The 56,344-nt window shown below is 71.1% G+C and carries 52 protein-coding genes and 1 pseudogene (2 of these 53 cut by a window edge); 23 read left to right on the top strand and 30 right to left on the bottom strand.

Annotated elements, in window-relative coordinates; all coding sequences use genetic code 11:
- From DSC45_RS11230 to DSC45_RS11210, 5 genes are all read right to left on the bottom strand, one after another.
- A protein-coding gene (locus tag DSC45_RS11230) for a TerC/Alx family metal homeostasis membrane protein (RefSeq protein WP_119289661.1) crosses the window boundary here: on the bottom strand, positions 1-205 show its 5' end (the start). 806 nt of this gene lie to the left of the window's left edge; only the first 205 of its 1,011 coding nucleotides appear in the window; the start codon lies at positions 203-205; its stop codon lies off the left edge, out of view.
- Positions 206-549: 344 nt separating this feature from the next.
- Positions 550-2,580 carry a TerD family protein gene (locus DSC45_RS11225; protein ID WP_119289659.1) on the bottom strand — a complete coding sequence of 677 codons (2,031 nt, stop codon included), beginning with the start codon at positions 2,578-2,580 and terminating at the stop codon, positions 550-552.
- A gap of 131 nt (positions 2,581-2,711) precedes the next feature.
- Complete coding sequence (locus DSC45_RS11220; protein WP_119289959.1) at positions 2,712-3,290, bottom strand: TerD family protein; 579 nt, start codon at positions 3,288-3,290, stop codon at positions 2,712-2,714.
- Between the two features lie 233 nt (positions 3,291-3,523).
- A complete protein-coding gene (gene uvrB / locus DSC45_RS11215) occupies positions 3,524-5,671 on the bottom strand; it encodes an excinuclease ABC subunit UvrB (protein WP_119289657.1) in 2,148 nt (715 codons plus the stop codon).
- Between the two features lie 39 nt (positions 5,672-5,710).
- Positions 5,711-6,547 carry an MHYT domain-containing protein gene (locus tag DSC45_RS11210; protein ID WP_119289656.1) on the bottom strand — a complete coding sequence of 279 codons (837 nt, stop codon included), beginning with the start codon at positions 6,545-6,547 and terminating at the stop codon, positions 5,711-5,713.
- 257 nt (positions 6,548-6,804) lie between these two features.
- Here DSC45_RS11210 and DSC45_RS11205 point away from each other — a divergent pair, with 257 nt between their 5' ends.
- The 5 genes from DSC45_RS11205 to DSC45_RS11185 all read left to right on the top strand — a co-directional run bounded on the left by DSC45_RS11205 (position 6,805) and on the right by DSC45_RS11185 (position 11,715).
- Positions 6,805-7,680: a glycerophosphodiester phosphodiesterase gene (locus DSC45_RS11205; protein ID WP_119289654.1), complete on the top strand. Its 876-nt coding sequence runs from the start codon at positions 6,805-6,807 to the stop codon at positions 7,678-7,680.
- A gap of 60 nt (positions 7,681-7,740) precedes the next feature.
- Positions 7,741-8,322, top strand: a complete 582-nt coding sequence (locus DSC45_RS11200; RefSeq protein WP_240434590.1) for a methylated-DNA--[protein]-cysteine S-methyltransferase — start codon at positions 7,741-7,743, stop codon at positions 8,320-8,322.
- A gap of 51 nt (positions 8,323-8,373) precedes the next feature.
- Positions 8,374-9,690, top strand: coding sequence for an MFS transporter (locus DSC45_RS11195; RefSeq protein WP_119289957.1), 1,317 nt, complete (start codon positions 8,374-8,376; stop codon positions 9,688-9,690).
- Between the two features lie 217 nt (positions 9,691-9,907).
- Positions 9,908-10,810 carry a pseudouridine-5'-phosphate glycosidase gene (locus DSC45_RS11190; protein WP_119289649.1) on the top strand — a complete coding sequence of 301 codons (903 nt, stop codon included), beginning with the start codon at positions 9,908-9,910 and terminating at the stop codon, positions 10,808-10,810.
- Complete coding sequence (locus DSC45_RS11185) at positions 10,807-11,715, top strand: carbohydrate kinase family protein (RefSeq protein WP_119289647.1); 909 nt, start codon at positions 10,807-10,809, stop codon at positions 11,713-11,715. The genes DSC45_RS11190 and DSC45_RS11185 overlap by 4 nt, the downstream gene beginning before the upstream one ends.
- A gap of 62 nt (positions 11,716-11,777) precedes the next feature.
- Here the strand turns inward: DSC45_RS11185 and DSC45_RS11180 are convergent, their stop codons facing one another.
- The 3 genes from DSC45_RS11180 to DSC45_RS11170 all read right to left on the bottom strand — a co-directional run bounded on the left by DSC45_RS11180 (position 11,778) and on the right by DSC45_RS11170 (position 14,266).
- Positions 11,778-12,677: a methyltransferase domain-containing protein gene (locus DSC45_RS11180; RefSeq protein ID WP_119289645.1), complete on the bottom strand. Its 900-nt coding sequence runs from the start codon at positions 12,675-12,677 to the stop codon at positions 11,778-11,780.
- Positions 12,678-13,047: 370 nt separating this feature from the next.
- A complete protein-coding gene (locus tag DSC45_RS11175) occupies positions 13,048-13,467 on the bottom strand; it encodes a CBS domain-containing protein (RefSeq protein ID WP_119289644.1) in 420 nt (139 codons plus the stop codon).
- Positions 13,468-13,588: 121 nt separating this feature from the next.
- On the bottom strand, positions 13,589-14,266 hold the full coding sequence (locus tag DSC45_RS11170) for a nucleoside/nucleotide kinase family protein (protein WP_119289642.1): 678 nt from the start codon (positions 14,264-14,266) through the stop codon (positions 13,589-13,591).
- 233 nt (positions 14,267-14,499) lie between these two features.
- Here DSC45_RS11170 and DSC45_RS11165 point away from each other — a divergent pair, with 233 nt between their 5' ends.
- Positions 14,500-14,982, top strand: a complete 483-nt coding sequence (locus DSC45_RS11165; protein ID WP_119289640.1) for an anthrone oxygenase family protein — start codon at positions 14,500-14,502, stop codon at positions 14,980-14,982.
- Between the two features lie 288 nt (positions 14,983-15,270).
- On the opposite strand, the gene DSC45_RS11160 is transcribed toward DSC45_RS11165, so the two are convergent.
- The gene (locus DSC45_RS11160) at positions 15,271-15,519 is read right to left on the bottom strand and encodes a DUF397 domain-containing protein (RefSeq protein ID WP_119289638.1); all 249 of its coding nucleotides are present in this window, start codon (positions 15,517-15,519) and stop codon (positions 15,271-15,273) included.
- Positions 15,519-16,379, bottom strand: a complete 861-nt coding sequence (locus tag DSC45_RS11155) for a helix-turn-helix domain-containing protein (protein WP_119289636.1) — start codon at positions 16,377-16,379, stop codon at positions 15,519-15,521. The genes DSC45_RS11160 and DSC45_RS11155 overlap by 1 nt, the downstream gene beginning before the upstream one ends.
- A 172-nt stretch (positions 16,380-16,551) precedes the next feature.
- Here DSC45_RS11155 and DSC45_RS11150 point away from each other — a divergent pair, with 172 nt between their 5' ends.
- Positions 16,552-17,022: an ATP-binding protein gene (locus DSC45_RS11150; RefSeq protein WP_346426653.1), complete on the top strand. Its 471-nt coding sequence runs from the start codon at positions 16,552-16,554 to the stop codon at positions 17,020-17,022.
- A complete protein-coding gene (locus DSC45_RS11145) occupies positions 17,022-17,438 on the top strand; it encodes a hypothetical protein (RefSeq protein ID WP_240434589.1) in 417 nt (138 codons plus the stop codon). Before DSC45_RS11150 ends, DSC45_RS11145 begins: the two co-directional genes overlap by 1 nt.
- Positions 17,439-17,680: 242 nt before the next feature.
- Here DSC45_RS11145 and DSC45_RS11140 read toward each other — a convergent pair whose 3' ends face one another.
- A complete protein-coding gene (locus DSC45_RS11140; protein ID WP_119289631.1) occupies positions 17,681-19,042 on the bottom strand; it encodes an amidohydrolase in 1,362 nt (453 codons plus the stop codon).
- 91 nt (positions 19,043-19,133) lie between these two features.
- On the opposite strand from DSC45_RS11140, the gene DSC45_RS11135 reads away from it, so the two are divergent.
- From DSC45_RS11135 to DSC45_RS11125, 3 genes are all read left to right on the top strand, one after another.
- Positions 19,134-20,405, top strand: a complete 1,272-nt coding sequence (locus DSC45_RS11135) for a threonine synthase (protein WP_119289629.1) — start codon at positions 19,134-19,136, stop codon at positions 20,403-20,405.
- A 402-nt stretch (positions 20,406-20,807) separates the two neighbouring features.
- Entirely contained in the window at positions 20,808-21,188 is a 381-nt protein-coding gene (locus DSC45_RS11130) for a DUF3574 domain-containing protein (RefSeq protein WP_240434588.1), read from the top strand.
- A 97-nt stretch (positions 21,189-21,285) separates the two neighbouring features.
- On the top strand, positions 21,286-22,215 hold the full coding sequence (locus tag DSC45_RS11125; protein ID WP_119289626.1) for an LLM class F420-dependent oxidoreductase: 930 nt from the start codon (positions 21,286-21,288) through the stop codon (positions 22,213-22,215).
- A 407-nt stretch (positions 22,216-22,622) separates the two neighbouring features.
- Here DSC45_RS11125 and DSC45_RS11120 read toward each other — a convergent pair whose 3' ends face one another.
- Together DSC45_RS11120 and DSC45_RS11115 are read right to left on the bottom strand one after the other, a co-directional pair.
- Positions 22,623-23,138: a lytic polysaccharide monooxygenase auxiliary activity family 9 protein gene (locus DSC45_RS11120; protein WP_119289624.1), complete on the bottom strand. Its 516-nt coding sequence runs from the start codon at positions 23,136-23,138 to the stop codon at positions 22,623-22,625.
- Between the two features lie 371 nt (positions 23,139-23,509).
- The gene (locus DSC45_RS11115) at positions 23,510-24,178 is read right to left on the bottom strand and encodes a helix-turn-helix domain-containing protein (RefSeq protein WP_119289622.1); all 669 of its coding nucleotides are present in this window, start codon (positions 24,176-24,178) and stop codon (positions 23,510-23,512) included.
- Between the two features lie 270 nt (positions 24,179-24,448).
- On the opposite strand from DSC45_RS11115, the gene DSC45_RS11110 reads away from it, so the two are divergent.
- Positions 24,449-25,174: an MmyB family transcriptional regulator gene (locus DSC45_RS11110; RefSeq protein ID WP_119289620.1), complete on the top strand. Its 726-nt coding sequence runs from the start codon at positions 24,449-24,451 to the stop codon at positions 25,172-25,174.
- A 51-nt stretch (positions 25,175-25,225) separates the two neighbouring features.
- Here the strand turns inward: DSC45_RS11110 and DSC45_RS11105 are convergent, their stop codons facing one another.
- Positions 25,226-26,722, bottom strand: coding sequence for a membrane-associated oxidoreductase (locus DSC45_RS11105; protein ID WP_119289618.1), 1,497 nt, complete (start codon positions 26,720-26,722; stop codon positions 25,226-25,228).
- Positions 26,723-26,941: 219 nt separating this feature from the next.
- On the opposite strand from DSC45_RS11105, the gene DSC45_RS11100 reads away from it, so the two are divergent.
- Positions 26,942-27,796 (top strand): trypsin-like peptidase domain-containing protein, encoded by an 855-nt coding sequence (locus DSC45_RS11100; RefSeq protein ID WP_119289616.1) that lies wholly within the window; start codon positions 26,942-26,944, stop codon positions 27,794-27,796.
- A 100-nt stretch (positions 27,797-27,896) separates the two neighbouring features.
- Here DSC45_RS11100 and DSC45_RS11095 read toward each other — a convergent pair whose 3' ends face one another.
- Positions 27,897-28,820, bottom strand: coding sequence for an NADP-dependent oxidoreductase (locus tag DSC45_RS11095; RefSeq protein ID WP_119289614.1), 924 nt, complete (start codon positions 28,818-28,820; stop codon positions 27,897-27,899).
- Between the two features lie 219 nt (positions 28,821-29,039).
- Here DSC45_RS11095 and DSC45_RS11090 point away from each other — a divergent pair, with 219 nt between their 5' ends.
- On the top strand, positions 29,040-29,447 hold the full coding sequence (locus DSC45_RS11090; RefSeq protein ID WP_119289612.1) for a RidA family protein: 408 nt from the start codon (positions 29,040-29,042) through the stop codon (positions 29,445-29,447).
- On the opposite strand, the gene DSC45_RS11085 is transcribed toward DSC45_RS11090, so the two are convergent.
- From DSC45_RS11085 to DSC45_RS11075, 3 genes are all read right to left on the bottom strand, one after another.
- Complete coding sequence (locus DSC45_RS11085; protein WP_240434587.1) at positions 29,413-30,306, bottom strand: pentapeptide repeat-containing protein; 894 nt, start codon at positions 30,304-30,306, stop codon at positions 29,413-29,415. The two genes, DSC45_RS11090 and DSC45_RS11085, sit on opposite strands and share 35 nt — an antisense overlap.
- Before the next feature lie 199 nt (positions 30,307-30,505).
- Positions 30,506-31,735, bottom strand: coding sequence for a nitrate/nitrite transporter (locus DSC45_RS11080; RefSeq protein WP_119289608.1), 1,230 nt, complete (start codon positions 31,733-31,735; stop codon positions 30,506-30,508).
- Positions 31,736-31,869: 134 nt separating this feature from the next.
- Positions 31,870-32,700 carry a uracil-DNA glycosylase gene (locus DSC45_RS11075; protein WP_119289606.1) on the bottom strand — a complete coding sequence of 277 codons (831 nt, stop codon included), beginning with the start codon at positions 32,698-32,700 and terminating at the stop codon, positions 31,870-31,872.
- Here DSC45_RS11075 and DSC45_RS11070 point away from each other — a divergent pair.
- Positions 32,690-33,151, top strand: a complete 462-nt coding sequence (locus DSC45_RS11070; RefSeq protein ID WP_119289955.1) for an RNA-binding S4 domain-containing protein — start codon at positions 32,690-32,692, stop codon at positions 33,149-33,151. The genes DSC45_RS11075 and DSC45_RS11070 overlap by 11 nt on opposite strands.
- Positions 33,152-33,215: 64 nt before the next feature.
- Positions 33,216-34,508, top strand: coding sequence for a Tm-1-like ATP-binding domain-containing protein (locus DSC45_RS11065; protein WP_119289604.1), 1,293 nt, complete (start codon positions 33,216-33,218; stop codon positions 34,506-34,508).
- Positions 34,509-34,574: 66 nt separating this feature from the next.
- On the opposite strand, the gene DSC45_RS36790 is transcribed toward DSC45_RS11065, so the two are convergent.
- From DSC45_RS36790 to DSC45_RS11055, 3 genes and pseudogenes are all read right to left on the bottom strand, one after another.
- A complete protein-coding gene (locus DSC45_RS36790) occupies positions 34,575-34,706 on the bottom strand; it encodes a hypothetical protein (RefSeq protein WP_276145452.1) in 132 nt (43 codons plus the stop codon).
- A 70-nt stretch (positions 34,707-34,776) separates the two neighbouring features.
- Positions 34,777-35,046: pseudogene (locus DSC45_RS36915) on the bottom strand (DoxX family protein); the annotation flags it as partial.
- Positions 35,047-35,222: 176 nt separating this feature from the next.
- Positions 35,223-35,918 (bottom strand): class I SAM-dependent methyltransferase, encoded by a 696-nt coding sequence (locus DSC45_RS11055; RefSeq protein ID WP_119289602.1) that lies wholly within the window; start codon positions 35,916-35,918, stop codon positions 35,223-35,225.
- Positions 35,919-36,092: 174 nt separating this feature from the next.
- Here DSC45_RS11055 and DSC45_RS11050 point away from each other — a divergent pair, with 174 nt between their 5' ends.
- A complete protein-coding gene (locus DSC45_RS11050) occupies positions 36,093-36,362 on the top strand; it encodes a DUF6343 family protein (RefSeq protein ID WP_119289600.1) in 270 nt (89 codons plus the stop codon).
- A gap of 69 nt (positions 36,363-36,431) precedes the next feature.
- Here the strand turns inward: DSC45_RS11050 and DSC45_RS11045 are convergent, their stop codons facing one another.
- The 4 genes from DSC45_RS11045 to rpsA form a co-directional block, all read right to left on the bottom strand.
- The gene (locus DSC45_RS11045; protein WP_119289598.1) at positions 36,432-36,806 is read right to left on the bottom strand and encodes a tetratricopeptide repeat protein; all 375 of its coding nucleotides are present in this window, start codon (positions 36,804-36,806) and stop codon (positions 36,432-36,434) included.
- Between the two features lie 54 nt (positions 36,807-36,860).
- Complete coding sequence (gene coaE, locus DSC45_RS11040; RefSeq protein ID WP_119289596.1) at positions 36,861-37,475, bottom strand: dephospho-CoA kinase; 615 nt, start codon at positions 37,473-37,475, stop codon at positions 36,861-36,863.
- 70 nt (positions 37,476-37,545) lie between these two features.
- Positions 37,546-38,484 carry a PAC2 family protein gene (locus DSC45_RS11035; protein ID WP_119289595.1) on the bottom strand — a complete coding sequence of 313 codons (939 nt, stop codon included), beginning with the start codon at positions 38,482-38,484 and terminating at the stop codon, positions 37,546-37,548.
- A gap of 211 nt (positions 38,485-38,695) precedes the next feature.
- Positions 38,696-40,222 carry a 30S ribosomal protein S1 gene (gene rpsA, locus DSC45_RS11030; RefSeq protein ID WP_119289593.1) on the bottom strand — a complete coding sequence of 509 codons (1,527 nt, stop codon included), beginning with the start codon at positions 40,220-40,222 and terminating at the stop codon, positions 38,696-38,698.
- A 387-nt stretch (positions 40,223-40,609) separates the two neighbouring features.
- Between rpsA and DSC45_RS11025 the strand changes: the two genes are divergently transcribed.
- Both DSC45_RS11025 and hrpB read left to right on the top strand, forming a co-directional pair.
- Positions 40,610-41,497 carry a class I SAM-dependent methyltransferase gene (locus DSC45_RS11025; protein ID WP_119289591.1) on the top strand — a complete coding sequence of 296 codons (888 nt, stop codon included), beginning with the start codon at positions 40,610-40,612 and terminating at the stop codon, positions 41,495-41,497.
- A 55-nt stretch (positions 41,498-41,552) separates the two neighbouring features.
- Positions 41,553-44,078, top strand: coding sequence for an ATP-dependent helicase HrpB (gene hrpB / locus DSC45_RS11020; RefSeq protein WP_119289589.1), 2,526 nt, complete (start codon positions 41,553-41,555; stop codon positions 44,076-44,078).
- A gap of 24 nt (positions 44,079-44,102) precedes the next feature.
- Here hrpB and DSC45_RS11015 read toward each other — a convergent pair whose 3' ends face one another.
- The 5 genes from DSC45_RS11015 to polA all read right to left on the bottom strand — a co-directional run bounded on the left by DSC45_RS11015 (position 44,103) and on the right by polA (position 50,917).
- Complete coding sequence (locus DSC45_RS11015; protein ID WP_119289587.1) at positions 44,103-45,107, bottom strand: cell envelope lipid trafficking protein PgfA; 1,005 nt, start codon at positions 45,105-45,107, stop codon at positions 44,103-44,105.
- A 14-nt stretch (positions 45,108-45,121) separates the two neighbouring features.
- Positions 45,122-45,256 carry an SPW_0924 family protein gene (locus DSC45_RS11010; protein ID WP_119289585.1) on the bottom strand — a complete coding sequence of 45 codons (135 nt, stop codon included), beginning with the start codon at positions 45,254-45,256 and terminating at the stop codon, positions 45,122-45,124.
- A 241-nt stretch (positions 45,257-45,497) separates the two neighbouring features.
- Positions 45,498-47,186 carry a lytic transglycosylase domain-containing protein gene (locus DSC45_RS11005; RefSeq protein WP_119289583.1) on the bottom strand — a complete coding sequence of 563 codons (1,689 nt, stop codon included), beginning with the start codon at positions 47,184-47,186 and terminating at the stop codon, positions 45,498-45,500.
- 172 nt (positions 47,187-47,358) lie between these two features.
- On the bottom strand, positions 47,359-47,991 hold the full coding sequence (locus DSC45_RS11000; protein WP_162929188.1) for a hypothetical protein: 633 nt from the start codon (positions 47,989-47,991) through the stop codon (positions 47,359-47,361).
- 259 nt (positions 47,992-48,250) lie between these two features.
- The gene (polA, locus tag DSC45_RS10995; protein ID WP_119289953.1) at positions 48,251-50,917 is read right to left on the bottom strand and encodes a DNA polymerase I; all 2,667 of its coding nucleotides are present in this window, start codon (positions 50,915-50,917) and stop codon (positions 48,251-48,253) included.
- Positions 50,918-51,173: 256 nt separating this feature from the next.
- Between polA and DSC45_RS10990 the strand changes: the two genes are divergently transcribed.
- The 4 genes from DSC45_RS10990 to DSC45_RS10975 all read left to right on the top strand — a co-directional run.
- Positions 51,174-53,447 (top strand): FdhF/YdeP family oxidoreductase, encoded by a 2,274-nt coding sequence (locus DSC45_RS10990; protein ID WP_119289580.1) that lies wholly within the window; start codon positions 51,174-51,176, stop codon positions 53,445-53,447.
- A gap of 141 nt (positions 53,448-53,588) precedes the next feature.
- Positions 53,589-54,065: a PaaI family thioesterase gene (locus DSC45_RS10985; protein WP_119289578.1), complete on the top strand. Its 477-nt coding sequence runs from the start codon at positions 53,589-53,591 to the stop codon at positions 54,063-54,065.
- A 707-nt stretch (positions 54,066-54,772) separates the two neighbouring features.
- Positions 54,773-55,993: a branched-chain amino acid ABC transporter substrate-binding protein gene (locus DSC45_RS10980; RefSeq protein WP_119289576.1), complete on the top strand. Its 1,221-nt coding sequence runs from the start codon at positions 54,773-54,775 to the stop codon at positions 55,991-55,993.
- A gap of 99 nt (positions 55,994-56,092) precedes the next feature.
- A protein-coding gene (locus DSC45_RS10975) for a branched-chain amino acid ABC transporter permease (RefSeq protein ID WP_119289574.1) crosses the window boundary here: on the top strand, positions 56,093-56,344 show its beginning. Its footprint extends 678 nt past the window's final position; only the first 252 of its 930 coding nucleotides appear in the window; it begins with the start codon at positions 56,093-56,095; its stop codon lies off the right edge, out of view.

Genomic DNA, 56,344 nt, shown 5'->3' with positions numbered 1-56,344 from the left:
CGAAGAACTCACCGGACGCCTGGGCGTTCCCGAAGAACAGCAGGCCGAGCCCGAACAGTGCGGCGAGCACGATCCAGACGATGGTCCAGATCCCGGCTTCCTTGATCGATACGTCGTGGGGCTTGCGCCCGATGAAGAAGTCCACCCCGATCAGGGCGCACAGGCCCACGATCGTGAGGGTCCACATGGTCAGAGATACATCCACTGCGCCTCCGGCAGTACGTAACGGCACACATGTCAGCGTCGTCGCTGCCGGAGGTCTCTTCCACCCGAGCGCCGCACGTGGTGTGTCACGCGCGCCGTTCGTAGGGCCGACGCCCCGGGATCTGGCCTGATCCGTATTGACGGGAACGCCGCAGTCAGGGAGTACTCCCCTCCGCGTCTAGAACAGTACGGGAATCACCAAGGAAAGGTAAAGCGTGAGGTAAAGCACATGCCAAGTTCGCAGGTCAAAAGGCTTTCCGTGGGAGACGCGACAGGGCGGACCGCACCTGCGGTCCGCCCTGTCGCACAGGATCCCGAGAACGCCCCGCTGCGCCGGTCGAGCGCTCAGCGGCGCCAGGAGCGCCGGGCCTGGGCCACCTGCGCCAGGACGTCGGTGAGCACCCGGCTGCCGGCCGGCGGCAAGGAGGGCTCGTACGTCCAGGCGTGGCCGATCCAGGGGTCGGCGAGGTGGTCGTCGGCCACGGGTGTCAGACGCAGCAGGGAGCGCCACAGCGGGTCGAGCACGGGGCCGTACTCGGAGGCGTCCTCCCGGTCGGCGACCATCAGGAGGTGAACCCCGACGGCGGGCCCCTCGTCGGCCAGGTACCGCAGCTGGGTCACCGCCCGGTCGTCGAAGCCGTGCGGGAAGTCGTGCACGATCAGCAGCTGCTCGGCGGTGTCCAGATCCGGCGGCAGCGAGTCGGCAGCGCCGCCGCGGATCGCCATCTGCACCAGATCGACGCGCTGGGTGAGCGCGGCGAGTACCTGGGACACACCGGCGGCACCGGCGGCCGGCGGCGAGGTGAGTACGCCGGACTGCACCAGCGGATCGAGCGAGGCGGACGCCGAGCCTGCCGGGTCGATGACATGCACCGTGAAGTCGCCGGGCGGATAGACCGCGAGCAGCCGCGCCGCATGGGCGACCGCGGTGTCCATCGCGCGTCGGCGCAGCTCCGCGCCGTCCAGGAACGTGGCGCCCGAGGCGCCCGAGCGTCCGCTGTCGATCCACAGGCCCCGCTCGAGCGGGAGCCTCACCAGCATCGGAATGCGCAGGTCGGGGCTCTCGGGCAGATGGAGGTCGCCGAGGCGCAGGGCCATCGGGGTCTCCATCGGGACGCGGTAGCCGTGCCAGACCGGGTTGGTCCAGGCGGCGAAGGCGGGTGGCAGAGCCGGTTCCACCACGTCCGCCTCGGCGGACAGGTGGGCGAGGTCGCGGTCGAGGGCCTGGCGCGCCTGGTCGACGAGCTCGGAGTGCTTGGCACGGGCCGCATCGCGGGCCGCGTCACCCTGGCCTCCGATACGGCTGCGCGGGTCGGACAGGGCGCGGTCGATCTCCTGGTCCATACGCGACTCGGCGAAGTCCGCTGCGCTGCGGTATGCGGCGGTCGTACGGGCCAGATCCTCGAACATGCCCCAGACCTGGTTGTACAGCCGCTCCTCCATGGACCAGCCGGTCGCGTCCCCGGCCACGGGCTGGGCGGCCTCGCCGGGCCTGGGCTCCGGGGCGGCCGGCGGGGGCGTGGGCGGTGCCGAGGTGCGCCGGTTGGGGTGCGTGTAGTTGACCGGACCGCCGGTGGGGGCGGCCGCGGACTGCTGATCCGGGTCCTGACCCGGCCTGGCACTGTCCGGGGCGTGCACCGGCTGGGCCGGCTCGCCGCTCCCCGGGCCGACGTGCCGGCCGCCCCCGCCCTGGCCACCGCCCTGCGGCCCGGCGAGGCCGGTCTGTGTGCCGTCGGTCCCGGACTCGGGGCCCGTCGCCGGTGCCGTACGGCGGACCCGGTCGGCCTCCGCGGTACGGGGCGGAGGCGCGGCCACCGAGCGGGCCATTCCGCGGGCCACCGCGTCGAGGATCTGCGAGGCCAGCTCGCGGGCCTGGGGCAGTCCTTGATCGGCGAGCATGTCGGCGAGGCCACCCGCGTACCCCTGGCCGACGGCACGCACCTTCCAGGCGTCCTGTCTGCGGTACAGCTCGAGCGCCACGACCGCGGACTCGGCGTCCAGATCCGTGACGGTGTAGCTGGCCACCTCGGCGCCGTCGAGTCCGGTGACCGCGACGAACGGGGCGGCCACCGCACCGAAGTTGACCGGACCGCCGGCCCCGACGGGAAGGGCGAGCAGGACATTGACCCGGTCCGCCTCGTCGGGGAGCGCGCCCAGGTCGACGGCGAGCCGGTGGTCGGCCGCGGCCTGTTTGGAGACCTCGAGTCCGGGGAGCTGGGGTGATCCGGGATGCGCCACCCACTCGACACCGCGGACCCTGCCGTCGACGTCGCTGAGCGTCACACCCGCCACGACCGGTTTACCGGCCGACACTCTGATCTCCAGACGGGTCCGGGGCAGCGCGTGGTTCTGTCCCCTGACCAACTCGGCCGTCATCGCCTTCGTCCCCCTCGGTACAGTCTTCCGGCTGTGCTGCTTTCCGTCGGCGCTCGATCGCACCGCCGCGCGGTCCCCGACAGGCCATCGCCTCCGGGAACCGCGCGCGTCGGCAACTGCCTTGCGATGCCTTACAGGTGAGGCAGGATCGCCGGCATCAGGTCCTGGAAGGTACGGCCGTTGGCCGGGTTTCCGAGGGCCGTCATCTGCCAGCCGCTGCCCGCGCGGTGCACCTTCGCCATGATCTGGGCGGTGTACTGGCCGCCGCCGTCGAGCGTGTAACGGGCCATCTCCTGGCCGTTGGTCTCGTCGACGATGCGGCAGAACGCGTTCTGCACTTCCTGGAATGTCTGGCCCGTGAACGAGTTGACAGTGAACACGATCTGGTCGATGTGCACCGGGACCCGCTGCAGGTCGACCAGGATGGACTCGTCGTCGCCGCCCTGTCCGGCGCCACCGACCAGGTTGTCACCGGTGTGACGCACCGAACCGTCGTCGCTGACGAGGTGGCGGAAGAACACCACGTCCACCGGCTGCTTGTCGGCGAAGAGCACCGCCGAGGCGTCGAGGTCGATCTCCCGGGTGCGCGAACCGAACAGTCCGCGTCGGGGAGCGGCCTGCCAGCCGAGACCCATGCGCACCGCGGTCAGGGTGCCCCCGTCGTTCTTCTGCAGGCTGATGGCCTGACCCTTGGTCATGTTGACCGTCACGCGCTGTCCCCTCTCGAACATTCCCCAACAACCGCCTGTGTGCGGTTGTCCAGCACCCTACGCAGTGGCACCGACGCCTCAGCACCCCGGTCGGTCATTTGTGTCGGTCTTGCAACACAGCGCGCCGCGTGCGCCCGGGGAGCATTTCCACGACCCCGCCGGACCGGTACCGCGGGTACCGAAGCGCAGGTCGGACGAGCCGTCCGGAGCGGCCGTACGGCGACGGCGGCCCGTCAGGACAGCCCGCCCTCCTTCATCTGACGCAGTTCCTTCTTCATCTCGGAGACCTCGTCCCTCAGGCGGGCCGCGATCTCGAACTGGAGATCCGCGGCGGCCGTCTTCATCCGCTCGGTCATCTCCTCGATCTGCTCGGTCAGTTCGGCGACAGGACGGTCCGTGGGAGTGCCGGCCTTGGCCTTGGACTTGGCCTTGGCACCCGCTTTCGCCTTGCTGTCGCCGAGCGAGGGAACCGGGGCCTTCGCTTCCTTGCCGTCCTTGCCCTTGCGGTAGCCGGTGCCGAGCAGTGCCTCGGTGTCGACCTCCTCGCGGGCGATGGTGGCGACGATGTCGTTGATCTTCTTGCGGAGCGGCTGCGGGTCGATACCGCGCTCCTTGTTGTACGCGATCTGCTTCTCACGGCGGCGGTTGGTCTCGTCGATGGCCTTCTCCATCGCCGGCGTGATCTTGTCCGCGTACATATGGACCTGCCCCGAGACGTTCCGCGCGGCTCGGCCGATGGTCTGGATCAGGGAGGTGCCGGAGCGCAGGAAGCCCTCCTTGTCCGCGTCGAGGATCGCGACCAGGGACACCTCCGGGAGGTCGAGGCCCTCCCGGAGGAGGTTGATGCCGACCAGGACGTCGAACTCGCCGGCCCGCAGCTCGCGCAGCAGCTCCACCCGGCGCAGGGTGTCGACGTCGCTGTGCAGGTACCGGACCTGGATGCCCAGCTCGAGGAAGTAGTCCGTGAGGTCCTCGGCCATCTTCTTGGTCAGCGTCGTGACGAGTACGCGCTCGTCCTTCTCGGTGCGGGTACGGATCTCGTGCACCAGGTCGTCGATCTGACCCTCGGTGGACTTGATCACCACCTCGGGGTCGACGAGACCGGTCGGCCGGATGATCTGCTCGACGTATCCGTCGGAGCGGGACATCTCGTACGTGCCCGGGGTGGCCGACAGATAGACGGTCTGATCGATGCGCTTCTGGAACTCCTCCCATTTCAGCGGCCGGTTGTCCAGGGCCGAGGGGAGCCGGAAGCCGTGGTCCACGAGGGTCCGCTTGCGGGACGCGTCGCCCTCGTACATGGCGCCGATCTGGGGGACGGTCACATGCGACTCGTCCAGGACGAGCAGGAAGTCGTCCGGGAAGTAGTCGAGGAGCGTGTGCGGCGGTGTGCCGGGCTCGCGGTCGTCGAAGTGCATCGAGTAGTTCTCGACTCCGGAGCAGGAACCGATCTGCCGGAGCATCTCCAGGTCGTACGTGGTCCGCATGCGCAGGCGCTGGGCCTCGAGCAGCTTGTTCTGCTTCTCGAGCTCGGCGAGGCGCTCTTCGAGCTCCTTCTCGATGCCGTTGACCGCCTTCTCCAGGCGCTCGGGGCCGGCGACGTAGTGCGTGGCCGGGAAGATGTAGAGCTCCTGGTCGTCGCTGATGACCTCGCCGGTCAGCGGGTGCAGCGTGGAGAGTGCCTCGACCTCGTCGCCGAACATCTCGATGCGCACGGCCAGTTCCTCGTAGACCGGGAAGATCTCGATGGTGTCGCCGCGGACGCGGAAGGTGCCGCGGGTGAACGCCGTGTCGTTGCGCGTGTACTGGATGTCCACGAAGCGGCGCAGGAGCTGGTCGCGGTCGAACTCCTCGCCCACCTTCAGCTGGACCATGCGGTCCACGTACTCCTGCGGGGTGCCCAGGCCGTAGATGCAGGAGACGGAGGCGACCACGACGACGTCCCTGCGGGTCAGCAGCGAGTTGGTCGCGGAGTGGCGCAGTCGCTCCACTTCCTCGTTGATCGAGGAGTCCTTCTCGATGTACGTATCGGACTGCGGGACGTACGCCTCGGGCTGGTAGTAGTCGTAGTACGAGACGAAGTATTCGACCGCGTTGTTCGGCAGGAGTTCGCGGAATTCGTTGGCCAGCTGGGCGGCCAGGGTCTTGTTCGGAGCCATCACCAGGGTGGGGCGCTGGAGTTTCTCGATCATCCAGGCCGTGGTGGCCGACTTGCCCGTACCCGTGGCGCCGAGCAGGACGACGTCCTTCTCTCCCGCGCGGACGCGTCGGTCCAGATCGGCGATGGCCGTGGGCTGGTCACCGCTCGGGGTGTACGGGCTGACGACCTCGAAGGGCCGGCCGCTCTGGCGGAGCTGTTCGATCTTGGTTTCGGGCCGCATGCAACCACGGTACGACTCGGCACTGACAACGGGGCTGTGTCACCGGTCCCGGCGCCACCCTGCCCCGCCCCGCCCGCTCGGCGACGGCGTCCGCGTCGAGTGCGCAGGGCGTCCGAGCTCGACGGGCGTGCGGTTCCAGTCCGGCCTGCCCGTGACCATTCCCGGGTCGAACATCACCACGGCACCGGCCATGAGCAAGAAGATCAGCGGGCCGATCATCAGCGGTGCGAGCAGGTCCGCAGACGAGTCACCGACCACGGCCGACGTGGACTCGTGCAGATGCACGCTCATGGCGGCCATGCCGGTGTAGTGCATGCCGGTCACGGCGAGCCCCATCACCAGGCTGGCGGCCAGACTCCAGGCCCAGCCCCGCACCTGAACGGCTGCCCAGAGGGCGGCGGTGGCGGCGACCATGGCGATCACCACGGAGAGCGCCACTGTCGGGGTGTGGTACTCCAGGGTGCCGCTCAGTCGCATTCCGGCCATTCCGAGGTAGTGCATCGACGCGACGCCGAGACCGGTGACGGTGCCTCCGGTGAACAGTGCCATCACCGTCGCACCGCGGTATCCGACGATGAAGATCCCGATGCCGACCATCACGATCGCCACCGCCAGGCTCGCGAAAGTGAGCGGTGCGTCGTACGAGATCGGCGTCTCGGCGACGCTGAACCCCATCATGGCGATGAAGTGCATGGTCCATATTCCGGAGCCGATGGCAGCCGCCCCGAGGGCCAGCCAGCCGGGCCGCCAGGAGCTGCTGACCAGCAGGGACCGAGCGGTGCAGCGCAGTCCGAGCGCGCCGCCCAGACAAGCCGTCAGATAGGCGACGACAGGCGTGACGAGCCCGTAGCTGAATCCGTCGATCGTGCCCTGCATGCGCGGTCGCCCTCCCACCCGTGTTCCCCGACTGTGTGCCGCTGCGCTCCCCACGGCCGCCCCCGTGGTCGTGGTCGAGCGGCAGGGCGCCCTTCTGGGAACGCACGAGCGATTCACGCCAAAGAATCGCACACGCCACACGGGCCTCAGCCCACTGGGGCAACTCCGTTCAGCCCTTGGCCATGTTGCGCCTGTCTGCCGTTGACCAACGGCTGTCACTCTCGGTCAGGCACTGATTACCAGACCGAGGAGTTCATGTGTACGCACGCGTCGCAGCCGCCGGCACCGCAACGTTGGTCGGAGCGGCGGCCCTGCTGCTCCCCGCCGCCACCGCCCACGCCGACAGCACGACCGACGAGCCCGTTGTCGTCGCCCACCGGGGAGCGTCCGCCTACGCACCGGAGAACACGCTCGCCGCCGTCGACAAGGCGGCCGAACTGGGCGTCCGCTGGGTGGAGAACGACGTCCAGCGGACCAAGGACGGCGAACTCGTGGTCGTGCACGACACGACCCTCACCCGGACCACGAACGTCGAAGAGGTCTTCCCCGACCGCGCCCCCTGGAACGTCGCCGACTTCACCTCCGCCGAGATCGCCAAGCTTGACGCCGGCAGCTGGTTCGACGCCAAGTACGCGGGCGCGCGCGTGCCCACCCTCGAGCAGTACATGAACCGGGTGTCGCGCCACGACCAGAAGCTGGTCCTCGAGCTCAAGGCTCCCGACCTGTACCCGGGCATCGAGAAGCAGACCCTGCGCGAGCTGCGCAGGTCGGGCTGGCTCGACCGGCAGCACGTCAAGCGCAAGCTGGTGATCCAGAGCTTCGACGCCGCCAGCGTGCGTACGGTGCACAGCCTGCGCCCCGACATCAAGACCGGGTTCCTGGGCACGCCCGCGGTCGCCGACCTCCCCGAGTACGCGAAGTTCGCCGACCAGATCAATTCCTCGCACACGACGATCTCCGCGGACTACGTGTCGGCGATCCAGTCCCTCAAGGGCCCGAAGAACAAGCCCCTGGAGATCTACACGTGGACGGTGGACGACATCCCGAACGCGGTACGGGTCGCCGCCTACGGCGTCGACGGCATCATCTCGAACGCTCCCGATGTGGTGGGCACCGCGGTCGGCAAGGGCTGATCGCGGTCGCAGGCTGAACGAGCCGGCCGCCCCGGGGCACTGTCGGTGCCCGGTCGTACGGTGGTCGGCGTGAACACCAACCGTGCTGAGCAGGCGGCCGGACCGGCCGCGGAGTGGGCCGTTGTCGACAGCGACATCGGCCCACTCCTCCTCGCCGCGACGGCCCAGGGGCTGGTCCTGGTCGCCTTCCACGCCGACGACGAGGTGCGGGAATCCGCGCTGCGGCGGCTCGCGTCGCGCCTCGACGGCGAGGTCGTCGAGGCCGAGGAAGCTTCCGCCTCGAGCCGCCTCGCCGAGCCGATACGCCAGCTCACCGCGTACTTCGCGGGTGAGCTGCACACCTTCACGCTCGACCTCGACTGGCGGCTCGCCTCCCGCTTCCACCAGGAGGTCCTGTCCGAGCTGGCTGCCGGAGTGCCGTACGGCTCGGTGGTGGGGTACGGCGATCTGGCCGCACGCGTGGGCCAGCCGGGCGCCGCCCAGGCGGTCGGGCTCGCCATGGGGGCCAATCCGCTGCCGGTCGTGGTGCCCTGCCATCGCGTCGTGGAGAGCGACGGCGGCATCGGCGGCTTCGGCGGCGGCCTCGAGACGAAGCGTCAACTCCTGGCGCTCGAGGGCGTCCTGCCGCAGCCGCTGTTCTGACGGCCGGAAAATCACGTGGCCGCCCGGCCGCTTGCTGGCACACTCCGCTGGGTGACGACCGCCGACCGCCCCGCGATACCCGTCGTGCCCGCAGATCTGCCGGCTCTGCGCCGACGGGTGACGGCAGTGCTGGTGACCAGTCAGATCCTCGGCGGCCTCGGAGTGGCCACGGCTGTCGCCCTGGCCACGATCCTCGCCAAGGACGTGAGCGGGACGGAAGCCCTGGCGGGGCTCGCTCCGACGGCGAGCGTGATCGGAACCGCGGTGCTGTCGATGCCGCTGGCCGCGCTGATGGCTGCCCGCGGCAGGCGCCCGGGGCTCGTCCTGGCGTATCTCATCGGGGCCGTCGGCGCGGCGGTCGTCGTCGCGGCCTCCGCCGTCGGCAGCTTCCCGCTGCTGCTCGCCGGCCTCGCCGGGTTCGGCGCGGCCTCGTCGGCGAATCTGCAGGCACGGTTCGCGGCCGCCGACCTCGCCGAACCGCAGCGTCGCGCGCGTGCGATCGCCAACGTGGTCTGGGCGACCACGATCGGCGCGGTCCTCGGGCCGAACATCGCGGCCCCTGCCGGCCGGAGCGTCTCGGGCCTCGGGATCCCGGACACGGCCGGGCCGTTCGTATGGGCAGGAGGTGTCTTCCTGCTCTCGGCGCTGCTCGTGGCCGTCCTGCTGCGACCGGATCCCCTCCTGACCGCACGTGCCCTCGACCCCGGCAACGACGCCTCTCCCGAGGGCCGTTCGCTGCGGGCGGGTCTGGCCGCGGTCGGGGCGTCCCCGCGCGCGAGGCTGGCCCTGGTGACGGTGGCCGTCTCGCACACCGCGATGGTGTCGATCATGTCGATGACGCCGGTCGGCCTCGGGCATCACGGGGCGGGAATCGACTTGATCGGCCTGGTGATCAGCGGGCACATCGCGGGCATGTACGCGTTCTCGCCGGTGATGGGACGGCTGACCGACCAGCTCGGCCGACTCCCGGTGATCGGGCTCTCGTTGGGACTGCTCGGCTGCGCCGCGCTCCTCGCGGGGACGGCGGGACCTCGGCACGCCCAGACGGCGGTGGGCCTGTTCGTCCTCGGCCTCGGCTGGTCCGCAGGCCTGGTCTCCGGCTCGACACTGCTGACGGAATCCGTACCGGGGGCCTCTCGGGCCGCGGTGCAGGGCCTGTCGGATCTGCTGAGCAACGCCGCGGCGGGAGCGGGCGGCGCCGCGGCGGGCCTGCTGATGGCGCAGGCGGGGTACGGCTGGCTGAACCTGGCTGCCGCCCTCCTGCTGCTGCCGCCGGCCGCACTCGCGCTGCGCGCGATCCGTCCGGGAGGCACGGCCGGGAAGACGACGGGCAGCGGCGCCTCGGCGGGCGACGGCGCGCGCGGCTAGCGCTGCCGCCACCGGTGGCGCTCCTTCGGTGCGCGGTGCTTCCGTATGCCCCCGATGCCGTGACCACCTGGTGCTGTCCTCCACGCGCGAGACGGCTGGGAGCGGACGTGGCGCCGCGGGTTTGGCGATGTCCCGGGCCTGCCAGGGATCAGGAGTACGAACCCGGTGTCGTCCGCGTGCAGGGCCACCGGGCCATGCGGCTGGCGGGAGGCCACACATGCTGGTGCTGTCCGAAGAGGTGCGCGACGCGCTGGAGCGGGGTCTTCCCGTGGTGGCGCTCGAATCGACGATCATCGCGCACGGCCTGCCGCGGCCGCGCAACCTCCAAGTAGGCCTCGAACTCGAGGACTTGGTTCGCCGGCAGGGCGCGGTACCTGCCACCGTCGCGGTCCTCGACGGCCGGGTGCGGGTCGGCCTCGACAAGAGCCGCTTGGAACGTGTCGCGGGCGGCGAGGACATCCGCAAGCTTGGGCACCGTGACCTGGCACCAGCCCTCGCCACGGGCGCTAGCGGGGCCACCACGGTGTCCGCGACCGCCTTCGTCGCAGCTCGGGCCGGGGTGCGGGTGTTCGCCACCGGTGGTCTCGGCGGGGTGCACCGTGAATGGACGTCGGCCCAGGACGAGTCGGCCGACCTGGGGCTGCTCGCCCGTACCCGCATCGCCGTCGTCTGTGCGGGTGTGAAGTCGATCCTGGACGTGCCGGCCACCCTGCAGCGGCTGGAGACCCTCGGGGTCTGTGTGGCGGGCTACCGCACCGACCGGTTCCCCGGGTTCTACCTCACCGACTCGGGCCTGTCCGTGGACTGGACGCTGCACTCCCCCACCGAGGTCGCCGCCGTGATCCGCGCCCAGGACGAACTCCAGGGCCCTGATTCGGCGTTGATCGTCGCCAATCCGGTACCGGAGTCCGAGCAGCTCGATCCCGTGCTCCACGCGCGCGTGCTCGACGACGCACTGCGTGCCTGCACGGCCGACGGCGTCACGGGGCAGGCAGTGACGCCCTTCCTGCTCGACTACTTGATGCGCCACACCGACGGGGCTTCCCTGGAGGCGAATCTGGCCGCCGTGCGCGGGAACGTGTCGCTGGCCGCTCGGATCGCGGCTGCGTGCGTCGCGTGAGCGGGGCACTGCTGGTCGTGGGCGATGTCGTGACGGATGTGGTGGCCCGGCACCGGACACCGTTGGCACCGGGCACCGACACGGCCGCCGACATCGTCACGCTGCCGGGCGGAGCGGGGGCGAATGTGGCGTCCTGGGCCGCCCACCACGGCTGCCCTGACGTACGTCTCCTCGCGCGCGTGGGTGCCGAAGCGGCCGCCGGCCACGCGCGCGTGCTGCGCGACTCGGGTGTACGGCCGCAGTTCGTCGTCGACGAGGATGTGCCGACGGGGACGGTGATCTGCCTGGTGGACGCGCGCGCGGAGCGTACGTTCCTCAGCGACAGCGGCGCGGTGCTGCGGATCTCACCGTCCGACTGGTCGCCGGAACTGCTCGACGGTGTCGGTCATCTGCATCTGTCGGGCTATCTGTTCTTCGCGGAGCCGAGCCGTTCGCTCGCGGTCACCGCGCTGCGGGCGGCGCGCGCCGCGGGCGTTGCGGTGAGTGTGGATCCGGCATCGACCGGGTTTCTGCGGCAGTCCGGCGTGAAGGGTTTCCTCGAGTCGGTGGCGGGGGCCGATGTCCTACTGCCGAGTGCGGACGAGTCGACGGTACTCACGGGGCTTCCCGAACCGGCTGATGCGGCCGCCAAGTTGAGCAGCGTCTTCCCGTTGGTGGTCGTCAAGCTCGGGGCGTCCGGTGCACTTCTGGCACGGGCCGGCGGCGGCTCCGCCCGGCGCGTCCCGCCGGTGGCCGCGACCGCTCGGGACACGACGGGCGCCGGTGATGCGTTCACCGGCGCCTTCCTCGCGGCGCGCATCGCGGGGCGCTCGGACGCCGAAGCTGCGGCGGCGGGCTGCCGCGCGGGGGCGGCGGCCGTTCAACGGGTGGGCGCCCGGCCGGGACCGACCGCCGCGCCGGGATGATCGTCGACGGCGCGGACGGTTTCGGAGGGCCCTCTCCGTCCGGGAGCCGGTGCGCCCGACCGTCAGCGGGCCGGCCTGCGTCCCCAGGCCGAGACCAGGGGCGGCGCCGCCACCTCCAGCGCACCGGACGCGAGCTGCTCCAGGTGGCGGTCGATCTCGGCGTCGCTCGCGCAGCCTCCGGTGACCAGCCGATCCCTCAACTCGCCTACGGTCGCCGCGTCCAGCGCAGCCGCCTCAGGCCCTGACAGCGCGAAATGAGCGTCTGCTCCGACCTGGACGAGGCCGTACTCGCGCAACAACCTGGGCAATGTCCGACCCTGCGCCCGGTCGCCGCCGTGGCCGGCGAGGACCGCCGCGCAGCCCTTTCCGATCCGGTTCGCCAACTGCTGCGCGGCGCCGTACTCGTCGGGGCAGGGCAACGGCTGCAGCGCCGGGTCCGCCTCCTCCACGAGCAGTCGGCCACCGGGGCGCAATGCCCTGATCATGGTGCGCAACGCCTGTTCCCGGTCCGGGACATGAGCGAGAGCAAGGCGTACGTGGACAAGGTCGAAGCCCTCGCCGGGCGGCGCGTCTCGGCCGATGTCGTGCCGGACCACCTCGAGGGGCGGACGAATCGGGGAACGGGCCCACGACACGTCGAGGTCGGTGGCGACGACCCGGCCGGTCGGACCGACCCTCTTGGCGAGCAGGCCGACGAGCGCGTCACCGCCCGCTTCGACCACCCAGCACCGCCAGCCGGTCGTCAGGCCGAGGCGGTCGATCCGGCGCATCGTCGCGGGGTCGAGCAGCGCGGCGAGCGCGGCGCCCCGGGACGGTGGCGGAGGGGGCGGCGACGGCTGTCCTGCGGGCCGGGGCGGGGCTGCGGCGGCGTGCGGGGGGCTGGAGGGGTCGGCAGTGGGAGGTACGTCGCCGGGCTGCTCGGGCTGTGGGTGTCCGAGCAGGTGGCTGTCGGTTTGGGTCATGCGGCGATCATTCCAGTTTGTCCTGGTTCGATCGCCTTTTGCGGGCCGTTCGGCGGCCCGATTCGTCACTGCTGCGCGGCCGGGTGCGACTGGCGCGGGTTCACCGCGGTCGGGCAGCCCGGCAGAGAACGGTGCAGAGCCCTCGAGTGCGGTCGAGGGGGCGAGCGCGATCGATTCGGTTCGGCGGAACCGGGAACCTCGGCGCCTCGGCCGGTGTACACACAGCATGAACCGCTACTCGCTCGAATCCACCGAGTCCGCCGAGTCCTCTGAATCCACTGCATCCACTGCATCCACTGCATCCACCGAAGCCGAATCCATGACGGTTGCGTATGCCGCCGCTCCGGCTTCCCGCGCCGCCTCGCACCACTCAGCCCTGGGCGTAGACGCTCTCGGCCCAGCCTGCGATCTGCGTGTCGGAGAGGTGATGCGCCAGATCGGCCTCGCTGATCATCCCGACGAGCCGCTTGTTCTCGATCACGGGCAGCCTGCGGATCTGGTGTCCCTTCATCTCCTCCAGCACCTCACCCACGTCGGCGTCCGCGGCGATCCACCGAGGAGTGCCCTGCGCCATGTCGGCGGCGGTCACCTTGGCGGGATCGTGCCCCTTCGCCACACAGCCCACGACTATGTCCCGGTCGGTGAGGATGCCGCAGAGGCGCTCGTTCTCGTCGCTGATCGGCAGGGCGCCCACGTTGAGGCGGTTCATGAGTTGTGCCGCCCGGTCCAGCGTCTCGTGGCCAGGGATCCACTGGGCGCCGCGGTGCATGATGTCTCCGGCGGTGGTCATCTGGTACCTCCTGCGGTCCGGACGGCCGGCGAGACGCGGGAAGCGCCGCTGGTACCGGCGGACTCATTCTCGTCCCGGCCCGACCGGCGCGCACCCGCTCACCGACCGGCGTCACGGACCGTCATCGGGATCCGTCCCGACCGGCGTCGGAGCCATCCCGGCCGCGCCATGCCGGGCGGTTCGGATCGTCCGCCCTGACGAGCACGTCCGCGGCCTCCGCGGGCGCCACCTCGGACTCGTAGCGGGCGAAGGCCGGCAGCGTCCATCGTTCGGCCTCGGAGGTACGTCGCCGTAGTGCTCCGGAAGACAGGGCGAGATGCACGACGAGGTCGAAGGGGTACCAGTGCCCGAGGAGAAAGGGGCCGTGGACGACGAGCACACCGCCCGGCGGGAGTTGGACGTACGGGCTGCGCGTGGCGCGGTCCCGCTCCGGGTCCCACAGGTCGGGCAGCACCCGCCCGCTCCCACCGGCCTCGAGCGGTCCGAACACCTCCCGCCACAGTGCACCGGTGTCGAACCACCCGTCGTAGTAACTGTCGACGTCCTCGTGTCCGAACTCGAAGCGCAGTGATGCAGGTCGCAGAAAGCCGTGGGTGTCGACCGAGAGCGTGGGGCGGCCTTGTTCCCGCAATACGTCGGTCAGTTGTGCGGCGAAGCCGCCGGGATCCGCGGCCGGTGCCCCGTCGACCGCGACCCTCAGCCACGGGTCATCGTGTTCGGCCCGGTGCTCCGGCAGGCGGTCGGTCACGGCTCGGACCAGCCGCTGCCAGGTGATCGGTTGCAGGTGCACGGGCCCCATCATGCATCGGCGCTCGGACGCGCGGTGGGCCGGGCGGCCCGTCTCGTGCGGACGAGACGACGGCGTATGCCGGCGCGCGCCTCGGCCATGGCCCGCCAGAGCCGGAAGCAATTCACTTGTAGCGGTACGTCACGCACTGCAGGATCTTCGACGTCCGAGCCGGCAACTGACTCCACCCCAGGTATCGGACCTACGAGTTATCGCCAACCAGCCTTCGTAGATCGGGAATTGTCATGATCGATGGCCCGTATTTCGTCCTCACCCTGCTCACCGCTCTGGGGTGCGGTCTCGTTGCCGGCGTCTTCTTCGCCTTCTCCACCTCGGTGATGCGGGCCCTGGGCGCCCTGCCGGCCGCACAGGGGATAGCCGCCATGCAGAAGATCAACGTGGTGATCATCAACGCCTGGTTCCTGGGCGTCTTCATGGGCACCGCGGTGCTGTCCGTCGCGGTGGCCGTGGTGACGTTCGTGGTGTCACCCGACGCGGGACGGATAGAGCTGTGGCTCGGCTGCCTGCTCTATCTGTTCGGCTCCTTCGGTGTGACGGCGGCGGCGAACATACCCCGCAACGAAGCCCTCGGCGCTCTCGATCCCGAGGCACCGGAGAGCGCCGAGCACTGGACTCGATTCCTGCGCGAGTGGACGGTCTGGAACCACGTACGGGGCGGTGCCGCCCTGGCCGGCTGCGCATCCCTGGTCCTCGGCCTCACCGCCTGAGGAACTCACTACCCGAGGAACTCATCGCCTGAGGAGCTCACCACCCACGCGACCTGGGGCCCGCCGCGTACGGCAGGCACAGGCGGCGGGCCGCACCGCGCCTCAGCCTCCGGATAGATCCGCCCAGGTCGTCGGGGCGCCGGGGCGGGCCCGGATCGTCTGGGCCCGGACACCGTCGCGCCGTGGCAAGGAAAAGAGCACCGCAGGGGAGGCGATAGGACGCTCGGTCTCATCGGTTTCGTCGTCGGCCGGCACGGGCTGGGGCGCTGCCGTCGCGCCGAGGGCGGGTCAGGAGAGCAGGAAGTCGGCCTGACCGCACTTCGCTCCGCGGATGAACGCGTCGATCTCGCCGCTGTTGTAGATGAGCGCGGGGCCGTCGGGGTCGGCGGACTGCCGCACCGCGATCCGGCCGTCGGCAAGGCGCATGGCTTCCACGCAGTTACCGCCGTTGCCGCCGCTCCAGGGCTTGTGCCAGCCCTCCGAGCCGAGTTCGCGTGCGGGCATGCCGTTGTAGATCCGGTCGGATATGTGGTCCATTACAGCTCCTTGCGGAGATCCCGGAGGATCTCCTTCGTGCGGTGTGCCGTAGCCGATTGCGCCGCCATACGGTCCATGACCTCGAGATAGGTCACGACCTCGGCGCGGCGGTCGAGGTAGACCGCACCGGTCAGATACTCCGTGTAGACCATGTCCTGCAGCTCGGGTACAGCGAAGCGGAACAGGACGAAGGGGCCGTAGGTGCCGGGGTGGTGTCCGGCGGTGAATTCGGCGATCTGGAGGGTCACGTTCGGCAGTTCGGCGACCTCGAGGAGACGGTCCACCTGAGCGCGCATTAGGCCGGGGTCTCCGACGGCACGCCGCAGCACGGTTTCATCCATGACGACCCACAGCCGCGGCGCATCCTCGGCGACGAGGAGCTCCTGGCGCTGCATGCGCAGGTCGACGTGGCGCTCTATTTCCGTGGGGCTGGTCTGCCCGACCGCGCCGGACCGCAGTACCGTGCGCGCGTAGTCCTCGGTCTGGAGCAGACCGGGGACGAAGTGGGGCTCGTAGGACCTGATCAGGGAGGCCGCGCCCTCGAGGCTGACGTACATGCTGAACCAGCCCGGCAGGATGTCGTGGTAGCGCTGCCACCAGCCCGGTTGGTTCGCCTCCTCGGCGAGGGTGATGAACGATTCGGACTCGTCTGCGGGCGTTCCGTAAGCCTGCAGGAGCAGCTGGAGGTAGGGAATCTTGAGGGTGACCTCGGCGGTCTCCATACGCCGCACCGTGGCGGGGGCGACGCGCAGAACCTTCGCGGCCTCCTCACGCTTGAGCCCCGCACCCTCCCGGAGTTCCTGGAGGCGCTTGCCCAGGACGACCTGACCCACGGTGGGAGCGGACCGCGGCTCGCTCACTACTGCCTCCTGTTGGCCGCCGTCGGGCCTGTCGTCGCTGTCGCGGTGCAGTCTGCCACGCGGATCGCGGGAGCACACCGCACTCTGCACTTTTCATTGTGACCCTTGCCAAGTGTCCGCGGCAGAGCGATAGTGGCATGCGTGAAATCGTCCGCCCCGTTAGGAACCGGCCGTGGCACTTGGTAACGCCAGTACTGTGCACCACCACGCCGGGACCGTTGTCGGCGACCGCCGCTGTCGCTTCGAGCTGGCAGCCCGCGCCGATTCGGTGGCCAGCGCCAGACGCCTCGCGCGACATCACCTGACGCGGTGGTCGATAGGCGACGACACCTGCGAAACGGCCGCGCTGGTCATATCCGAGCTGGTCACGAACGCCGTGGTGCACACGGGCAGTGAACAGATCGTCTGCGAGCTCGCCGATGACTCCGTCGCTCGGACCTTGCGCATAGTGGTACGTGACGAGGGGTGCGCGGACGGCACCCCCAGTCCCCATCCGTCCCGTGCGGGCGACGACGACCACGGTCGCGGCCTGCTCCTCGTCTCCGCGGTGAGCAAGGCGTGGGGCGCCCAGGAGGCAGCCGGCGGACTCGGGCTTGTCGTCTGGGCCGATCTCGCCAGGGAGGGAGAGCCTGGATGCGTCTGATGACCGTCGACTCCCTGACTGCGCTGAAACGGCGCATCGGAGATGTGTCCCTGCCCTTGCCCGACGGCATGCGCACTCCGCTGGGCTGCGACGCCGTCGGTATGCCGGAGGCGTTCGGGCGCCAGGTGATGGCCCGCCTCCCCAAGATCGGCTGCGTGTACGCGGACGGCCCGGTGTGGTGGCTGATCGTGCCCTCCGGATCCGAGTTCTGCATGGACTGGCCGACACCGGTGCGGTATGCGACGGGTGCTGTCGTACCCGGTGGCCAGAGTGGCCCGCGGCTGATCCACCGGCCCGGCGGTACGGCTCCGTACACGCCTCCGATACCCCTGTACCTCACGCTGTGCCGGCTCACCGGGACCGTGCCCGCCTGGATGCGGCACGCACCGCACCCGCGGCGTTCCGCCGAGCGCTGACGCTCCGGCGCCCTCGAAGGACCCCATGCCGCGGCTTCGGCCGCGCGGAGGCGCCATCCGGCTCGCCCCGTAGGGCCCCTCGGACGGTGTGCTGTGGTCCTCCATGGCAGCTCCCTGGCCGTGCGGCACCCTCGGGCGGTGCGAGCCACCTGGAACACGGCCCCTGCGATCGTCACGCTCGGTGAGACGCGTGGGCAAGGGTTGCCGGGGGTTGCGTTCCGATGCGAGGCGGGGCGTACCGCTCAGCCGTTGTACGTCTGGATGCGTTCGGCTCGGTCGTACGCGACGAGGTCGGGGAGGCGCCGTCCCAGTTCCGCGGTGATGCGGGGCAGGTCGAGGGTGACCAGGGTGCGGTCGCGCATCAGGATGCGGCCGTCCACGATCGTGGTCGTCACGTCGCTGGAACGGGCGCTGTGCACGAGGGTCGATGCGAGGTCGTGCACCGGCTGGGTGTGCGGCCCCGTGAGGTCGACGAGGACGATGTCGGCCTTCCGACCAGGGGCGATCTCGCCGATCACGCCTGCGAGGCCGACCGCCCGCGCGCTCTGGACGGTGGCGTGGTGCAGCGCCTGGCGGGCGGTGAGCCAGGTCGGGTCGCGCGTCACGGACTTCTGGACGAGTGCGGTGAGTGTCATCGACTCCCACACGTCGAGGGTGTTGTTGGAGGCCGCTCCGTCGGTGGCGAGGCCGACGGGGATGCCCAGTTCGGCGAGCTGTGCGATCGGGGTGGTGTCCCAGCCGAACTTGAGATAGCCGCGGGGCGCGCAGGCCACGGCGATACGGCCGCGGGCGGCGGCGAGCACCGGCAGGTCCCGTTCGACGATCCCGGTGCCGTGCGCGATGAGGACGTCGACGTCGAGCAGTCCGGTGTCGCGCAGCACCTCGATGGGTGTGCGGCCGTGCCGGGCCAGGCTCGCCTCGGTCTGGTCGCGGTTCTCGGCGGCGTGCAGATGGACGGGCAGACCGTGCCGGGCGGCCAGCTCGGCGATCCGGGCCAGGTCGGCGTCGTCGACGGTGTACGGGGCATGCGGGGCGAGGCTGGTGGTGATGCGTCCACCGGCGGTGCCGCGCGCGGAGAGGGCGAAATCGAGGGACCGGGCGGCGACCTCGGGGCCTTGCGAGGAGAAATGCGCCCAGCCCAGATCGGCCCGCATCCCGCACTCGGTGACGACCTCGGCGACCTTGTCCATGGCGAAGTAGTGGTCCGCGAAGCAGGTCACTCCGGCCCGGATCATCTCGGCGCAGGCGAGCCGCGTGCCCCACGCCACGTCCTCGTCGGTGAGCCGGGACTCGACGGGCCAGATGCGGTCGTTGAACCACTGCTCGATCGGCAGGTCCTCGGCGATGCCCCGCAAGGCCGCCATGCCCGCATGCGTATGGCAGTTGACCAGGCCCGGCATGGCGATCTGCCCGTGTGCGTCGATGCGTTCGGCCGCGGGCGCCTCCGCCGCGCGGGCCGAAGCGGTGACGTCGGCGACGATGCCGTCACGCACCACGATCCCCGCGTCCTCGACGAACTGCGGCTGCCCGTCCGGGCCGGGCACGAGCGCGGTGCAGTCCGTGATGACGAGATCGGCCGGTCCGTCGTACGCACGAGACGTCATCCCGCAACGGTACGGGGCGCGGGTGGCCCGGTCACGCCGGCGGCGTACCCGGGCCGCGAGCCGGAGGGAGGACTGACCCTAGGCTCGGGCCATGACTTCGAAGACTGAGCGGTCGAACGTTTCGCTGGCGACGGTCCAGCGGTCACTGGGCGATCCAGCGGTCGAGTACCCGCTGTGGCCGCCGCTCACCCGGGGTTGTCCGCGGACCAGCACGGAGACGATGTCGTATCCGGTGGAGGTCGACTACGACTACGCGCGCGTGGAGGACGATTTCCTGAGTGCGCCGCGGCGCCCCGACGGCGACCGGTCGCGCGGCTCCCTTCGCGCCTCCTCGGGCCACGACCGCTGGGCGGCGCTGCTGCCCCCGCTACTCACTCCCGGACTCGGAGAGGGCGGCACGCCGCTGGTCGAGCTCGACGACGGGGTGTTCGTGAAGGACGAGTCCCGCAACCCGACGTGGAGCCACAAGGACCGCCTCAACCGCGTGACCGCGTCGGCCGCGAAGGGTGCGGGCGCCCCGGGGATCGTGGTCGCCTCCTCCGGCAACCACGGCGCTTCCGCGGCGGCCTACGCAGCACGAGCCGGACTGCGCTGCGTGATCCTGAGCTCGGCCGGAGCGCCGCCCGCGGTGGCCTCGATGGTCGACGCGTACGGGGCGGTGGTGCTGCCCGTGCCGGTCGACGCACGCTGGCCGTTGGCCGAGCGGATCGCCGACACCTTCGGCTTCCATCCGGCCAGCAACCTGACACGGTTCCACACCGGCCACGCCTGGGGCCCGGAGGGCTACAAGACGGTCGCCTACGAGATCGCGGCCGAACTCGGCGCCCCCGGCTCGGTGTTCGTGCCCACGGGCTACGGCGAGCTGCTCTTCGGGGTGTGGAAGGGCTTCACGGAGCTGCACCGCCTCGGCCTCGTGGACCGGGTGCCACGGGTGTTCAGCTGCGAGCCCGCGGCCGGTGGACCGCTCGCGGCGGCGCTGGGGACCGGGGCGGCCGCGGCGCGTGTCGAGCTCGGGCCGACGGCCGCCTACTCGATCGGATGCCCGGTCGGCGGCCATCGCGGGGTGCTCGCGATGTCGCGCGGCGCGGGACGGTCCCTCCTCGTCGACGACCCGCAGATGCGGGCGGCGCAGCGTGAACTCGCCGATGCGGGGCTGTGGTTCGAGCTGTCGTCCGCCGCGGGTCTCGCAGGGTTGCGAGGGCTCGAGGACGCGGCGGCGGTACGCGCCGAAGGCCCGGCGGTGTGCATCGCCACATCCAGCGGATTCAAGGACCGGGGCGTCGGCGAACGACGAACGGCTCCGGTGGACCCCGAATGGGGCTCGGTCGAAAGGCTGTTGCGCGAGGCCGGCATCGGAGCCTGACCGCCCTCCCCCGTACGACCACCGCTCGATGGTCCACGTACGCGCATGACGGTTCGACGCCGCCTGCGCGTGCAGTCTCGGTTCCACGCCCACGCCCACGTGCACCGACACCCCTGCGTCTTACGCACGCATCGCTCCCGGCCGCCCGACCCGCCATCCGTGCGGATCCTCACCTCGGAGCGCGGGGGCGGGCGTGTCCTTGCAGGCCGGTCGCCGTTGTCCGGGCGACACCCCGCCGAGAGGATCAGCCCCATGCACCTGCGCACGCCCCGGACCAAGCCCGACACCGTCGTACCACGCACCCGCCGGCCCGCCTCCGCCCGCACCCGAGCAGGCGTACTCGTCACGGCGCTCGCCCTGCTCACCTGCGCCGCACCGGGCGCCGCCCAGGCGTCCCAGGAGATGCGCCCCACGGCTGCCCACGCATCGCACGAGACCCGCCCCGCAGCCCGCGCGGCCTACCTGGAGACACGGCTGCTGTTCGGCACCGAACGGCCCGACGGCGGTCCGGCCGTGACCGAACGGCAGTTCACCCGCTTCATCGACCGCGAGGTCACCCCGTACTTCCCCGACGGGCTGACCGTCCAGGAGGGCCGGGGCCAGTGGCGCGACGCGAACGGCCGCATCGAGCGGGAGCGTTCCTACGAACTGACGCTGCTGTACCCGATCGCGGAAGCACCCGCGCGGGACGCCAGGATCGAGCAGGTGCGCGAGCGGTACATGCGGCAGTTCGGCCAGGAGTCCGTCGGACGCGTCGACGAGCGGGTGGTCGCCGACTTCTGAGCGGCCCGGCAGAGCCACCGCCCGCTTCGTGCCGACGACACGAACCTTTAACACTTCTACGGAAATTCCGTCCGTCCTGCGGGAGTTGGATCCTGACATGACTGTCGGAGTAGTCCTCATCTCGGGCTCCGAGCCCACATCGATCGATGACACCGTGCTGCGAGCACGTGAGGCCGCCGCGACCGGACTGACCTCGGGCTGGTTCGCCCAGACTCTCGGGTACGACTCGGCGACCCTGGCAGCGATCGTGGGGCGGGAGGTCCCCGAGCTGCAGGTGGGATCGTCCGCGATCCCGGTCTTCGGCCGGCACCCGCTGATCGTCTCCAGCCAGGCGCAGACCGCACAGGCGGCGACGGGTGGCCGCTACCACCTGGGGCTCGGCCTCGGCGCCAAGGCTCTGGTGGAGTCGGCGTTCGGGATTCCGCACGAGCGGCCGATCCGGTTGCTGCGCGAGTTCCTCACGGCGCTGCGGGGGCTGCTGGCGACCGGGACCGCCGAATTCCAGGGCGAGTTGCTCACGGCCAACACCCCCAGGCCGGCACGGGTACCGGGTGGCACCGAGCCGCCGGTGCCACTCCTGGTGGCCGCGATGGGACCGCAGGCGCTGCGGGTCACAGGTGAACTGGCCGACGGGACGCTGCCGTTCCTGGCCGGTCCGAAGGCGCTGGAGGAGCATGTGGTGCCCGCGCTGACGAAGGCGGCCGAGGCGGCGGGCCGTCCCGCTCCCCGTGTGGTGGCGCTGGTTCCCGGCGTCGTGACCTCCGACCCGGACGCGGTGCGCGAGCGGGCCGCCACCGAATTCGCCTTCTACGACACGATCCCGTCGTACCAGCGGGTGATCGCGCTCTCGGGTGCGGAACGGGCCGCGCACCTCGCGGCGATCGGCGACGAGCGGACGGTGGCGGACGCGGTCCGGCGCTATCGCGACGCGGGAGCGACGGAGGTGGTCGTGACGGCCACCGAGCTGGGCGGCGACGCGGACCGCAAGCGCACCTGGCAGTTGCTCGGCGAGCTGGCCGCCGGGTGACGCCCGGCCGGCGCGGCAAGGCACCGGATGCCATGTCCCCCTGGGCGGAAGCAGTCCCCCTGGGCGGAAGCAGTCCCCCTGGGCGGAAGCAATCCACCGTCCGCGAGGCACTCCCCGCACACAGGCAGCGGAGGCACCCGGTTGGGGATGCCGGGACGGCTCCGCACGGCGCGCACCGGGGGTCGGGCGCGCCGACGCCCCGGGGCTGGGACCCGAGTGGGCCCCAACCCCGGGGCGGTCTCGCCGTCCGGTGGTCCGGGACTGTTTTCCCGACCGGTGGTGAGGACCTGTGGCGGGCGGGTCATCGCACGCCCGCCACAGGTCCGGTCCAGGCCCGGTCCGGTCCGTTCGGCTCGTCGGGCGGACGGTGGCGTCCTGCCGCCGGCCGTGGTGGATCCCGGCCTTGGTCAGCCGATGTTGACGTCGATGCAGGCGTAGAACGCATTGGCGGTGTCGGCGATGTTCCACACCGCGAGGACGGTCTGCTCGCCGCTGGCACCGCCGAAGTCGACCTGGTGGTTGACCGTGGCGCCCGGCTTGGCGCCGCCGTCGTCGAACTCGGCGATCTTGTTGCCGCCGACGTAGTACTCCCAGGTGCTGGTCGCGTGCTGTGCGGTCAGGGTCCAGGTGAACTCCTGCGACTGACCGACGGGGGTGTGCACCCAGCCCTTGCTGTCGTCGTTGAGTTCCTCGAAGCGGCCGACCCCGCCGTTGCAGGACTTCAGGCCCTTCGGGCCCTCGACACTGTGCGGTTCGTACTTGATGTCACCGCATTCGACGGTGCCGGCGGCGCACTGTGCCTGCCTGCTGGGCGGTGCGTTCACGTACCCGTGGGCACTGGCCGGGGCCGCGGTCATGCTGAGGGTGATCAGAGGGGCGATGGCCGCGCCGAGGGCGACGGCGAGCTTACGGCTCTTGTGCATGCCAACTCCTTCACGGCGTGAGCGCCGGTCGAGTGGGGGGAACGGCGCCCCACCTGGTGGGGGTTGCGAACGTGAGGGGGACACCCCCGGCCTTCGGACGCTTCGACCCGGGCCCGGCCCTGGTTCCGGGCAGGCGTCAACTCGGCATCCAGAGCGCGAGGTTCACGTTCTTTCTTGGTCTAGACCTTAGCGTGTGACTGGGCACGGTCAAGAGGTTCTCGGCCAAACTCCGGGTGGGACACCGGCTCTTCGGGCGGCTCCGCGACACGGCACCGCCGCCCCGGGCGCGCTGCGGCCGGATGATTCTCGGCCGAATCGCGTCCCGTTCTCGCGTCAGGGGTCGTTGCCCGCGTCAGGGCTCGTTGCCCGCGTCAGGGGTCGTTGCGCCTGACGTTCTCGAGCAGGAGGTCCAGCCATTCGGTGACCTTGTCGCGGTGCTTGTCCGAGGGGAGTTGAGCTGCCCGCCAGGCGATGCCCCGCACACCGTGGTCCTGCAGGATTCGCTGCAGCGGATCGACCGGCAACTCCGTTGCGGGAACCGGCACTTCACCATCGGACTCGGCCAGCCGCAGCAGAAGGTCCTGCTCGGTGCGGCGCAGGCAGTCCGCCAGCGCCTCCGGATCCTCCGCGGTGAGGAAGCCCGCGTGCACCTCGAAGAACCGCTGGATGGCCGCGCAGTGCTCCATCGTCGGCCGTCGGTCGCCATGGATCAGCGCGCCCGCCTGCTGCCGTGACATTCCGGCACCATCGGCGATCTCCTGCTGGGTGTACGGGCGGCCGTTGGCCTTCAGGCGGGTACGGCGCAGGAGTTCGAAGCGCTGCAGGAAGCGTGTCTGCAGGTCGCCCTCGCCACCCGTACCGCCGTCGAGCAGGTCACGGACGGCACCCGCGGGAACTCCGGATTCGCCGGACAGGCGTTCCGGATCGAGGATCTCGTCGCGGCTCACACCGAGCCGTTCGGCGAGTTCGACGACTCGGGCGACCAAGGACGCGGGCGCCCCGGCGGCCGGCGGGCCCCCAGCCGAGAAGCCTTCTGGCACCGCTCGTCTCCTCAATCTGCCGGTAGGCAATCTGACGCTACGTCTGAATCTGTCGCCGCGTCCGCCCGGGACGAATCAGGACTCGGGCGACTCGGCGGAACTGCCGGGAGGCTAACCCGTAGTCGGGTCGACAGCCAGAGGCTGCCACAGCTGTGGCGCGATCCATTCGCTCAACGGCAGTAAATGCCACGATTGTTGACACACCCTCGCCCGGACGCCAGGATCGCCCCGCGACGCATCTCACGCGCGCACCGGAAGGAGGCCCGCCCGATGGGGAACGACAGGTGGGCGAGCCGCTCGTGCGGCGCCGACCGGGCCGTCCGGGACCAGGAGCGCGCGGCGCACGACCCCCGCACCAGGGCGTATCTGCGGGACTACACCAGCGTCCTCGACTCCGTCCCGTTCCCGTCGCTGCTCGTCGATCACCGCTGGAATGTGGCCGTCACCAACTCCGCGTACGACCTTCTGTTCGACGGATTCAAGCCGCATCCGACCGCGATGCCGCACCAGAACTTCCTGCGCCTGGTGCTCTTCCACCCCGACGCCGGGCGGGTCCTGCGGGAGCGCGAGACGAGCTGGTGTCTGCCGATGCTCGCGCAGTTCGCGGCGGCCCTCGACGTGCACCGGCAGGATCCGGTACTCAAGGAGATCCGCAACGAGATCGGGCAGAACCCGATCATGAACGCGGCCTTCCAGCAAGGGCTTCCGCACTGGGTGCGCGCCGTGGGCCCCGGCGCCGTGGACCACGACGGGGCGGTACGTCCCGTGCAGCACCCGGACCCCAGGTGGGGCCGCACCACCTGCCGGGTGGTGACCGAGACGCCCAGCACTCTGCGGGCGGCCGGCCTGACCCGGCTCACCCTCGCCCTGCACCCCCGGGGCAGCACACCCGCCGCCGAACCCGAGCCCGTACCGGATTCCGCGGCCCCTGCTCCCGAGCACCGCGGCGCACCGCGGCTCCGCGTCGTACGCGACATCCCCGACCGCGACGAGTAGGCCGGGAACTGACCTGCCGGTCACGCGAACCCCTGCCGGATTCCCCGGCGTTCACTGCCGGCTGATGGTGCGCGTGACCCCGGCCGCGATCGTGGTGGCGAGCACCCATCCGGCGGCGATCAGGACGTACGACAGCCACTGCAGAGGGCCGTCCGGTGCGAACGCCCGCTCCTGGCCGAAGTCGACGATCGGCAGGAGCAGGTCGAGGGTGAAGAACGGAGCATTGAACTCGGGCGCCTGGTCCGCCTTGTACGGGTCCGGTGGGTGGAGTCCGTACGCGAGCGATCCGGCCAGCAGCAGCGAGAGCAGCCAGGCCGCGGCACGGGTGGGCCGGAAGCCGTAGCCGACCGTGACTTCCTGGAGATAGCCCCAGATCCTGGCGTACCAGGGCAGGGTTCCCCGGTGACGGTGCTGCTTGGCGAGTTGTACCGCGCGGGCGCCTGCGTCGTCGCCGATCCTGCGGTAGGCCGTCGTGAGTTGCTCGTAGGCGTGCGGGACGTAGCCGTCCGTGTCGCGCTCGAGGACGGGCAGTCGGCGGGCCGCGGGCTCGTGCGGATCGAGCGAGGTGTAGCCGAAGCCGTCCAGGCGCACCTGGTCGGGCCAGACTTCCGGGGCGATGTGCAGGAGACCGACCTGGGCGCGCCGCAACGTCAACGAGCCCTGGATCCGGTCGGCTTGGCGTAGCCACAGCTCGCCGACGGAGATGCTGCTGGCGCGCAGGGCCATCCCGCCGGGGTTGGCGAGGCGAGCGAATCCCAGGTTGAGCTGTCCCGATATGTGAGCGCCGCGGAGGTTGACCCGGCCCAGCGCGGTCAGGCGCGGGGCGTGCAGATCGGCGCCGACGGTGAACGTGGTGGCCTGCAGGGCGGTGCTGCCGCGGTGGTCGAGCACGGCGTCGTGGAGCCGGACCGTGCCGGTGACGGCGGCTCCGCTGAAACGGGTCTCGCCCTGTACGCACAGACCGCCTGCGACCAGGTCGCGTTCCACGGTGGCCTGGTTGAGCTGGAGCGCCGACTCCAGGTCGTGCTCGTCACCGGACGGCGGTACGGGCCCGATCCGGGTCCGTTCCAGGAAGAGTGCGCCCCCTATCCGGGCCCCGGCGAGGCGGACTTGGCCCCGTATCCGGGCGTCGGACAACACGAGGTCGCCCTCGGTGCGGAGCGTTCCGGCGTGCAGCGCAGGCAGCACGCACTCCCCCAGGTACCACCTGCGGACCTGGGCGCCGAACAGGAGCGGTGGGCGGTCGAAGTGGCAGGCGAGAAAGCTGACGGTGCAGTCGATCGTCGCGTAGTGCAGCCTGAGGTGCCCGACGATCCGCGCACCGGCGATCCGCAGCGCGGGTATCTCGCCGTCCAGGCGCGGCCCGCCGAGCAGCAGGGCACGCAACACCTCGGCACGGACGGTGCGTTCGGGCCCCCAGTCCGCGCCCAGGGCAGGGGCGTCGGAGGCGGAGTCGCCTTCGGGGGGAGGCCGGAAGTCGAGCCGGTCTCCACGCGGGAACGCCTCCAGGACGCGGAGTTCCGCGGGCGTCGGATCGGTGATCTCCATCGCCGCGACTGTGGCCGGTCGGCCCTCACCACGTCAATCCCCTCTCACCTGCGGCGAGTTGGCCTCTTCAGGGCAAGTGTCCGTCGCACGGAGACCTCTACCGGTGTCCGGTAACCGTGCACGGTTGTCCGAGGTCGCCGCCACCCCCACAATGCGCATGACAACAGCCGGGGTTCTTCCCGAACTCCGGTCCCCCCACTGACCATTCGAGGCCACCACATGAAGAAACCGCTGCTCGGTTCGTTGCTGACCCTGCTGCTCGTCGGAGCCACCGCGGCTCCGGCCACCGCGGCCGCCACGGCGGCGCCCGCCGACGACCGCCCCACCACCCAGGCCGTCGATCTCGCCGGCACCGTGGCACTGAGCAACTGCTCCGGTTCCGTCGTCCGGACGCCCGATTCGGCCCCCGGCGACCCGGCCCTGGTGATGTCCAACGGCCACTGCCTGGAGAGCGGATTCCCCGGCGCGGGCGAGGTCGTCGTCGACGAGCCGTCGAGCCGTACCTTCGAACTCCTCGACGCATCAGGCGGCGAGGTGGCGACCCTGCAGGCCAGCAAGGTCGCCTACGCCACGATGACCGACACCGACGTGTCGCTGTACGAACTCACCTCCACCTACGAGGAGATCGAGAGCGAGCACGGCATCACGGCCCTCGAACTGTCCGCGGACCGGCCGTCCGAAGGCACCGCGATCAGCGTCGCCTCCGGCTACTGGAAGCGTGTCTACAGTTGCGACATCGACGGCTTCGCGCACGAACTGCGCGAGGGTGACTGGACGTTCAAGGACTCGGTCCGCTACACCGCCGCCTGCGACACCGTCGGCGGCACCTCTGGCTCCCCGGTGCTCGACGACGCCACCGGCAAGGTCGTCGCCGTGAACAACACCGGCCACGAGGGCGGCACCGACTGCGCCGTCAACAACCCGTGCGAGGTCGACGAGAACGGCGACATCACCTCGCACCCGGGCATCAGCTACGCCCAGCAGACCCACACGATCGTGCCCTGCGTGGGCACCGGCAACAAGATCGACCTCTCCGCACCGGACTGCGCCCTGCCGAAGCCCGGCGAGGAGTAGGAAACCCCGAACGGCGCGCCCTCGGGTGGTGCCGGGACCGGGTGCGATCGACACCTTCCCGGCACCGCCCCGGAGCCACCACCGTGCCCGGCGGCCCGGTTCACACCGTCAGGACGATCTTCCCGCGGGTGCGCCCCTGCTGGCTGAGCCGCCAGGCCTCCGCCGCCTCGGCCAGCGGGAACGCCCGCTCCACATGCACCCTCAGCTGTCCGTCGTCGGCGAGTCCCGCGAGGAACTCCAGATCGGCGGAGTCCGGGCGCACCCACACGTAGTGGCCGCCCTTCTCGGCCGCAGAGCCGTCGGCGATGGAGGCCACCCGGTCCCTTCGGCGCAGCAGGCTCTGCGAGAGGTCGACGACGTCGCCGCCCACGAAGTCGAGCGCGGCATCCACGCCCTCCGGGGCGAGCGCCCGCACCCGGTCGGCCAGTCCCTCGCCGTACGTGACGGGTTCCGCGCCGATCGAGCGCAGGTAGTCGTGGTTGCGTTCGCTCGCCGTGCCGATCACCCGGGTCGCGCCGAGCGCGAGGGCGATCTGCACGCCGAGTGAACCGACGCCGCCTGCCGCGGCGTGCACGAGCACGGTGTCTGAGGGGCCCACCCCGACCCGTCGCAGCGACTGCAGGGCGGTCAGCCCGGCCAGCGGCGCCCCTGCGGCCTGCTGCCAGTCGAGGGCGGCCGGCTTACGGGCCAGGGTCCGCACCGGCGCGGCGACCAGCTCCGCATAGGTGCCCAGCTGCACCCAGTCCTTGCGGACATAGCCGAAGATCTCGTCGCCGACGGAGAACTCACCCGCGTCGAGCCCCGTGGCCTCCACCACGCCCGACACGTCCCAGCCGGGGACGATCGGGAACGCGGTCTCCATGATCGGGTCGAGATACCCGGCCGCCACCTTCCAGTCGACCGGGTTGATCCCGGCCGCCTTCACGCGGACGAGGACCTCGCCGGGCGCGACCTTGGGGTCGGGCAGCTCCGTGAGCCGCAGATCGTCGGGGGAACCATAGCTGTCGATCGCGATCGCCTTCATGCGCTGCCCAACTCCTGTTCGTAGCGGATCATTCCCCCGCCTCGGCGGTGGACGGCTCGTCCGCCGCCCCGTCGCGGTCACCGTGCGGAAAAACCGGATGCCCCCGACTGCTTCCCATGATCCGCTGGTCGGCACCACGGCACCTCCCGGGGACCGGAAGCGCGGCTGACCGGCGACCGGCAGGGCCACCAGCCGACCCCGCCGACCCGGAAGGCCGTCATGATCAAGCGCACCGTCGTACCCACCCTGTTCAGCCCGCCCGCCTACGCGCACGCGTCCGTCGTCGAGGCCGGCACCCGGCTGGCGTTCCTGGCCGGGTCGGTGCCGCTGGACGCGGCGGGCGCGCTGGTCGGAGCGGGCGATCCCGCCCGCCAGGCCCGGCAGGTCATCGCCAACCTCGAGGAGCAGCTGGCAGCCGTCGGCTCCGACCTCGCCCAGGTCGCCTACACGGATGTGTACGTGGTGAGCCCCGACCCCGCCGTACTCGCCGAGGTCTGGGACGTCGTACGCGCCTCCGGGCTCAGCACCGGACCGCACGCCTCCACGCTCCTCGGTGTCGCCGCGCTCGGCTACCCGGGACAGCTGGTCGAGATCACGGCCGTCGCGGCCGTCCCCGACGCGGCCTGACGCGCTTCGGACCGGCCCCCGAGCGCCCACCGCCGTCCGCCGCCGGCGCCACGCTCGCCTCGCCGTCCTTCCAGTGGTCCGGGCGAGCCAGGCCCGGGGGCAGGCGGGTGGCGGCGTCGCCGCGGGCCGCGTTCAACTGGGGCTGGGTGAGGAACACCGAGCCGGTGAGATCGGCGCCGGAGAGGTCGGCATCCCTGAGGTCCGCGCCGATGAGATCGGTGCGTCGCAGGTCGGCGCGCTGGAGGTCCGCGGCGATCAGGCAGGCCCCGCGCAGGCTCGCGCCCCTCAGGTCGGCGCCGGCCAGGCGGGCACCGAACAGGTCGGCTCCGCGACGGTTCTTCGTCCGGCCCGGGACCTCGGCGCGCACCAGGTCTCCGACCTGCACCAGAAGGGTGTTGATCTCGCCGCGCAGGGCCGGTACGTCGGTACCGAGGACGGTGGAGGCGTCGCTGCCGACCAGCCCCTCCAGGCGGGTGCGCGCGGCGCGGAGCCCGGCGTGCACCGGCTCGGCTTCCGGCCGGCCGAGGCCGTCGGCGACGTACCGGAGCAGCTCGTGCAGCTGTCGCATGACCGGGAAGACCTCGAACATCTCGCCCGCGGACTCCGGTGCGCTGCGCCAGTCGACTCCGCCGAAGGTGACCTGCGAGACCTGCTGGCCGGCGCCGAAGCAGTCGTACACGGTGCAGCCGCTGTAGCCCTCGTCGCGGAGCCTTCGGTGGATGCCGCAGCGGAAATCGGTCGCCAGGTTGTGACAGGGCGTGCCGGCACGCTTGTCGCGCGCGAAGTCGGACGATGCGGCGAACGGCAGGGCCACACAGCACAGCCCGAAGCACCGGCTGCAGTCGGCCCGAAGCTCCAGCTCCGGTCGGCCCCGCGCGTCGTCGTCCGTGGCGCCGGCGCCGCGGGTTCGCTCACCGTCCGCAGGGGTGTCGTGCTGCTCGTTCGCCAACGTGCCTGGTCTCTCTGCCGCGAGGGGGCGGGCGCCGCAGCGGTACGGCGCCGGTTCGACCAGCCATTGTCCACCAACCCGGCAGGTGCGTGTGCCGGGCCGGGTCCCCTCAGGCGTCCTGCCGGATGGAGCGCATCCGGCCGTAGGCGTAGACGCATCCGGCGAGTGCGAGGTTGGCGAGCAGCATGAAGCCGATGGAGTACGAGTCCTTGGCGCTGTAGATCGCTCCCATGACGAGCGGCGGTACGAATCCGCCGAGGCCGCCGACCGCGCCGACGATGCCGGTGACGCTGCCGACCTGCGTCTGCGGGGTCACCTGTGCGACCAGGGCGAAGACGCTGCCGCTCGCGGTCCCGAGCCCCGCCGCCATGATGAGGAAGCAGATGGTCCCGACCGGGTCGAGGCTCGGGTCGAAGGCCTGCACGATGGCCAGCAGCGCGACGATGCCCAGGGCCCAGGCGGTGACCGTGGCCGGGTGGACCTTGTCCGCGAGCCAGCCGCCGATGGGCCGGAACACCACCGTGACCAGGGCGAATCCGGCCGCTTTGGTGCCCGCGTCGGTCGGCGACAGCTCGTACCAGGTCTTCAGGTAGGTCGGCAGATAGACGCCGAAGGCCACGATGCCGCCGAAGCCGATGGCGTACAGCGCCGACAGTTCCCAGGTGACGCGGAGCCGGCCGGCCGAGCCGAGGCGGCTGCCGAGCGACGCGGTCGGTACGGGCCGGTCCGGCCGGTCCTTGATCAGCAGGACAGCCAGTACGGCGAAGGCGGCGAGTGCGACCGCCACCACGAGGAACGGCAGGTTCTCGCTGTTCTTGGCCATTCTCGGAGTGAAGTATCCGGAGAGCGCCACACCGCCCATCCCCATCCCGAAGATGCCGAGCGCGAGACCCCGGCTCGTGGGCGGGAACCAGGAGTTGACCAGCGGAATGCCGATCGCGAACGTCGTACCGCCGAGCCCGAGCAGAAAGCCCACGGCGAGCATCGCGCCGTAGGAGTCCTTCGCGGGGATCAGCAGCAGCACCGGCACGATGGTGAACGCCGACACCACGGGGAACATCAGCTTCGCCCCGAAGCGGTCGGTCAGCGCTCCGACCGGAATACGCCCCAGCGATCCGACGATCACCGGCACGGCGACGAGCAGGGACTGCTGGAACGAGCTCAGTCCCAGGCGGTCCTTGTAGTCGGCGCCCTGCGGCGCGATCAGGTTCCAGGCCCAGAACGTCAGGCAGAAGCCGACGGTGGCCACGATCAGGTTGCGGTAGGCGGTCGCCGAGGGCCGGTCCGCCGGCGGGCTCGGGGCGGTCTTCCGGGTCGCGCCGCTCTTGGTCTCGTCCACCTCTGCACGCTATGCAGGACCGCCCGGACCCTTCCTGTTCTGCTGAGCCGTACGGCTGGCCCACTGCCTCGCCGCGTATGCAGCAGCTCCGGCAGCGGCTCCCCGGACTTGATCAGGCCCGTCCCCAGGCCTGATCAGGCCTGGTCCCCCGTCGCGTTGGCCGGCATCTCGAGACCGGCCGCCGTCGCCGCGTCCGCCAGGACCCTGGTGAGCATCGCCGGGGTCAGGCGCCCGGTGAAGGTGTTGCGCTGGCTGACGTGGAAGCAGCCGAAGACATCGAGTGGCCGACCGGTGCCGCTACGCAGGGTGACCCTGGCACCGTGCCCGAACACCGGCCGGGGGCGCGGGAGTTCGTAGCCCGCCGCGGCGAGGGCCGGCAGGGTGGCCCCCCAGCCGAAGGCGCCGAGCAGCACGACCGCGCGCAGTGCCGGGCCGAGCAGTTCGAGCTCGCGGACCAGCCAGGGGCGGCAGGTGTCGCGCTCGGCGGGTGTGGGCCGGTTCGCGGGCGGGGCGCAGTGCACGGGCGAGGTGACGCGTACACCGTGCAGGGTGAGGCCGTCACCCGGTCCGGTGGCGACACCTGACGAGGCGAGCCCGAGCTCGTGCAGCGCGGCGAACAGGACATCGCCCGACCGGTCCCCGGTGAACATCCGGCCGGTCCGGTTCCCGCCGTGCGCGGCCGGAGCGAGCCCGATCACCAGCAGGCGCGCGTCCGCCGGCCCGAAGCCGGGCACCGGGCGGCCCCAGTACTCCTGCTCGGCGAAGGCGGCACGCCGGGTCCGGGCCACTTCCTCGCGCCAGTCCACCAGGCGCGGGCAGGCGCGGCAGTCGGTGAGCACGGAGTCGAGCACCGCGAGGGGTTCCGCGGTGCGGGCCGCGACCTGCGGGAAGTCGGCACTGTCCGGCGAGACGCCCGGGACGGGCCGGTCCGGCGGGCGCCCCGCGTCGTGCTCGATGTCGGACATGCCTCCATCGCAGGCCCGGTCCCGGACTAAAGTCAAACCCATGACCTCCAAGGGGACGGGTGAGAGCGACACGGGCGGCGTGCGGGCCGACGTCTGGGTCTGGTCGGTACGTCTGGCCAAGACGCGTTCGGCGGCGGCCACCGCGTGCCGGGCCGGCCAGGTCCGGGTCAACGGCCAGCGCGTCAAGCCCGCCCATACGGTCAGGGCCGGCGACGAGGTCCGCCTGCGGCAGGGCGACCGGGAGCGGATCGTGGTGGTACGCCACGTCCTGCGCAAGCGAGTCGGAGCGCCCGTCGCGGTCGAGGCGTACGTGGACAACAGTCCGCCGCCGCCCCCGCGCGAGGCCGTCGCCCCGGCAGGGATCCGCGACCGCGGTACGGGCCGCCCGACGAAGCGCGACCGCCGCGACATGGAGCGTCTGCGGGGGCTGGCCCCGAAGCCTCACGAGTGAGGCCGCGGGCCCGCGGCCGGATCGCGCTCTTGCCCGTCGTGGACCGCTGCCGTAGGACCGGGGGATGACCACCGTCGTCCTGCTGGGAACCCTCGACACCAAGGGCGAGGAGTGCGCCTGGCTGCGCACCCGCCTGCGCACCCTCGACGTCGACGTCCTGCTCGTCGACACCGGCGTATCGGGCCTGCCGCGCACCACGGCCGACATCCCGCGCGACCGGGTCGCGCTCGCGGCCGGCGACGACCTGGACCGGCTGCGCGCCGAAGGCGACCGCGGCGCTGCCGTGACGGTGATGGGGACGGGCGCCGCGGCCGTGGTGAACCGGCTGTACGCGCAGGGCAGGCTGCACGGCGTACTGGCGGTGGGCGGCAGCTCAGGCGCCTCGATCGCGGGCCGCGCCGTCCGCGACCTCCCCGTCGGCGTACCGAAGTTGATCGTCTCCTCGATGGCGGGCGGCGATGTGTCGCCGTACGTGGGCGCCGCGGACGTCGCCATGCTCCACTCCGTCGTCGACATCGCCGGCGTCAACCGCGTCTCCGCCCCCGTCTTCGCCAACGCGGCCGCCGGGATCGCGGGGATGGCGAAGGATTTCGCGGCCCGCGGCCACCCGCTGGACGACACGACCGTGCGGCAGGGGCGGCCGTTGATCGCGGCCTCGATGGCCGGAGTGACCACCCCGGGCGTGGACGCGGCCAGAGAACGCCTCGACGAACTCGGTTACGAGGTCCTGGTGTTCCACACCAGCGGCTCCGGCGGCCGGGCCCTGGAATCGCTGGCAGCTCGAGGCCTGTTCGCAGGCGTACTCGACCTCACGCCCTGCGAGCTGGCCGACGATCTGGTGGGCGGGGTCCTCACAGCCGGACCGGACCGGCTCGAGGCCGCAGGGAGGGCAGGCATCCCCCAAGTGGTGAGTCCGGGCGCGCTCGACATGGTCAAGTTCGGACCGCTCGCCACCCTGCCCGACCGCTTCCGGGACAGGCACGTACGCGTGCACAATCCGTCGGTCACGGTGATCAGGACCACCGCGGACGAGGTCGCCGAACTGGGCCGCCGGATCGGCGGGAAGCTCCGGTCGGCCTGCGGCCCCGCGGCTCTGTGCCTGCCGCTGCACGGGCTGTCGACCCTGTCCGCGCCCGCGGCCGGCGGGACGGTGCCCGCGGGCCCGTACCACGAGCCCGAGACCGACGCCGTGCTCTTCGACGCGCTGCGTAGGGCCCTGCGCGGCAGCGCGGTCGCCGTCCACGAACTGCCCACGCACATCAACGACCCCGGCTTCGGCCGGGCCGCGGCCGACCACCTGCACCGCCTGATCGTGGACCACTGCGGCGCGACGGCAGAAGGCCGGGAAGCACCCTGACAACCCGCGGCGCTCCCCCGGCCGCCGCGGCGACGAGGTAAGCCCGTAGCGGAGGCGGCCGCGCCCTCACCAGCGGCCGCGCAGCAGCCGGAACAGCTCGAGAGTGCGATGCCGCCGGCTCCGGGCCACGACGATCAGCGGCACGACAAGGATCATCGGGGTGAACCAGAACTCGGCGTCGAGATACACCAGCGACATCACGGTCGCCCCCGGCCATCAGACCGATGAACGCGATCGCCGCGAGACCGCTGAGCAGCGGGATCAACAGGGCGATACCGCCGACGACTTCGAGCCCCCCGATGAGGTACATGAAACCGTCGCCCCAGCCGATCCGGTCGAAGCTCCCGGTCGCGGAGGCGTGCGCGACCACCTTCGGCGCACCACTGGCCACGGCGTAGAACAGTCCGAGTACGACCGCGAGCACCCGCACCCCGAACGCGGCCCCGCGGCTTCGTGCGGGACTTTTGGGGGCGGGACGGGCGGGGGCCGGGGCGGAGGCGAGTGTGCCGGTCGCAGCGGGGAGGACGGTCTCGGACATGGCGATCTCCTGCGGAAGCGGTGCGGTGGGGCGCGGCGCGGTATGGCGTGCTCGTCACACAGGTAGACCCACCGGAACACGCCGACTCATCGCCCCGCAGCGGGTTTTCGGGCACCACTTCCAGGCCGCTCCGCCCCTGCGGAGCGGCCCCTCGTCCACCGCCCCGTCACCTCACCTCACCCGGTGACCGGCACCGCCCGCACCCAGATCCCGTCGTCCGTGAGGACCCGGTCGATCGCCAGGCCGGCAGCCGCGAGATGGCCCTCGAACTCCTCGGGCCCGAGCTCACGGGACAGGAAAGTCTGCGTCCACACCGCATCGGGCCAGACGTATTCGGCGTGCACCTCGTCGACCCCGTCCCCGACGGGCGTCACGCTCGTGATGCGGATGGTGAGTCCGCCCGGCAGCGTGCGCTCGCGGGGCACGCCGCCGTGGTAGTCGGCGCCCTCGCGCTGGATCAGTACGCAGCCGTCGTCCCGCACGTGCCGACGGCAGGTGGCCAGGAGCCGGTCGCGGACGCCGTCGAGGCCGGAGTGCACGAGGAACGAGGCGAGGGTCACGACGTCGAAGCGCTCGCCGAGGTCGAGCTCCTCGATACTCGCGCGCACGGTGCGCGCGCCGCGGACGTGCGCCAGCATCTCGGCCGACTCGTCCACGGCCGTGACCTCGAGCCCGCTGTCGACGAGAGGATGCGTCATCCGGCCCGCCCCGCAGCCGAGTTCGAGCAGGGTGGCGCCCGGTGGTGAGGCGTCCGCGATGATGCGTGGTTCGTCACCGACCGGGAGGCGGGTGTAGAGGTCGACGGAACAGCCGTCGGGAGTGAAGGCGCCGGGTCCGGTGCCTCCGTAACCAGGTCGAGTCCGTTGAGTCATGCCGGTCCAACGTGGCGGCCCGGGCACCCGTTCCCGGGCGCCCGGGCCGATGGTTCGTTTCCGGTCAGGCCCCACACAGACGCCCCGCACAGACGCCCCGGGCCGGATCCTGGGACTTTCCGGTCCGCAGGGTGAATCATGGAGGCAGAGCCCGGCAGCGGGAGATGAGCGCCGATGCGTACAGGCAGTGAACCCGTCACCGCGCGCAGTGCCCTGCGCATGCGGTTCTGGCTGAGTATCTGGGGCCTGCTCTGGTCCGCCGGCGGGACGGTGGCCTTCGCCCTTGTCGGCCGGCCGGGCTGGGCGCTGGCCTGCGGGATCCTCTGGCTGATCGTCACGGTCGACCTGATTCTGGTCGTACGGCACATCCGGCAGGGACCGCACTACCAGCCCGGCCGCGACGTCCCGCCCTACGAACCGGACCACGGCGGGACGGGCCGCTGAGGGCAGACGCACTCCCCTCGCGGGCCCGACCCACCGTGGCCGGCTCTGCCGTGGGTCTGCCGGACCTTCTCAGGTCTGCTCGAACCGAGCCGCGGTGACGTACTCGGGCTGCGGATCGAGGGCGGCGGCGAGCCGGAAGTGCCGCTTGGCCTGATCGGGCCGGTTCGCCCGCTCGAAGGTGCGTGCCAGCGCGAAATGCGCGAACGCGTTGTCCGGCTCACGCTCCAGGACGATGGTGAACTCCAGCTCCGCAGCCCGCAGTTGGGCGGCGGCGAAGAAGGCCCTGGCGCGCAGCAGCCGGGCCGCGGTGCTCTCCGGGTGCAGGCCGATCACCTCGTCGAGCAGCTTGATCGCACCGCGCGGATCGCGGGCGGCGAGGAGCTGCTCGGCCGACCGGTAGTCGATGATGTCCGTCTCGGGGGTACGGCTGAAGCTCTTGGACACAGTCTCGTCCTTCCTTGAGTGCCCCCTTCAACCGCCAGGTCCCGAGCGCTATTCCTACGCGCTCGACGGGCCGGACCTGGCCTGCTGGACGAGGTCCTCCCAGACGGCTCGCACCTGCGGCTCCAGAGCCTCGAGCGGTCCGTCGTTGTCGATCACGACATCCGCCACGGCGAGCCGCTTCTCCCGGTCCGCCTGGGCGGCCATCCGGGCCCGCGCGTCCTGCTCGCTCATACCGCGCAGCCGCACCAGGCGGTGCAGCTGGGTGTCGGGCGAGGCGTCGACGACGATCACCAGGTCGTAGAGGGGTGCCAGGCCGTTCTCGGCGAGCAGCGGTACGTCGTGCACGACGACGGCGTTCTGCGGCGCTGCCGCCTCGAGCTCCGCGGACCGCGCACCGACCAGCGGATGCACGATCCCGTTCAGTACGGCGAGCTGCTCGGGATCGGCGAAGACGACGGATCCGAGCCGGGGCCGGTCCAGTGCGCCCTCAGGGGTGAGGATGTCGTCGCCGAACGCCTCGACGACCGCCGCCAGGCCGGGCGTGCCCGGCTCCACCACCTCGCGGGCGATGCGGTCGGCGTCGACGAGGACCGCTCCGTAGGAGTCGAGCAGCCCGGACACCTCGCTCTTGCCGGCGCCGATTCCGCCGGTCAGGCCCACCTTCAGCATGACCGGCAGCTTAGGCCCTGGGCTCCGGGGCTGCCCATGGGGTTCGCCCCGGAAATATCCCTGGACGGCTTCAGGCGTCGCCCTCCCGCTCGGCCAGGAAGCGCTCGAACTCGCGGCCGATCTCGTCCGCGGACGGGATGTCGACCGGTTCGGCGAGCATGTTCCCCCGCGACTCGGCACCGGCGGCGGCGTCGTACTGGTGCTCCAGGCCCTGGACCATGGACACCAACTCCTCGTCGCCCTCCTGGATCTGGCGGTCGATCTCGGTCTGCGTGCGGTGCGCCTCGGTGCGCAGCGCGTGCGCCGCCGAGGGCAGCACCAGTCCGGTCGCGGACGTGACGGCGTCGAGCACGGTCAAGGCGGCATCAGGGTAGGCGGAGCGTGCGATGTAGTGCGGCACGTGGGCGGCCACCCCGAGCACGTCGTGTCCGGCCTCGATCAGGCGGTACTCGATGAGGGCCGCCGCGCTGCCCGGCACCTGCGCCTCGTCGAAGGGGCTGCGGTGCCCGGGGACGAGGTCCGTGCGGTTGCCGTGCGGGGTGAGCCCGACGGGCCGCGTGTGCGGTACCCCCATGGGCACACCTTGGAAGTTGACGGCGAGACGCACTCCGAGCCGCTCCACGATCTGCTCCACGGCCCTGGCGAACCGCTCCCACTCGACATCCGGTTCGGGCCCCGACAGCAGCAGGAACGGAGCGCCCGTGGCGTCCTGCACCAGCCGCACCGTGAGCTCCGGCACCTCGTAGTCGGTCCAGCTGTCGCGCTCGAAGGTGAGCAGCGGACGGCGGGCCCGGTAGTCGATCAGCCGGTCGTGGTCGAAGGTCGCGACGACCTGACCGGGGAGCGAGTCCCGCAGCTTGTCGACGATCTGGTCGCCCGTCTCCCCCGCGTCGATGTATCCGTCGAAGTGGTAGAGCATGACGAGTCCGGCCGAGTCCTGCGCCAGCGCCATGTCGACGACGGCGAGGCCCTTCGGCTCCCATGCGTACAAACTCTTGGGATCAAGCACTGTGACCGCTCCTCCTCGTGTTCCCCCCGAAGAACACGGAGCGATCCGCCCGCATTCCCGCCGGCCGTCATCGCGCGCACACCACACGGGAGTTGTACGCCGACGCGGTGGTGACGGGCCGCACGAGGCCCGGCGGCGGGCAGCACAAAGGCCCGCACCCTTCAAGGGTGCGGGCCTCAGCGTGCTACTGGCTACCGCCGGCGTTCAGCCGTCAGCTCTGGCCGCCCGCGAGCTTCTCGCGGAGCGCGGCAAGGGCCTCGTCGGACGCGAGGGCACCGGAGTTGTCCGTGGTCTCCGAGGAGTACGAACCGCCGCCGCCACCGCCACCGCTGCCGCCGGACGCGGCCGGAGCCGCACCACCGGTGGGCGCGGCCGCACCCTCGGCCTCGGCCTGGGCGTCGGCCTCGCGGGACTTGATGACCTGGGCCTGGTGCTGCTCGAAGCGCTGCTGCGCCTCGGCGTACTGGGTCTCCCAGGCCTCGCGCTGGGTCTCGTAACCCTCGAGCCAGTCGTTGGTCTCGGGGTCGAAGCCCTCCGGGTAGATGTAGTTGCCCTGGTCGTCGTAGGACGCGGCCATGCCGTACAGCGTCGGGTCGAACTCGACGACGGACGGGTCGGCACCGAAGGCCTCGTTGGCCTGCTTCAGCGAGAGGCTGATGCGACGGCGCTCGAGGTCGATGTCGATGACCTTGACGAAGATCTCGTCGTTGACCTGGACGACCTGCTCCGGGATCTCCACGTGGCGCTCGGCCAGCTCGGAGATGTGCACCAGGCCCTCGATGCCCTCGTCGACGCGGACGAACGCGCCGAACGGGACGAGCTTGGTGACCTTGCCGGGGACGACCTGACCGATCTGGTGCGTCCGGGCGAACTGCTGCCACGGGTCTTCCTGCGTCGCCTTGAGCGACAGGGAGACACGCTCGCGGTCCATGTCCACGTCGAGAACCTCGACGGTGACTTCCTGGCCGACCTCGACGACCTCGGACGGGTGGTCGATGTGCTTCCAGGAGAGCTCGGAGACGTGGACGAGACCGTCGACGCCACCGAGGTCCACGAACGCACCGAAGTTGACGATCGAGGAAACGACGCCGGAGCGGACCTGGCCCTTCTGCAGGGTCGTGAGGAAGGTCTGGCGGACCTCGCTCTGGGTCTGCTCGAGCCAGGCACGGCGGGACAGGACCACGTTGTTGCGGTTCTTGTCCAGCTCGATGATCTTGGCCTCGAGCTCCTTGCCCACGTAGGGCTGGAGGTCGCGGACGCGGCGCATCTCGACGAGGGAGGCCGGCAGGAAGCCACGGAGGCCGATGTCGAGGATGAGACCACCCTTGACGACCTCGATGACGGTACCGGTGACGATCCCGTCCTCTTCCTTGATCTTCTCGATCGTGCCCCAGGCACGCTCGTACTGAGCGCGCTTCTTGGACAGGATGAGACGGCCTTCCTTGTCCTCCTTCTGGAGAACCAGGGCCTCGATCTCATCGCCCACGGCGACGACCTCGTTGGGGTCGACGTCGTGCTTGATCGAAAGCTCTCGGGAGGGGATGACGCCTTCGGTCTTGTAACCGATGTCGAGCAGGACCTCGTCCCGGTCGACCTTCACGATGACGCCGTCGACGATGTCGCCGTCGTTGAAGTACTTGATCGTCTCGTCGATCGCGGCGAGGAAGGCTTCCTCGTTACCGATGTCGTTGACCGCTACCTGCGGAGTGGTGGCGGTGGTCTCGGTGCTGCTCGTCATGTGGGAAAGGGCTCCGGTACGGACGGTGAGTCGTAGGTACTGCTACGCCGGGAGCCCGTTTCGCTCTGCAGAAGCCGGACAGCGTGAAAGGCGCGGTCCCGCCAGGGAAGAAATCCCGGGAAAGTCCATGAGCGCCTCGACGACCGAGGGGACATACAACAGATGCGAGCGCGCCCTGCTATGTCTGAGGAGCGCAGGCCCGCAGCGCAACTTGTAGCATACGGGGGCCGTCGGGCAGGGTCAATGCGCGAAGGCGCACACCCGGGGCGGATCGCCGCATACCCGGCACAGGTCACTCGCGACGCCCGCTGCGAACGGCATGCGGCACCCGCTCCCCTGTGCCCCACAGCGGTCCGCGGCCGCCGGTTTCGAGCGAAGAGTACGACGATGGAGCCGATCATCCAAGAGCCCGAGACGCACGAACAGACGCCCCTCGCGCACACGGAGGCCGACGGGACCGTGGCGACCCGGCGTGCCGCCGGCGTCACCGAGAGCAGCCGGGCCAACCGCGGCTGGTGGGACGGGAACGCCGACGACTACCAGCAGGAGCACGGCACCTTCCTCGGCGACGACCGTTTCGTGTGGGGCCCGGAGGGTCTGGACGAGGTGGAGGCCGGCCTGCTCGGGCCGGCCGAGGAGCTGGACGGCCGCCGGGTCCTGGAGATCGGCGCGGGGGCGGCGCAGTGCTCGCGGTGGCTCGCCGCCCAGGGTGCGGTGCCGGTGGCGCTCGACCTCTCGCACCGGCAGCTGCAGCACGCCCTGCGGATCGACGACCTCTCGAGCCGTGACCTCGCGGTGGGGCTCGTGCAGGCCGACGCGGGTGCGCTGCCGTTCGCGGACGGCTCCTTCGACCTGGCGTGCTCGGCGTACGGGGCACTGCCCTTCGTGGCCGATGCGGCGCTGGTGCTGCGCGAGGTGCGCCGGGTGCTGCGGCCCGGCGGACGGTTCGTGTTCTCGGTGTCGCATCCCATCCGGTGGGCGTTCCCGGACGAGCCCGGGCCGGAGGGGCTCTCGATCGGTGCCTCGTACTTCGACCGGGTCCCCTACGTCGAGCAGGACGAGCAGGGGCAGGCTGTGTACGTGGAACACCACCGGACGACCGGTGACTGGGTGCGCGACGTGGTCGCGGGCGGTTTCCGGCTTGTGGACCTGGTGGAACCGGAGTGGCCCGAGTGGAACACGCAGGAGTGGGGCGGCTGGTCGCCGCTGCGCGGCCGGCTGATCCCCGGCACGGCGATCTTCGTCTGCGAACGACCGGACGCGGCCACGGGCTGAACCGTGCGCGACCGTCGGCCGTCGGTGCGGACGCGGTGTCCGGGAGACTTGGGGCGTGATCCGCTACGACGACCTCGACCGGCTGCCCGTACGCAGTGCGCTGCCCGCTCTGCGCGCGGCGCTCGACGACGGTGGCGGCGCCGTGCTGTGCGCACCGCCCGGGACCGGCAAGACGACGCTGGTGCCGCTGGAGTTGGCCGGTCTGGTCGGCGCCGGGCCGGCCCGCCGGGTGGTCGTCGCCGAGCCGCGGCGGATCGCGGCGCGCGCCGCGGCCCGGCGGATGGCCTGGCTGCTCGGTGAGCGGGTCGGTGAGAGCGTCGGCTTCACAGTGCGCGGCGAGCGTTCGATCGGGCCCCGCACTCGCGTCGAGGTCGTCACGACCGGTGTGCTGTTGCAACGGCTGCAGCGGGACCAGGAGTTGGCGGGCGTGGACACCGTCGTCCTGGACGAGTGCCACGAGCGGCATCTGGATGCCGACACGGTGGCCGCTTTCCTGCTCGACGTGCGCGAAGCGCTGCGGCCCGAGCTGCAGCTGGTGGCGGCGTCGGCGACGACGGACGCCGAGGGGTGGGCGCGGCTGCTCGGGGACGTTGCGGTGGTCGAGGCGGCGGGGGTCGCTCATCCGGTGGAGGTGGTCTGGGCACCGCCGGTCAGGCCGGTGCGGCCGCCGCACGGGATGCGGGTGGATCCGGCGCTGCTGACGCATGTCGCCTCGGTGGTCCGCAGGGCGCTGGCCGAGCGGGAGGGCGACGTGCTCTGCTTCCTGCCCGGCGTCGGCGAGATCGGGCGGGTCGCCGGGCAGTTGGGGGCGCCGGCCGGCGTCGATGTGCTCCAGGTGCACGGGCGGGCGCCGGCCGCCGTACAGGACGCGGTGCTCACTCCGTCGCAGCGGCGGCGGGTGGTCCTGGCCACGTCGGTGGCTGAGTCGAGCCTGACCGTGCCGGGCGTACGGATCGTGGTGGACTCGGGCCTCGCCCGGGAACCCCGTACCGACCACGCCCGCGGGCTGAGCGCGCTGACCACGGTGCGGGCGTCGGCGGCGGCCGGGCGTCAGCGCGCGGGGCGGGCGGGCCGCGAGGCACCCGGCGCTGTCTACCGCTGCTGGACCGAGGCCGAGGACGGCCGGCTCGCGCGCTTCCCGCTGCCGGAGATCCGGGTCGCCGATCTGACCGCGTTCGCTCTGCAGGCCGCCTGCTGGGGCGAGCCGGATGCCTCGGGCCTTGCGCTGCTCGACCCACCGCCGGCCGGCGCGATGGCCGCGGCGCGCGAGACGCTCGCGACGGTCGGAGCGGTGGACGAGACGGGCCGGGTCACCGAACGGGGCCTGCGCATGGCCCGGTTGGGTCTGCATCCGCGGCTCGCGCGGGCGCTCCTGGACGGTTCGCGCGAGGTGGGTGCACGCCGCGCCGCCGAAGTGGTCGCCCTGCTCAGCGAGGAACCACCGCGCGAGTACGGCGACGACCTGGCGTCCTGCCTGCGCACGGCCCGCGCGGCCCGCGACGCCTACGGCAGCCGCTGGCGCACGGAGACCCGCCGCCTGGAATCGAACCTGGCGAGCGCCGGCGGGGGCGCAGACCGTACGGGGTCCGGACCGGCCGACGACCGGACGGTCGGGCTCGTGGTCTCGCTGGCCTTCCCGGAGCGGCTGGCCCGGCGCCGGGGCGGCGGCCATCTGATGGTGTCCGGCACCGGCGCGGAAGTCGCCTCCGGTTCCGCACTGCACGGCTCCCCGTGGATCGCGGTGGCCGTGGCCGACCGACCGACGGGCAGCCCGCACGCGCGCGTGCGGCTCGGTGCCGTGGTCGACGAGGACATCGCCCGCTCCGCCGCGGGTGCGCTGTACGAGGAGGTCCGGGAGGTGGCCTGGGCCGACGGCGATGTGCTGGCCCGGCGGGTGACCCGGCTGGGCGCGGTGGAGTTGACCGTACGCCCGCTCGACGACCCCGGCGCCGGGCGCGTGCGGGCGGCCCTCGTGGAGGGTCTCCGGGTCGAGGGTCTCGGGCTGTTGCGCTGGTCCCGGGAGGCGGCGGAGCTGCGCCGGCGGCTGGCGTTCCTGCACCGGCAGATCGGGGAGCCCTGGCCGGACGTATCGCAGGACGCGCTCCACGCGCGCGTGGACGACTGGTTGGAGCCGGAACTCGGCCGGGCCCGGCGCCGGGCGGACCTGGCGCGGATCGATGCCGGTCAGGCGCTGCGGCGTCTGCTGCCCTGGGCGACGGGTGACGCGGTGCGGCTGGATGAACTGGCGCCGGAGCGGATCGAGGTGCCGAGCGGTTCACGGATCCACCTCGACTACGCCGACCCGCAGGCACCGGTGCTCGCGGTGAAGCTGCAGGAGATGTTCGGTCTGGCGGTGACGCCACGCGTCGCCGGGGTCGCGGTCGTCGTGCATCTGCTGTCGCCCGCCGGTCGGCCGGCGGCCGTCACCGCGGATCTGGCGTCGTTCTGGCGCGACGGCTACCGCGGGGTGCGGGCGGAGTTGCGTGGCCGTTACCCCAAGCATCCCTGGCCGGAGAATCCGGCCGAGGCGGAGGCGACCAGGTTCACGAAGGCGCGGCTGGAAGGGCGCGGTCGCGGCTGATCGGTGCCGACGTGAGGTGGTCGGTCAGACGGCCGCAGGTTCCGGTTTCGGACTTCGGTCGGGATCGGCCGGCGGATCGCCGGGACGGCGGCTGCGTGCCTCCAGGACCAGGGACAGGGCGAGCAGGCCGGCGCCGAGTACGAGGAAGCCCCACGGCAGATAGCCGGTGAGGAGCAGCACCAGAACCCGCTGCGACTTCACCAGGTCGACCGTGGACTCGATGAAGTCCTCGCGCATCTTCACATGTCCGGAGAACGCGGTGACCTTGTCGCGTCCCTCTCCGATCAGGGTGCCGCCGCGCATCTCCTCCTTGTGCTCTTCCTCGCCGTAGACGGGAGCGCCGGTGGTGGGCTCGACCCAGAACTTGCGGACCGTCGTGTACCACATGGTGGTGCCCGACTCCTTTTCCAGCGTCTTGGGGTTGATGCCCTTCACGGGCATCACGCTGGGGAAGTCGACCTTCGTCCACGGCACGGTCTGCTCGAAGTAGTAGACGTCGACGCCGCGGAACGTCTGCTCCCCCTTGTAGTGGATGGGCGCCGAGGTGCGGGTGCGCGCGTCGAAGTAGGTGTAGTCGCGCTTCTCGGTCAGGAACGGCCACTTGAACTCGATGCCCTCGCGCTTGACCGGGTGTCCGTCCGCCGACTCCCCGGTGGCGTGCACGGGGTCCTGGCTGTGGGCGTCGAAGATGTAGCGCTCGGGGATCCTGGAGACCATCTTCTTGTCGGGGCCCTCGACGTAGGTCTGGGCGTCCCAGACGACCACGTCGCGGTCCGCGGACCTCTCGATCTTCTCGGACTCCTCCACATTGCCCTTGAGGGTCTGCACGATGGTCAGCCTGTCGACCTTCTTCGGCTTCATCGTGCCGTAGTCGACCAGCGTCGCGGGTTTCGCCTCGAGCACCATGGTCTGGTACTGACTCGGCGGGATCTTGGCCAGCCGGGGGAAGGCGTACCAGCGCATCAAGGGTGAGAGCGCCGTGAAGAACACGGCGAACGCGAGCAGGATCAGACTGGCCTTGCGGCGCATCGCGTCGGCCCTCCCTACGGGTGCTCGGGCACGGTGGTCAGCAGCGGTTCGGGCGATGTCTCGCCGGGCGGCGCACCCACGGCCGTGATCGTCAGGACCAGGGCGAACGCGGCGACCAGACCGACTGCTGCCGCGACGATGGCGCGCATGCTCGACCTCCCGGATCTGATACGGCGTCAGGGCTGGGGCACCGTAGCAACACGGGGGCGAGATGAGAACACGTTGCACCGCCCCCGGACCTGGTTCGGTCCGGGGGCGGTCATGGGTGGTGCGGGCTGCGCGCGAGGAGCCGCTTCGGCAGGGGGCGGGGCTTCCGGGAACCGCCTCGGCTGCTCGAGCGGCGCCAGGTGTGCTGTCCGGGGACGTTGGTGACGGTCGTGGTCGGTACTCCTAGGCGACCTTGAGTTCGACGGTCACGCTGCCGCCGCCGATCGCGGTCAGGCGCAGCAGGTAGGTGCCGGCTGTGTCGTCGGCGTAGACCTTCGGCAGCTTCAGGACGCCGTTCGCATCGGTCTCGAGGCCCTTGAGGGAGCGCAGGGTCTTGCCCTGGGCGTCCTTGAAGTACGGGCCCTTGTCGTTGACTTCGGCATTGTCCGCGGACTTGATCATCGTGGCGGCGACCTCGACACCGGCGGCGGCCTTGCCGTCCAGTGTCGCCTTCACCTCGACGGCGTCGGCGAACTCGCCGCCCGGCTCGCAGGTCAGTGCCTTGTCACTGGTGCGGGCGAGGGCGTCCGCCTGCCGTGCGGTGACCTTGGCGGTCTGGTCGGCGCCGGCGAGCGTACGGCCGACGATCTTCGCCCGCACCGTGAACTCGCCTGTCCGCGCGCCTGCTTCGAGGGACGGTGCGATCGCCCGGCCGCTGCCGTCGGTGGTGACGGTGGCGCTCGTCGTACCGCCGTCGAAACGGGAGTCCGTGGTGCCGACGAGGGTGAACTTCACCTTGACCTCTGCGACGCCGGCGCCCTTGCCGTCGAGTGCCCGCACGGAGGGGCGGGTGGCGAAGGACGTGCCTTCGGTAGCGGTCAGTTCGCCGGTGGAGGCGGCCTTGAGTGCGGCTACCCGGTCGGCGGGCTCGGGGCTCGGCGTCTCGGATCCGTCGTCGCCCTCGCCCGGCGTCTCGGAGCCGCCGCCACCCGGCGAGGTGGAGCCGCCTCCGCCGGGCGAGGTGGAGCCGCCGCCACCGGGAGACGGGGACGGGGAGCCGCCGCCGGGCTTCTTGCTCGGGGACGGGCTCGGCGACGCACCGGCGCTCGGGCGCTTGGCGTCGCTGCGGTCGTCGGGCTGCACGCCGCTGCCGTCCGGCACCTCGTGGGTGCCCTTGCGGTAGTACTCGAGCCAGGTCAGGACCGTGTTGAGGTACTCCTGCGAGCGGTTGTAGCTGAGGATCGCGCGGTGCAGGTCCGCGGTCGAAGCCAGATCGCGGCCGTCGCCGCACAGGTAGTGGCCGGCCGCGAGTGCCGCGTCGTAGATGTTGTTGGGGTCCTTCTTGCCGTCCTTGTTGCCGTCCTTGCCCCAGTTGGACCAGGTCTGGGGAATGAACTGCATGGGCCCGACGGCACGGTCGTGCGTGGTGTCGCCGTCGTAGGCGCCGCCGTCGGTATCGGTGATCCGGGCGAAGCCTTCACCGTTCAACTGCGGGCCGAGGATCGGCGAAAGGGTGGTGCCGTTGCTGTCGACCTTGCCGCCGCGGGCCTGGCCGGACTCCACCTTGCCTATCGCTGCGAGCAGTTGCCACGGCAGATTGCAGCCGGGCCTCGCCTCGCGCAGCGTCGACTCGGCCTTCTTGTACGCGTCGAGGACAGTCGCCGGGATTCCGGCCTCCGCGGCACCAGGGCTGCCTGTGCCACCGCCCGGCGGCTTGGGCGTCTTCAGGGGCGGCAGGTCGGTGTAGTAAGGGGAATCGCCGGTCGCGGAGTCGTCACCCGAGGGGTTCGAGGAATCGCTGGTGGCCTTTCTGCCCTGCGGAGTGTCCGTCAGACCCGGTGCCTGGGAGGCCGAAAGGGCCGCCACCGCCGCGGCTGCGACCGCGGCAGTCACCGTCGTCTTGCGTAGCCGCCGGCCGAATACCGCTGCCATGCGCGTGTTCCCCTCCCGGTCCGCCTCGTGCGCTCCCCAGCGCACACCCAGGCGACACTACGACAACTTCCGCCGCGCAGACACCCGTTCCCGCCTGGTTTTTACCGGTTGGACTCGCCCCGTATCCCCACACGTCCGCCCGGAACCCCCCACGGTTCGTCGCGGTGCGGTGTCAGGGCCTCGACGGCGGGTCCGCCACGGCCGCTCTCTCGTCCTGGAGTGCGGCGCACGGGGTGGTGCGGGTGAGACTCCACAGCCCACTGCGCCCGAACTCGGCGGAACGCAGCCGGGCCCGGCGGAGCAGGCCGCCTGCGAGGTCCGCGAGGCGGGAGAGCCGGTCGTGCGGCAGGTGGTCGGGGCGGGGGTCGTCGTCGGGCCGGGCGCACTGTGTCGCGGCGATGCTCGAACTCGGCGCCACAGCGCGGATGTCGGACTCCTTCAGGTCGGTGATCCGGCGCCTGAGTTCGTCCGCCTTGCGCAGGACGGTCTCGGTGACCAGCACCCGTACGACGCACTCGGATTCCTGGCGTCTGCTCTCCTCGATCGCGCACCACAGGTCGCTGCGGGCGTCGTGGGTCCCCGCGGGTGCGGCGCCGCCTTGCGCGTACGACAGCGCCGCCCGGACGTCTCGGGACGTCCGGGCGGCGAGGTTCGGGTCGCGTGCGAAGCGGCAGGTGGCCGCCGTGGCCGCGCGGCGGCACGCATGTGCGTCGGCCGCCACGGCCGATATCGGTACGAGCAGCACGCTCGCCGCGAGGGTGGCACCGGCCACGGCGGGGCGCCAGCTGCGTATGCGAAAGGGCATGTCCGCCACGATGCCGCTCGGCGCGGCGGGGGGCCCGGACTCGGGGTCCGTCCGGGTGACCTGCACGATTGGGGCTTCGCCCGTCGGGTTGCGGAGGTGGCGCCCAGCGCCTCGGGGCGCGCACCGTCGGGCCTGGCTGAGCCCGTCCGGCACCTGCGGACGTCCTGGCGCTGCGGTCTCGACCGCGTCGGGTCCAGGGATGTCCTCAAACGCCGGACGGACCGGGTCGGTGCCAGACGGGCTCGGGAGGGCCGGGAGGCTAGTGCGCGGCGGATTCCCAGTCCGGGCCGACGCCGACCGACACGTCCAGGGGCGCCCGCAGCGCCACCGCTCCGGCCATCTCGCGGCGGACCAGTTCCTCGACCCTGTCCCGCTCCCCCGGCGCGATCTCCAGGACGACTTCGTCGTGGACCTGGAGCAGGAGCCGGGAGGTGAGGTCCGCCTCGCGCAGCGCACCGTCCACGTTCAGCATCGCGATCTTGACGATGTCGGCCGCGGTGCCCTGGATCGGTGCGTTCAACGCCATCCGCTCGGCCGCCTCGCGGCGCTGGCGGTTGTCGCTGTTGAGGTCCGGAAGGTACCGGCGGCGGCCGAGCATCGTCGCCGTGTACCCCGTGGCCCTGGCCTCGTCGACGGCCCGGCGCAGATAGTCGCGTACCCCGCCGAACCGCTCGAAGTAGGTGTCCATGAGCCCTCGCGCCTCGGCGGCCTCGATGCCGAGCTGCTGGGACAGGCCGAAGGCCGACAGACCGTACGCCAGGCCGTACGACATGGCCTTGATCTTGCGCCGCATCTCCGCGTCGACCGCGGACCGCTCGACGCCGAAGACCTGGGACGCGACCGTGGTGTGCAGGTCCTCGCCCGAGGTGAAGGCCTCGAGCAGGCCCTCGTCCTCGGAGAGGTGGGCCATCACACGCAGCTCGATCTGGCTGTAGTCGGCCGTCATCAGCGATTCGTAGCCCTCGCCGACGACGAAGCCACGGCGGATGGCGCGGCCCTCGTCGGTGCGCACCGGGACGTTCTGCAGATTGGGGTCGGTGGAGGAGAGGCGGCCGGTGGCGGCGACGGTCTGGCTGAACGACGTGTGGATCCGGCCGTCCGCCGCGATCGTCTTGATCAGGCCCTCGACGGTGACGCGGAGCTTCGCCTGCTCGCGGTGGCGGAGCATGATGACCGGCAGTTCGTTGTCCGTCTGGGCGGCGAGCCAGGCGAGTGCGTCGGCGTCGGTGGTGAATCCCGTCTTGGTCTTCTTGGTCTTGGGCAGGCCCAGCTCACCGAAGAGGACTTCCTGCAGCTGCTTGGGCGAGCCCAGATTGAACTCGTGGCCGGCGGCGGCGTGCGCCTCCTGCACGGCCTGCTGCACCGCGCCGGCGAACTGCTGCTCCATGGACTGCAGATGGGGCCGGTCCGCGGCGATGCCGTGCCGCTCCATCCGGGCCAGCAGCGCCGAGGTGGGCAGCTCGATGTCCGTGAGCAGGTCGCCCGCGCCGACGTCCTTCAGACGGTCGCCGAAGGCGGTGCCCAGGTCGAGAACCGTGCGTGCCTGATGCATCAGGGCGTCCGCCTCGGCCGCCTCGTCGGCGCCGAAGGCGAGCTGGCCGTCGCCGGCCGAGGCCGGGGCGAGCTCGCGGCCCAGATACTCGAGGGACAGCGCGTCGAGTGCGAAAGAACGCCGGCCCGGCTTGACCAGATAGGCGGCGAGCGCACTGTCCATACCGACGCCCTCGACGGTCCAGCCGTGCTCGGCGAAGACCCGCATCACGTTCTTCGCGTTGTGCAGGACCTTCGGCTTGGCGGGGTCGGCGAGCCACCCGGCGAAGGCGTTCTCGTCGGCGGAGTCCAGCTGGGACGGGTCGAACCAGGCCGCGGCACCGCCGGCCGCGGCGAGCGCGACCTGGGTGACCGTGCCGGCGCCCAGCGACCAGGTGTCGACGGTGGCGAGGCCCAGGACCGCCTTCCCGTGCTCGTCGAGCCAGCCGGTGAGCTCGCCGGTGGCGAGGACCTTGCCGTCGATCGCCACGCTCTCGGCGACCGGTGCGCTGTCGTCGGCCTCCTCGGCGCCGGGGTCGACGGCGAGGAGCCGCTCGCGCAGCGAGGGGTTGCGGATCTCCAGGGTGTCGAGGAAGACGGCGACGGCCTTGCGGTCGTAGGGCTCGCGGCGCAGGTCCTCGACGGTGCGGGGCAGCTCCACGTCCTTGACCATCTCGGTGAGGCGGCGGTTCAGCTTCACGGCGTCCAGGTGGTCACGGAAGTTCTGCCCCGCCTTGCCCTTGACCTCGTCGGCGCGCTCCACCAGGTCGGCGAACGAACCGAACTGGTTGATCCACTTCGCCGCGGTCTTCTCGCCGACGCCGGGGATGCCCGGCAGATTGTCCGAGGGGTCGCCGCGCAGCGCCGCGAAGTCGGGGTACTGGCTCGGCGTGAGGCCGTACTTCTCGAAGACCTTCTCGGGTGTGAAGCGGGTCAGCTCGGAGACGCCCTTGGTCGGGTAAAGGACGGTCACGTGCTCGCTGACCAGTTGGAACGAGTCGCGGTCGCCGGTGACCACCAGGACGTCGAACCCGGCGGCCTCGGCCTGGGTGGCGAGGGTCGCGATGATGTCGTCGGCCTCGAAGCCGTCGACCGCGAACCGGTCGGCGTGCATCGTGTCGAGCAGCTCGCCGATCAGCTCGACCTGTCCCTTGAACTCGTCGGGGGTCTTGGAGCGGTTCGCCTTGTACTCGGTGAACTCCTCGGAACGCCAGGTCTTGCGGGAGACGTCGAAGGCCACCGCGAAGTGGGTGGGCTCCTCGTCGCGCAGCGTGTTCGCCAGCATCGACGCGAAGCCGTAGATGGCGTTCGTCGGCTGCCCGGTCGCGGTGGTGAAATTCTCCGCCGGCAGCGCGAAGAACGCCCGGTACGCAAGAGAATGCCCGTCCATGAGCATCAGGCGGGGGCGCTTGTCGTCGCGGGCGGGGGTCGTCTTCGCTGCTGTCTCTGCCACGTCCCCGATCCTGCCACGCCCCACTGACAGTCGGCCCCACCCCGGGCTCGCGAGCGTCTGCCGCACGGCCCGCCGTCCCTACGCCGGCCCGTATTCCGCCCGTACGCCGAGGCCTTGTCGGTGCCGCGTGGGAGGATCGAGGACAGCGGCCGGCCCGCTCGGGTGGCGGCCGGGAGTGACGGTTCGAAGGAGTCCGGTCATGGCAGGCAAGCCCCCTTCCGGCGACCCCGTACAGGATGCGCCGCAGGTCGACGAGCCGCAGCATGCGGCGGCCGGGCTGACCGCCATCGGTCACACCCTGCGCATGGCGAGGCAGCAGATGGGCGTGCGCCGCACGGCCCTCACCCTGCTCCAGGTCAATCAGAAGGACGGCTTCGACTGTCCCGGCTGCGCCTGGCCCGAGCCCGAGCACCGCCACCGCGCGGAATTCTGTGAGAACGGCGCGAAGGCGGTCGCCGAGGAAGCCACGCTGCGCCGGGTGACGACGGACTTCTTCGCCGCGCATCCGGTCGCCGACCTCGCCGGACGCAGCGGATACTGGCTCGGCCAGCAGGGCCGCCTCACCCAGCCCGTCTATCTGGCCGAGGGCGCCGAGCGGTACGAACCGGTGTCCTGGGAGCGGGCCTTCGACATCGTCGCCGGCGAACTGGACGCGCTGGCCTCGCCGGACGAGGCGGTCTTCTACACCTCGGGCCGCACCAGCAACGAGGCGGCGTTCCTCTACCAGCTCTTCGCCCGCGAGTTCGGTACGAACAACCTGCCGGACTGCTCCAACATGTGCCACGAATCGTCCGGTTCGGCCCTCACCGAGACGATCGGCGTCGGCAAGGGCAGCGTCCTGCTCGAGGACCTGTACCGCGCGGACCTGATCATCGTGGCCGGCCAGAACCCGGGCACCAACCACCCGAGGATGCTCTCCGCCCTCGAGGAGGCAAAGGCCAACGGCGCCCGCATCATCTCCGTGAACCCGCTGCCGGAAGCCGGCCTCGAGCGCTTCAAGAACCCGCAGACCGCCAAGGGCCTGTCCGGCCGTGGCACGGCGCTGACCGACCTGTTCCTGCAGATCAGGCTCGGCGGCGACCAGGCCCTGTTCCGCCTGCTCAACAGGCTGATCCTGCAGACCGAGGGCGCCGTCGACGAGTCGTTCGTGGCCGAACACACCCATGGCTACGACGAGTTCGCCCAGGCGGCACTGGCAGCCGACTGGGACGAGACACTCGCCGCCACCGGACTCGACCGTGCGGAGATCGAGGAGGCACTGCGCATGGTCCTCGACTCCGAACGGACCGTGGTGTGCTGGGCGATGGGCCTGACCCAGCACAAGCACTCCGTACCGACCATCCGCGAGGTGGTCAACTTCCTCCTCCTGCGCGGCAATATCGGCCGCCCGGGCGCCGGCGTGTGCCCGGTGCGCGGGCACTCCAACGTGCAGGGCGACCGCACCATGGGCATCTTCGAGCGCCCGGCCGAGTCGTTCCTCGACGCCCTGGAGAAGGAGTTCGACTTCGCCCCGCCACGGCACCACGGCCTGGACGTGGTGCGGGCGATCCGCGCCCTGCGGGACGGCGAGGCGAAGGTGTTCTTCGCGATGGGCGGGAACTTCGTCTCGGCCTCCCCCGACACCGAGGTGACCGAGGCCGCGATGCGCCGCGCCCGCCTCACGGTGCACGTCTCCACCAAGCTGAACCGCTCGCACGTGGTGACCGGAGCACGCGCCCTGATCCTGCCGACACTCGGACGCACCGAGCGCGATCTGCAGGGCGGCGGCGAGCAGTTCGTGACGGTCGAGGACTCGATGGGCATGGTGCACGCGTCGAGGGGCCGTCTGGAGCCGGCCGGCGGACGGCTGCTCTCCGAGCCCGCGATCGTGTGCCGCCTGGCCCGCCGCGTCCTCGGCGAGTCCAGCACCACGCCGTGGGAGGAGTTCGAGAAGGACTACGCCACGATTCGCGACCGTATCGGCCGAGTCGTCCCCGGCTTCGAGGACTTCAACGCACGGGTGGCAGCCCCCGGCGGCTTCGCGCTGCCGCACGCGCCGCGCGACGAGCGCCGCTTCCCCACCGCCACGGGCCTCGCCAACTTCACGGCCGCCCCCGTCGAGTACCCCGAACTGCCCGAAGGCCGCCTGCTGTTGCAGACCATCCGCTCGCACGACCAGTACAACACCACGATCTACGGCCTCGACGACCGCTACCGCGGCATCCGCGGCGGCCGCCGCGTCGTCCTGGTCAACCCCGAGGACGCGGCGGCCCTCTCCCTCGACGACGGCACCTACGTCGACCTGGTCAGCGAGTGGCAGGACGGCTCCGAGCGGCGCGCCGCCGGCTTCCGGGTCGTGCACTACCCCACGGCCCGCGGCTGCGCGGCCGCGTACTACCCGGAGACGAACGTCCTGGTGCCGCTCGACGCGACCGCGGACACCAGCAACACCCCAGCGGGCAAATCCGTCGTGGTCCGCCTGGAGCGCACCTGACGCCCCACCCCGAATCCGGCTGACCGGCCCTGACGCGCTCAGCGAACACGGCCCCGGCTAAGCACCCGCTCAGCCACCGTGGTAGTCAAGACGGTGCAGACGACACGTACTGCCGTACGACGACGAAGTGGAGCCGAGCCCATGGGCGAGCAGCACACCGTGAAGTTCCCGCAGGAGATCATCGAGGAATACGCCGCTCTCGGCATGGACCTGCCGGCCCTCTTCTCCGCAGGAGACCTCGGCACCCGCATGGGCGTGGAGATCAAGGAAGCCTCCGCGGACCGCGTGGTCGGCACCATGCCAGTCGAGGGCAACACCCAGCCGTACGGATTGCTGCACGGCGGAGCTTCGGCGGTACTCGCGGAGACCCTCGGCTCGGTCGGCTCCATGCTGCACGGCGGCTCACGCAAACTGGCCGTCGGCGTCGACCTCAACTGCACCCACCACCGCGGCGCCCGCTCCGGTCTGGTCACCGGCGTCGCCACACCCGTACACCGGGGCCGCTCCACCGCCACCTACGAGATCGTGATCAGCGACGAGCAGGACAAGCGGGTCTGCACCGCCCGACTGACCTGCCTGCTGCGCGACGTCGACCCCGCAGGCGGCGCCGGAGCCTGACGACCGCTGCCGCAGCACGGCAGCAGCCACGCACCCGATGGGGCGCGCCACCCAAGTGGCGCGCCCCATCGGCACGTTGAGGACCGGACGCGACCCCGCCCGCGGGCGGCACCCGGGCGGCGATCCCGCACGACCGGGCACGGCCGGCGGCCGGACCGGCCCTTACCACCCCGGCGCAAGGCCGCCACCTCGACACCGAACACGCTCCGCACCGGGCGCAATTCAGCCCGAAACGGTCCGGAACCCGACCGAAAAGCGGGAGAGCGCGTCCGGAATTCGGACGCATTCACGCTCCGTTACGTACCGGCAATACGCCGAACACAATCCGCGCACGCTCCGGACGGACGAGCAAATCCCTCATTACCACCCTCGCATTCCATTCCCGCGTCAGGAGCATGATCACCCCATGCCCCTGAGCAGAACTGCCAATTCTCACCCAGTGGACGCTTAGCGACCCAGCAAAAAGACCGTTCTGTCCGCCCTGCACCTTCACCTTTTGAGCTCGCATAACAAGAGAGTCACATCATGGCCTTAGCTCCTCCCCGACCCCCTCACCTGCGCTTAGAGTCACGGCCAGTCACCGCGCCGCCGGGCGCGAACTGAATTGCACGGCTCTGTACCACCCCAGTACGGCCCGGCGATCTCCACGGCACCTCACGCAAGAGGAGGCCGCGCCAGGGAAAGGACCCATCGTGCGAAACCGTTCCTTGCTCATACTCACCACGGTGTTGACCACCGGGGCTCTCACACTTACCGCTTGCGGTTCGCGCGACGACGACGGAGGCAGCGAAAGCGGCGGCGGAGGCAAAACCACCGTCGTCATCGGCGTCGACGCCCCCCTGACCGGCGACCTGTCCGCCCTCGGCCTCGGAATCCGGAATTCCGCCGACCTCGCGGCCAAGATCGCCAACAAGGAAAAGCTCGTCGACGGCATCGAATTCAAGGTCGAACCCCTCGACGACCAGGCACAGCCCTCCGTCGGACAGCAGAACGCGAGCAAGTTCATCGGCAACAAGGACGTCGTCGGCGTCGTCGGCCCGCTGAACTCCAACGTCTCGCAGTCGATGCAGAAGCCGTTCAACGACGCCGGCCTCACCCAGGTCTCCCCCGCCAACACCGGCACCGAGCTGACCCAGGGCGACGGCTGGAAGGACGGCGACAAGAAGCGCCCCTTCAAGACCTTCTTCCGCACCGCCACCACGGACCAGATCCAGGGCGCCTTCGCCGCCAAGTACCTCTACAACGAGGCGAAGATCAAGAAGGTCTACACGATCGACGACCAGAAGACCTACGGAGCAGGCCTCGCCGCCTCCTTCAAGGACACCTTCAAGAAGCTCGGCGGCAAGCTGGTCGGCAACGACCACATCAACCCCGACGACCGCGACTTCAACGCCGTCACCTCCAAGATCAAGAGCACCGGCGCCGAAGCCGTCTACTACGGCGGCGAATACCCCGCAGCCGCACCCCTCAGCCAGTCCCTCAAGGGCGCCGCCGACATCCCCCTCATGGGCGGCGACGGCATCTACAGCGCCGACTTCATCAAGCTCAACAAGAAGTCCCAGAGCGACCTCGCCACCTCCGTCGGCAAGCCCGTCGAACAGCTCGACTCCGCCAAGAAGTTCATCTCGGACTACAAGGCAGCCGGCTACAAGGACGCCTACGAGGCCTACGGCGGCGGCACCTACGACGCCACCTGGTCCATCATCGAGGCCGTCAAGATCGCCGTCGAGGACAACGACGGCAAGATGCCCGAAGGCGACGAAGGCCGCAAGGCCGTCCTCGAAGCCATGGACAAGGTCAAGTTCGACGGCGTCACCGGCCCCGTCTCCTTCGACGAATTCGGCGACACCACCAACACCATGATGACCGCGTACGAGGTCGAAAAGGGCGCCTGGAAGCCCAAGCTGAGCGAGGCCTACAAGCCCTGACCCGCACCCTCGCAACCCCGCATTGACCCAGACCGCGCGGGAGCGCTACGAGCGCTCCCGCGCGGCGCCTTATCCGAACCATTCCACGGAGGCCCTGCGGTGCACGAACTGCCGCAACAGCTGGCCAATGGACTCATCCTCGGCGCGATGTACGGTCTCATCGCGATCGGCTACACGATGGTCTACGGCATCGTCCAGCTCATCAACTTCGCCCACGGCGAGATCTTCATGGTCGGAGGATTCGGTGCCCTCACCGTCTTCCTCTGGCTCCCCGAGGGATTCTCCCTCCTAGCTGCGATACCCCTCATGATCGTCGGCGGAGTCCTGTGCTCCGTAGCCGTCGGCACCGCA

Source organism: Streptomyces sp. YIM 130001 (genome assembly GCF_003574445.1).
Classification (GTDB): Bacteria; Actinomycetota; Actinomycetes; order Streptomycetales; family Streptomycetaceae; genus Streptomyces.
The sequence above is the reverse complement of the archived record's forward strand: the minus strand, read 5'-3'. Positions and strand labels throughout refer to the sequence as shown.

Excerpts from the sequence above, each read along its gene's own strand:
- DSC45_RS11225 (WP_119289659.1), bottom strand. The coding sequence starts at position 2,580 with ATGACGGCCGAGTTGGTCAGGGGACAGAACCACGCGCTGCCCCGGACC.
- uvrB (WP_119289657.1), bottom strand. The coding sequence starts at position 5,671 with ATGCGGCCCGAAACCAAGATCGAACAGCTCCGCCAGAGCGGCCGGCCC.
- DSC45_RS11210 (WP_119289656.1), bottom strand. The coding sequence starts at position 6,547 with ATGCAGGGCACGATCGACGGATTCAGCTACGGGCTCGTCACGCCTGTC.
- DSC45_RS11190 (WP_119289649.1), top strand. The coding sequence starts at position 9,908 with ATGCTGGTGCTGTCCGAAGAGGTGCGCGACGCGCTGGAGCGGGGTCTT.
- DSC45_RS11180 (WP_119289645.1), bottom strand. The coding sequence starts at position 12,677 with ATGACCCAAACCGACAGCCACCTGCTCGGACACCCACAGCCCGAGCAG.
- DSC45_RS11175 (WP_119289644.1), bottom strand. The coding sequence starts at position 13,467 with ATGACCACCGCCGGAGACATCATGCACCGCGGCGCCCAGTGGATCCCT.
- DSC45_RS11170 (WP_119289642.1), bottom strand. The coding sequence starts at position 14,266 with ATGGGGCCCGTGCACCTGCAACCGATCACCTGGCAGCGGCTGGTCCGA.
- DSC45_RS11165 (WP_119289640.1), top strand. The coding sequence starts at position 14,500 with ATGATCGATGGCCCGTATTTCGTCCTCACCCTGCTCACCGCTCTGGGG.
- DSC45_RS11160 (WP_119289638.1), bottom strand. The coding sequence starts at position 15,519 with ATGGACCACATATCCGACCGGATCTACAACGGCATGCCCGCACGCGAA.
- DSC45_RS11145 (WP_240434589.1), top strand. The coding sequence starts at position 17,022 with ATGACCGTCGACTCCCTGACTGCGCTGAAACGGCGCATCGGAGATGTG.
- DSC45_RS11140 (WP_119289631.1), bottom strand. The coding sequence starts at position 19,042 with ATGACGTCTCGTGCGTACGACGGACCGGCCGATCTCGTCATCACGGAC.
- DSC45_RS11135 (WP_119289629.1), top strand. The coding sequence starts at position 19,134 with ATGACTTCGAAGACTGAGCGGTCGAACGTTTCGCTGGCGACGGTCCAG.
- DSC45_RS11130 (WP_240434588.1), top strand. The coding sequence starts at position 20,808 with ATGCGCCCCACGGCTGCCCACGCATCGCACGAGACCCGCCCCGCAGCC.
- DSC45_RS11125 (WP_119289626.1), top strand. The coding sequence starts at position 21,286 with ATGACTGTCGGAGTAGTCCTCATCTCGGGCTCCGAGCCCACATCGATC.
- DSC45_RS11120 (WP_119289624.1), bottom strand. The coding sequence starts at position 23,138 with ATGCACAAGAGCCGTAAGCTCGCCGTCGCCCTCGGCGCGGCCATCGCC.
- DSC45_RS11110 (WP_119289620.1), top strand. The coding sequence starts at position 24,449 with ATGGGGAACGACAGGTGGGCGAGCCGCTCGTGCGGCGCCGACCGGGCC.
- DSC45_RS11105 (WP_119289618.1), bottom strand. The coding sequence starts at position 26,722 with ATGGAGATCACCGATCCGACGCCCGCGGAACTCCGCGTCCTGGAGGCG.
- DSC45_RS11100 (WP_119289616.1), top strand. The coding sequence starts at position 26,942 with ATGAAGAAACCGCTGCTCGGTTCGTTGCTGACCCTGCTGCTCGTCGGA.
- DSC45_RS11095 (WP_119289614.1), bottom strand. The coding sequence starts at position 28,820 with ATGAAGGCGATCGCGATCGACAGCTATGGTTCCCCCGACGATCTGCGG.
- DSC45_RS11090 (WP_119289612.1), top strand. The coding sequence starts at position 29,040 with ATGATCAAGCGCACCGTCGTACCCACCCTGTTCAGCCCGCCCGCCTAC.
- DSC45_RS11070 (WP_119289955.1), top strand. The coding sequence starts at position 32,690 with ATGTCGGACATGCCTCCATCGCAGGCCCGGTCCCGGACTAAAGTCAAA.
- DSC45_RS11075 (WP_119289606.1), bottom strand. The coding sequence starts at position 32,700 with ATGTCCGACATCGAGCACGACGCGGGGCGCCCGCCGGACCGGCCCGTC.
- DSC45_RS11065 (WP_119289604.1), top strand. The coding sequence starts at position 33,216 with ATGACCACCGTCGTCCTGCTGGGAACCCTCGACACCAAGGGCGAGGAG.
- DSC45_RS36790 (WP_276145452.1), bottom strand. The coding sequence starts at position 34,706 with ATGTCGCTGGTGTATCTCGACGCCGAGTTCTGGTTCACCCCGATGATC.
- DSC45_RS11055 (WP_119289602.1), bottom strand. The coding sequence starts at position 35,918 with ATGACTCAACGGACTCGACCTGGTTACGGAGGCACCGGACCCGGCGCC.
- DSC45_RS11050 (WP_119289600.1), top strand. The coding sequence starts at position 36,093 with ATGCGTACAGGCAGTGAACCCGTCACCGCGCGCAGTGCCCTGCGCATG.
- coaE (WP_119289596.1), bottom strand. The coding sequence starts at position 37,475 with ATGCTGAAGGTGGGCCTGACCGGCGGAATCGGCGCCGGCAAGAGCGAG.
- rpsA (WP_119289593.1), bottom strand. The coding sequence starts at position 40,222 with ATGACGAGCAGCACCGAGACCACCGCCACCACTCCGCAGGTAGCGGTC.
- DSC45_RS11025 (WP_119289591.1), top strand. The coding sequence starts at position 40,610 with ATGGAGCCGATCATCCAAGAGCCCGAGACGCACGAACAGACGCCCCTC.
- DSC45_RS11015 (WP_119289587.1), bottom strand. The coding sequence starts at position 45,107 with ATGCGCCGCAAGGCCAGTCTGATCCTGCTCGCGTTCGCCGTGTTCTTC.
- DSC45_RS11010 (WP_119289585.1), bottom strand. The coding sequence starts at position 45,256 with ATGCGCGCCATCGTCGCGGCAGCAGTCGGTCTGGTCGCCGCGTTCGCC.
- DSC45_RS11005 (WP_119289583.1), bottom strand. The coding sequence starts at position 47,186 with ATGGCAGCGGTATTCGGCCGGCGGCTACGCAAGACGACGGTGACTGCC.
- DSC45_RS11000 (WP_162929188.1), bottom strand. The coding sequence starts at position 47,991 with ATGCCCTTTCGCATACGCAGCTGGCGCCCCGCCGTGGCCGGTGCCACC.
- polA (WP_119289953.1), bottom strand. The coding sequence starts at position 50,917 with ATGCTCATGGACGGGCATTCTCTTGCGTACCGGGCGTTCTTCGCGCTG.
- DSC45_RS10990 (WP_119289580.1), top strand. The coding sequence starts at position 51,174 with ATGGCAGGCAAGCCCCCTTCCGGCGACCCCGTACAGGATGCGCCGCAG.
- DSC45_RS10985 (WP_119289578.1), top strand. The coding sequence starts at position 53,589 with ATGGGCGAGCAGCACACCGTGAAGTTCCCGCAGGAGATCATCGAGGAA.